At 42.9% G+C, this 57,671-nt stretch carries 49 protein-coding genes (2 of these 49 cut by a window edge); 19 read left to right on the top strand and 30 right to left on the bottom strand.

The features are described from left to right. From J1N09_RS07330 to J1N09_RS07300, 7 genes are all read left to right on the top strand, one after another. Nucleotides 1-2,144, top strand: partial view of a T9SS type A sorting domain-containing protein gene (locus tag J1N09_RS07330; RefSeq protein WP_265199336.1) — the 3' portion only. 661 nt of this gene lie to the left of the window's left edge; only the last 2,144 of its 2,805 coding nucleotides appear in the window; its start codon lies off the left edge, out of view; it ends in the stop codon at nt 2,142-2,144. A 129-nt stretch (nt 2,145-2,273) separates the two neighbouring features. Continuing rightward, the gene (locus tag J1N09_RS07325; protein ID WP_265199335.1) at nt 2,274-4,985 is read left to right on the top strand and encodes a T9SS type A sorting domain-containing protein; all 2,712 of its coding nucleotides are present in this window, start codon (nt 2,274-2,276) and stop codon (nt 4,983-4,985) included. 68 nt (nt 4,986-5,053) lie between these two features. After that, on the top strand, nt 5,054-6,058 hold the full coding sequence (locus J1N09_RS07320) for a glycosyltransferase (protein WP_265199333.1): 1,005 nt from the start codon (nt 5,054-5,056) through the stop codon (nt 6,056-6,058). A 32-nt stretch (nt 6,059-6,090) separates the two neighbouring features. Continuing rightward, nucleotides 6,091-7,032 carry a YbbR-like domain-containing protein gene (locus J1N09_RS07315; RefSeq protein ID WP_265199331.1) on the top strand — a complete coding sequence of 314 codons (942 nt, stop codon included), beginning with the start codon at nt 6,091-6,093 and terminating at the stop codon, nt 7,030-7,032. Then, a complete protein-coding gene (gene coaE, locus J1N09_RS07310; RefSeq protein WP_321160800.1) occupies nt 7,029-7,625 on the top strand; it encodes a dephospho-CoA kinase in 597 nt (198 codons plus the stop codon). Before J1N09_RS07315 ends, coaE begins: the two co-directional genes overlap by 4 nt. A 70-nt stretch (nt 7,626-7,695) precedes the next feature. Further along, nucleotides 7,696-9,258 (top strand): sensor histidine kinase, encoded by a 1,563-nt coding sequence (locus tag J1N09_RS07305; protein ID WP_265199329.1) that lies wholly within the window; start codon nt 7,696-7,698, stop codon nt 9,256-9,258. Between the two features lie 3 nt (nt 9,259-9,261). After that, nucleotides 9,262-9,978: a response regulator transcription factor gene (locus J1N09_RS07300; RefSeq protein WP_265199328.1), complete on the top strand. Its 717-nt coding sequence runs from the start codon at nt 9,262-9,264 to the stop codon at nt 9,976-9,978. 33 nt (nt 9,979-10,011) lie between these two features. Here the strand turns inward: J1N09_RS07300 and miaA are convergent, their stop codons facing one another. From miaA to J1N09_RS07260, 8 genes are all read right to left on the bottom strand, one after another. Continuing rightward, entirely contained in the window at nt 10,012-10,926 is a 915-nt protein-coding gene (gene miaA / locus J1N09_RS07295; protein WP_265199326.1) for a tRNA (adenosine(37)-N6)-dimethylallyltransferase MiaA, read from the bottom strand. 5 nt (nt 10,927-10,931) lie between these two features. Then, nucleotides 10,932-11,696 (bottom strand): ion transporter, encoded by a 765-nt coding sequence (locus J1N09_RS07290; protein ID WP_414826842.1) that lies wholly within the window; start codon nt 11,694-11,696, stop codon nt 10,932-10,934. A 108-nt stretch (nt 11,697-11,804) separates the two neighbouring features. Beyond that, a complete protein-coding gene (locus J1N09_RS07285; protein WP_265199322.1) occupies nt 11,805-13,184 on the bottom strand; it encodes an exonuclease domain-containing protein in 1,380 nt (459 codons plus the stop codon). Nucleotides 13,185-13,208: 24 nt separating this feature from the next. Beyond that, nucleotides 13,209-13,865, bottom strand: coding sequence for a YggS family pyridoxal phosphate-dependent enzyme (locus J1N09_RS07280; protein ID WP_265199320.1), 657 nt, complete (start codon nt 13,863-13,865; stop codon nt 13,209-13,211). 13 nt (nt 13,866-13,878) lie between these two features. After that, entirely contained in the window at nt 13,879-15,117 is a 1,239-nt protein-coding gene (locus J1N09_RS07275; RefSeq protein ID WP_265199318.1) for a DUF1015 domain-containing protein, read from the bottom strand. 119 nt (nt 15,118-15,236) lie between these two features. Further along, on the bottom strand, nt 15,237-15,605 hold the full coding sequence (locus tag J1N09_RS07270; RefSeq protein WP_265199316.1) for a four helix bundle protein: 369 nt from the start codon (nt 15,603-15,605) through the stop codon (nt 15,237-15,239). A gap of 47 nt (nt 15,606-15,652) precedes the next feature. Further along, nucleotides 15,653-16,540: a 3-hydroxybutyryl-CoA dehydrogenase gene (locus tag J1N09_RS07265; protein WP_265199315.1), complete on the bottom strand. Its 888-nt coding sequence runs from the start codon at nt 16,538-16,540 to the stop codon at nt 15,653-15,655. A gap of 6 nt (nt 16,541-16,546) precedes the next feature. Then, nucleotides 16,547-17,515, bottom strand: coding sequence for a Gfo/Idh/MocA family protein (locus J1N09_RS07260; RefSeq protein ID WP_265199314.1), 969 nt, complete (start codon nt 17,513-17,515; stop codon nt 16,547-16,549). Nucleotides 17,516-17,641: 126 nt separating this feature from the next. Between J1N09_RS07260 and J1N09_RS07255 the strand changes: the two genes are divergently transcribed. Together J1N09_RS07255 and J1N09_RS07250 are read left to right on the top strand one after the other, a co-directional pair. Further along, nucleotides 17,642-18,283: a protein-L-isoaspartate(D-aspartate) O-methyltransferase gene (locus tag J1N09_RS07255; RefSeq protein WP_265199313.1), complete on the top strand. Its 642-nt coding sequence runs from the start codon at nt 17,642-17,644 to the stop codon at nt 18,281-18,283. Between the two features lie 116 nt (nt 18,284-18,399). Beyond that, complete coding sequence (locus J1N09_RS07250; RefSeq protein WP_265199311.1) at nt 18,400-21,417, top strand: serine hydrolase; 3,018 nt, start codon at nt 18,400-18,402, stop codon at nt 21,415-21,417. A gap of 5 nt (nt 21,418-21,422) precedes the next feature. Here the strand turns inward: J1N09_RS07250 and J1N09_RS07245 are convergent, their stop codons facing one another. Both J1N09_RS07245 and J1N09_RS07240 read right to left on the bottom strand, forming a co-directional pair. Beyond that, nucleotides 21,423-22,202, bottom strand: coding sequence for an anti-sigma factor (locus J1N09_RS07245; protein ID WP_265199310.1), 780 nt, complete (start codon nt 22,200-22,202; stop codon nt 21,423-21,425). Then, complete coding sequence (locus J1N09_RS07240; protein WP_265199308.1) at nt 22,199-22,759, bottom strand: RNA polymerase sigma factor; 561 nt, start codon at nt 22,757-22,759, stop codon at nt 22,199-22,201. Before J1N09_RS07240 ends, J1N09_RS07245 begins: the two co-directional genes overlap by 4 nt. 121 nt (nt 22,760-22,880) lie before the next feature. Between J1N09_RS07240 and J1N09_RS07235 the strand changes: the two genes are divergently transcribed. After that, complete coding sequence (locus J1N09_RS07235; RefSeq protein WP_265199306.1) at nt 22,881-23,396, top strand: fasciclin domain-containing protein; 516 nt, start codon at nt 22,881-22,883, stop codon at nt 23,394-23,396. A gap of 61 nt (nt 23,397-23,457) precedes the next feature. On the opposite strand, the gene J1N09_RS07230 is transcribed toward J1N09_RS07235, so the two are convergent. From J1N09_RS07230 to J1N09_RS07195, 8 genes are all read right to left on the bottom strand, one after another. After that, nucleotides 23,458-24,087 (bottom strand): hypothetical protein, encoded by a 630-nt coding sequence (locus tag J1N09_RS07230; protein ID WP_265199304.1) that lies wholly within the window; start codon nt 24,085-24,087, stop codon nt 23,458-23,460. A gap of 1 nt (nt 24,088) precedes the next feature. Continuing rightward, nucleotides 24,089-24,433, bottom strand: a complete 345-nt coding sequence (locus J1N09_RS07225; RefSeq protein WP_265199302.1) for a VOC family protein — start codon at nt 24,431-24,433, stop codon at nt 24,089-24,091. Nucleotides 24,434-24,460: 27 nt separating this feature from the next. Then, entirely contained in the window at nt 24,461-24,892 is a 432-nt protein-coding gene (locus tag J1N09_RS07220; protein ID WP_265199301.1) for a lysozyme inhibitor LprI family protein, read from the bottom strand. A 107-nt stretch (nt 24,893-24,999) separates the two neighbouring features. Then, nucleotides 25,000-25,875, bottom strand: a complete 876-nt coding sequence (locus J1N09_RS07215; protein WP_265199299.1) for a sterol desaturase family protein — start codon at nt 25,873-25,875, stop codon at nt 25,000-25,002. 14 nt (nt 25,876-25,889) lie between these two features. Continuing rightward, nucleotides 25,890-26,363: a monoheme cytochrome C gene (locus tag J1N09_RS07210; protein WP_265199297.1), complete on the bottom strand. Its 474-nt coding sequence runs from the start codon at nt 26,361-26,363 to the stop codon at nt 25,890-25,892. After that, nucleotides 26,364-27,584 carry a sulfite oxidase gene (locus J1N09_RS07205; protein ID WP_265199296.1) on the bottom strand — a complete coding sequence of 407 codons (1,221 nt, stop codon included), beginning with the start codon at nt 27,582-27,584 and terminating at the stop codon, nt 26,364-26,366. 48 nt (nt 27,585-27,632) lie between these two features. Continuing rightward, nucleotides 27,633-28,148, bottom strand: a complete 516-nt coding sequence (locus J1N09_RS07200) for a hypothetical protein (protein ID WP_265199294.1) — start codon at nt 28,146-28,148, stop codon at nt 27,633-27,635. Beyond that, a complete protein-coding gene (locus tag J1N09_RS07195) occupies nt 28,145-29,182 on the bottom strand; it encodes a hypothetical protein (protein ID WP_265199292.1) in 1,038 nt (345 codons plus the stop codon). The genes J1N09_RS07200 and J1N09_RS07195 overlap by 4 nt, the downstream gene beginning before the upstream one ends. A 116-nt stretch (nt 29,183-29,298) precedes the next feature. On the opposite strand from J1N09_RS07195, the gene J1N09_RS07190 reads away from it, so the two are divergent. Continuing rightward, nucleotides 29,299-29,991 carry a hypothetical protein gene (locus J1N09_RS07190; RefSeq protein ID WP_265199291.1) on the top strand — a complete coding sequence of 231 codons (693 nt, stop codon included), beginning with the start codon at nt 29,299-29,301 and terminating at the stop codon, nt 29,989-29,991. A 14-nt stretch (nt 29,992-30,005) separates the two neighbouring features. Here J1N09_RS07190 and J1N09_RS07185 read toward each other — a convergent pair whose 3' ends face one another. From J1N09_RS07185 to J1N09_RS07155, 7 genes are all read right to left on the bottom strand, one after another. Next, entirely contained in the window at nt 30,006-31,673 is a 1,668-nt protein-coding gene (locus J1N09_RS07185) for a formate--tetrahydrofolate ligase (RefSeq protein WP_265199289.1), read from the bottom strand. A gap of 125 nt (nt 31,674-31,798) precedes the next feature. Then, a complete protein-coding gene (locus J1N09_RS07180; RefSeq protein WP_265199287.1) occupies nt 31,799-33,166 on the bottom strand; it encodes an OFA family MFS transporter in 1,368 nt (455 codons plus the stop codon). Nucleotides 33,167-33,311: 145 nt separating this feature from the next. Then, nucleotides 33,312-35,792, bottom strand: coding sequence for a DUF5686 and carboxypeptidase regulatory-like domain-containing protein (locus tag J1N09_RS07175; RefSeq protein WP_265199286.1), 2,481 nt, complete (start codon nt 35,790-35,792; stop codon nt 33,312-33,314). 101 nt (nt 35,793-35,893) lie between these two features. Then, nucleotides 35,894-36,358 carry an SsrA-binding protein SmpB gene (smpB, locus tag J1N09_RS07170; RefSeq protein ID WP_265199285.1) on the bottom strand — a complete coding sequence of 155 codons (465 nt, stop codon included), beginning with the start codon at nt 36,356-36,358 and terminating at the stop codon, nt 35,894-35,896. Between the two features lie 21 nt (nt 36,359-36,379). Continuing rightward, a complete protein-coding gene (locus tag J1N09_RS07165) occupies nt 36,380-37,339 on the bottom strand; it encodes a peptidoglycan DD-metalloendopeptidase family protein (protein WP_265199284.1) in 960 nt (319 codons plus the stop codon). 10 nt (nt 37,340-37,349) lie between these two features. Further along, nucleotides 37,350-37,877 (bottom strand): SixA phosphatase family protein, encoded by a 528-nt coding sequence (locus J1N09_RS07160; protein ID WP_265199283.1) that lies wholly within the window; start codon nt 37,875-37,877, stop codon nt 37,350-37,352. Between the two features lie 152 nt (nt 37,878-38,029). After that, nucleotides 38,030-38,164 (bottom strand): hypothetical protein, encoded by a 135-nt coding sequence (locus tag J1N09_RS07155; RefSeq protein WP_265199282.1) that lies wholly within the window; start codon nt 38,162-38,164, stop codon nt 38,030-38,032. A gap of 253 nt (nt 38,165-38,417) precedes the next feature. On the opposite strand from J1N09_RS07155, the gene J1N09_RS07150 reads away from it, so the two are divergent. Beyond that, complete coding sequence (locus J1N09_RS07150) at nt 38,418-41,453, top strand: hypothetical protein (RefSeq protein WP_265199281.1); 3,036 nt, start codon at nt 38,418-38,420, stop codon at nt 41,451-41,453. A gap of 134 nt (nt 41,454-41,587) precedes the next feature. Here J1N09_RS07150 and clpB read toward each other — a convergent pair whose 3' ends face one another. Continuing rightward, nucleotides 41,588-44,191, bottom strand: a complete 2,604-nt coding sequence (clpB, locus tag J1N09_RS07145; protein ID WP_265199279.1) for an ATP-dependent chaperone ClpB — start codon at nt 44,189-44,191, stop codon at nt 41,588-41,590. Nucleotides 44,192-44,357: 166 nt separating this feature from the next. Between clpB and ytxJ the strand changes: the two genes are divergently transcribed. Continuing rightward, the gene (ytxJ, locus tag J1N09_RS07140; protein ID WP_265199278.1) at nt 44,358-44,750 is read left to right on the top strand and encodes a bacillithiol system redox-active protein YtxJ; all 393 of its coding nucleotides are present in this window, start codon (nt 44,358-44,360) and stop codon (nt 44,748-44,750) included. Between the two features lie 23 nt (nt 44,751-44,773). Here ytxJ and J1N09_RS07135 read toward each other — a convergent pair whose 3' ends face one another. Together J1N09_RS07135 and fahA are read right to left on the bottom strand one after the other, a co-directional pair. Further along, nucleotides 44,774-45,955 (bottom strand): hypothetical protein, encoded by a 1,182-nt coding sequence (locus J1N09_RS07135; RefSeq protein ID WP_265199277.1) that lies wholly within the window; start codon nt 45,953-45,955, stop codon nt 44,774-44,776. 51 nt (nt 45,956-46,006) lie between these two features. Then, entirely contained in the window at nt 46,007-47,287 is a 1,281-nt protein-coding gene (gene fahA, locus J1N09_RS07130; RefSeq protein WP_265199276.1) for a fumarylacetoacetase, read from the bottom strand. 123 nt (nt 47,288-47,410) lie between these two features. Between fahA and glyA the strand changes: the two genes are divergently transcribed. The 6 genes from glyA to J1N09_RS07100 all read left to right on the top strand — a co-directional run bounded on the left by glyA (nt 47,411) and on the right by J1N09_RS07100 (nt 55,077). Then, entirely contained in the window at nt 47,411-48,685 is a 1,275-nt protein-coding gene (glyA, locus tag J1N09_RS07125; RefSeq protein WP_321160802.1) for a serine hydroxymethyltransferase, read from the top strand. 66 nt (nt 48,686-48,751) lie between these two features. Then, complete coding sequence (locus tag J1N09_RS07120) at nt 48,752-50,017, top strand: hypothetical protein (protein ID WP_265199274.1); 1,266 nt, start codon at nt 48,752-48,754, stop codon at nt 50,015-50,017. Between the two features lie 170 nt (nt 50,018-50,187). Continuing rightward, on the top strand, nt 50,188-51,909 hold the full coding sequence (locus J1N09_RS07115) for an FG-GAP-like repeat-containing protein (RefSeq protein ID WP_265199273.1): 1,722 nt from the start codon (nt 50,188-50,190) through the stop codon (nt 51,907-51,909). 63 nt (nt 51,910-51,972) lie between these two features. Further along, nucleotides 51,973-53,694, top strand: coding sequence for an FG-GAP-like repeat-containing protein (locus J1N09_RS07110; RefSeq protein WP_265199272.1), 1,722 nt, complete (start codon nt 51,973-51,975; stop codon nt 53,692-53,694). 78 nt (nt 53,695-53,772) lie between these two features. Further along, a complete protein-coding gene (locus tag J1N09_RS07105) occupies nt 53,773-54,309 on the top strand; it encodes a CIA30 family protein (RefSeq protein WP_265199271.1) in 537 nt (178 codons plus the stop codon). A gap of 264 nt (nt 54,310-54,573) precedes the next feature. After that, nucleotides 54,574-55,077 carry a GNAT family N-acetyltransferase gene (locus tag J1N09_RS07100; RefSeq protein WP_265199270.1) on the top strand — a complete coding sequence of 168 codons (504 nt, stop codon included), beginning with the start codon at nt 54,574-54,576 and terminating at the stop codon, nt 55,075-55,077. Here J1N09_RS07100 and J1N09_RS07095 read toward each other — a convergent pair whose 3' ends face one another. After that, on the bottom strand, nt 55,078-56,622 hold the full coding sequence (locus tag J1N09_RS07095) for a hypothetical protein (RefSeq protein ID WP_265199269.1): 1,545 nt from the start codon (nt 56,620-56,622) through the stop codon (nt 55,078-55,080). It abuts the gene before it with no gap. A gap of 147 nt (nt 56,623-56,769) precedes the next feature. Continuing rightward, nucleotides 56,770-57,671: the 3' portion of a carboxypeptidase-like regulatory domain-containing protein gene (locus J1N09_RS07090; protein ID WP_265199268.1), read on the bottom strand. The gene runs 364 nt beyond the window's last position; 902 of the gene's 1,266 nt are visible here — the last part of the coding sequence; its start codon lies off the right edge, out of view; it ends in the stop codon at nt 56,770-56,772.

Genomic DNA, 57,671 nt, shown 5'->3' with positions numbered 1-57,671 from the left:
AGATCCTTGCTACTTCAGGTGGCGGACCTGCTACTGAATTCTTTGCGAATGATATTTTCCCTGCTGTAAGTCCATACCCATTTGGAACAATTCCAATCGCCGGACCTTATGGATTAACCCCAATTGGTTCAACGGTTCCAACGATTTTTGCTGATGATATTGACGGAAGCGGCACAATGTACGCTTTGGATTTTGACAATACTGAATTAGTCATAATAGATACTGCTACCGGCGCAGCAACTAGTGTAGGTCCACTTACCGGCTTACTCGCCGGACACTTCCCGGAAGGGATTTCATTAGACCCTACAACAGGAACTATGTATGCGCTTTCAACCGATGGGGCAACAACACAATTATACACAGTTGATACGACTACAGGAACGTTAACTCCTGTAGGTGCCGGAACGGGTAACTCCCTAGGGATTTGGCTCGAGATTGATAACAGTGGAGTTGGATACATGGCGGATGTAGGTGATGACAATTTGTACTCCGTTGATCTTTCAACGGGTGTAGGTACCTTAATTGGACCCCTTGGTGTGGATATCAATTTTGTTCAGGAAGCTACAGTAGATCCAACAACTGATATCCTGTATGCCGGTATCTATGACGGAGCAAACACTGTAATTTCAACTGTCGATAAGAACACGGGTGCAGCTACGCCTCTTGGGATTTCAGGAGCTTATGAGCAAGGAATTTTATCCGTTAACGCTACTCCTGTGGTTGGAAATAACACTTGTGCTAACGCTACCACTATCAACTGTGGTCAGACACTTTCAGGAGATACAGGTAATGATACCGACACCAACGGAGACGGATCTCCGGATGAGTGGTTCGCAGTTACCAGTTCTGTAGCAGGTGAGCTTATTACAGTTTCTACTTGTGACCAGGCGGCTTTCGATACTATTCTTACAGTATACGATGCCTGTGGTGGTACAGTTGTTGAGACCAATGATGACGGACCAGGTTGTTCAGGATTTACTTCTGAACTATCTTTCGTAGCAGACGGTTCTTCTACTTACTATATCGCAGTAGACGGTTTTGGAGGTGCTTCAGGTACTTTCGACCTAACCGTAACTTGTGGTCCTGTTAACGACGACCCATGTGGTGCAATAGCAATTGAATGTGGTGTACCACTATTTGGCAACACAGACACAGCTAATGACGATACAGCTGCTGCTCCGGATTGTGATACTCCAACAAGCGCTCCTGGTGTATGGTATGTGTATGAAGATACTACTGGTCTTGTAACCGACATTTTAGTATCGACATGTAGCACTAACACAGACTACGATACTAAGATCTCTGTTTACACAGGTGATTGTACTGTTCTACCATTAACGTGTGTTGCTGGTAATGACGATTCACCAAACTGTACTAACTTCCAGAGTGAGGTAGAATTCCAAAGTGACGGAAATACTACTTACTACATTCTTGTTCATGGTTTCGGAGGTGCAACTGGAAACTTCGAGTTGAATATGACTTGTACTCCGGTACCACCACCAAACGATATGATCGTTAACTCTATCGATGTTGATGAAATTGGTGTTCCTTACACAGACCCAGCTGTTGCAATGCCAGCGGCCACGGTTGAGAATGGAAACCCAGTGGGTTGTGATATCTCCGGAGGAAAAGGTGTATGGTATAACTTTACATCTGCCGGTAACGGTACGGCTACAGCCGAGATCGTTTCACCAGCAGGAAATAGCTTTGTTGTATTCTTTACTGCGCCTGATGAGAACGCTATTGAAACAGACCTTGAGTACTTCTTCCAAATTGGAAACCAGTGTGCTCCGGGTACAGTAGCTAACATCAACACGGCAGCAGGTTCGGTATACTATGTATACGTTGTGAACGATGGCGGTATTACTGACATTACTATCGACGGAACACTACTTAGTACTAACGATAATGTAATCGAAGGCTTCAGTTTCTATCCGAACCCAACCAACGGTACGTTGAACCTGGATTCATTAGAGGCTATCGAAGATGTTGCGATCTACAATCTGTTAGGTCAGCAAGTACTTGGACAAGAAGTAAACGCAACCAGTACACAGCTTGATACATCCACACTTGCAACAGGTGCTTACCTGATGAAAGTGACTGTAAATGGCCAGACTGGTACGTATAAAGTAATTAAGAGATAAGTTATCTAATATTTGAATTCAAATCCCGGCAAATTTTATTTGCCGGGATTTTTATTTATAGACTTTTTTCTAATGAAAATCTTACTATCTTTAGGGACGACTAAACTAGATTAATCAAATTTCACAATTATGAAAAGAATTACAATTCTATTGACCTTACTGGTATTTGCGTTCGGTTTTGCGCAGGAACCTACGGTTTCGCAAGCCACTATCAGTACCCAAGGTTACGATGAGGGTGTGCAGAACGCTACCCCTGAAATGGCCATTGGTGACGATGGCGAACTTCACGTTACTAATCACACGCCAACTCCAATTTTCAGGATGCCTACTACCTTAACAACATTGTTTGCCGGAGGTAATGGTGGAGCAAACGGTGGTGCAGTATACTTTGATGTTACTGTTGGAGCTGCCGACATCACCATTACTGATTTGGAGACGAATACGGGAGAGGCAGGTGCCTTTACAATGGATGTATATGCAGTTGTAGGTACGTATGTAGGAAATGAAGACAACGCTGCTTTTTGGGGTAGTCCCGTAGCAGTGGCATCAGGTACGGGAATGGGAGCAAACGTGCCCTCACCAACCACATTGGATGTACCACTGGTTCTTACAGCAAACACAACGTATGCAATGGCATTGGTGATGGATGCTTCTCACGCTCATGATTATACCAATGGCGATGGAACAAACCAACAATATTCTAATGCTGATTTGACAATAGATCTTGGATCAGGATCTAATGTGCCTTTCACACCAACAATCTTCAACCCTCGCGTTTGGAACGGAAGTATCACTTACGACCTAGGTGGTGGTGGAGGAGGAAATCCTTGTGCTCAAGGAAATCCAATTAACACACCGGCCGGAGGTGTAGGATCGTCTATTGACAGTGCTTTTGACTCAGCGGTTGATGTTATTGTTCCTATGGACGAAAACTTTACTTTGGAAAAGGTTACTGCTAACTTCCTTACATTCCCCGCAGACGGAGCTCCGGTTGTAGCAGATGTTTACTACTACACAAATGCAGGTGGATTCCCGGATATGGAAATCGGATCTGAAACAGGTATTCCTGTAACTGTTCTGAATTCTATGCCATGGGTTAACCCAGTGATTGATGTTCATACTTTGGAATTTGATGTAACTCCTTTCGAGTTTGCTGGTCAGTTAGGTGCTGATACTACTTACTGGATAAAAGTTCTTATGGGTACGTCCACTATGTCTGGATCAGTATTCTTCGAAGTAACGAATACAGCTACAACTCCTTTGGTAGGAGAGCCTTTAGTGCAGTTCGATGGAACTGTTTGGGGATATCCTGACTTTGGTAGTGGACCAGATCCAACTACGGAAGGTGTATACTCTCTTGACGGACAATGTGAGGCAATTCCTGACAACGATGATTGTGCAGGTGCTTTTGCTATCGCTTGTGGTGAAACTATGTCCGGTGACACTTCAAATGGTAATACAGATACAAACGGTGACGGATCACCAGACGAGTGGCATGCATTTACAAGTACAGTAGCCGGGGAATTTGTAACGGTCTCTACTTGTAACCAGGCCGCATACGATACTATTCTTACAGTTTACGATAGCTGTGGTGGAACAGTAGTAGCTTCTAACGACGATGGCCCAGGTTGTTCCGGATTTACTTCGGAATTGACCTTCCAGGCCGATGGATCTTCTACTTACTATATCGCAGTAGACGGATTCGGTGGTGGATCAGGAACGTATGACCTGACTATTACTTGTACCCCTCCTGCAGCGAACGACACTTGTGAAAATGCAATCGCTATAGACTGTGGAAGTGTTACAGCCGGTTCTACAACTTTTGCCAGCATTGACGATGCAGTAGCTTCAAATTGTGAAGATACATTCGATCCAACGCCGTTCAACCCAACTGTGGATGTAACTGCACCGGGTGTATGGTACACTTTCACAGATCCATCAGGACTAGTTTCTGATATTCGAGTGTCTACTTGTGACGATGCTACTTTCGATACTAAGATATCTGTTTACGAAGGTGACTGTACAGGAGGTCTTATCTGTGTTGCTGCGAATGACGACGACGATGACTGTACTGGATTCACTTCAACAGTGGAGTGGGTAAGTGATGGTTCAACAACCTATTATATCCTTGTACATGGATTCGGTTCCTCAACAGGTGATTTCAACTTAACTCTTGAATGTACTCCGGTACCACCACCAAACGATATGATCGTTAACTCTATCGACGTTGATGAAATTGGTGTTCCTTATACAGATCCAGCTGTTGCTATGCCAGCGGCTACTGTTGAGAATGGAAACCCAGTGGGTTGTGATATCTCCGGAGGTAAAGGTGTATGGTATAACTTTACACCTCAAGGTAACGGTACGGCTACAGCCGAGATCGTTTCACCAGCAGGAAACAGTTTTGTTGTATTCTTTACAGCTCCTGATGAGAACGCTATTGAAACAGACCTTGAGTACTTCTTCCAGATTGGAAACCAGTGTGCTCCTGGTACAGTGGCTACTATCAACACGGCAGCAGGTCAGCCTTACTACGTATACGTTGTTAATGATGGCGGTGTTACCGACATTACTATCGACGGAGTACGCCTTGGCACCAACGATAATGTGATCGAAGGCTTCAGTTTCTACCCGAACCCAACCAACGGTATGTTGAACCTGGATTCTATAGATGCTATCGAAGATGTTGCGATCTACAATCTGTTAGGTCAGCAAGTACTTGGACAAGAAGTAAATGCAACCAGTGCACAGTTTGATACTTCAACACTAGCAACAGGTGCTTACCTGATGAAAGTGACTGTAGACGGCCAAACTGGTACGTACAAAGTGATCAAGAGATAATTCTCTTCAATTAAATACGAAAGCCACCCATTGATTTGGGTGGCTTTTTTTTTAATTACATTTGCCCTATGAGCTTGCTGTTTTCCTTTATTATACCTGTTTATAACCGCCCACAGGAAGTCAGGGAATTGCTGGAGAGTTTCAGCGTTCTGGAGTATGCTGAACCTTATGAAATCGTGATCGTAGAAGATGGATCTACCGAAACAGCGGCTGAGGTAATAGAAGAGTTTCGTTCTGTACTGGATATCTCCTATTACTATAAAGAAAACAGCGGTCCGGGTGATTCTCGTAACTATGGAATGAGTAAGGCGAGAGGAAACTACTTCATCATTCTCGATTCGGACGTTATACTACCACCGCATTACCTGGAAACAGTTTCGACATTTTTGGAAAATCAGTATTTCGAATGTTACGGCGGAGCGGATGCCGCACACAAGAGTTTTTCTGCAATTCAGAAGGCAATCAACCATAGTATGACCTCCTTTCTTTCAACAGGTGGTATAAGGGGAAAACGTAACCAAATTGGAAAGTTCGAGCCCAGGAGTTTTAATATGGGTATATCAAAAGAGGTTTTTGAAAAAACAGCTGGCTTCGGAAAAATTCATCCGGGTGAGGACCCGGATCTATCGCTCAGAATACGCAAGGCAGGTTACAAGACCACATTTATCCCAAATGCCTTTGTGTTTCACAAACGCCGAATATCCTGGTCTAAATTCTATAAACAAGTGAGAAAGTTCGGTTTGGTGCGGCCCATTCTATCAAAATGGCATCCCGGGAGTGCTAAGATTACCTTTTGGTTCCCTACACTATTCGTTGTGTACCTGCTATTGGCATTAATAATTTCCATAATTTGCCTTCACATCTGGGCTTTTATTCCACTTGCATTGTATTTGATAGCCTTTTTTACAGAAGCCCTATTCAAAACAAGAGACCCATTTATTGCTGTCCTTTCGGTATTCGCGTTGTTTATTCAGTTTCTGGGTTACGGAATTGCATTCTTACATTCCACTATTCAAATACATATTCTGAATAAAGATCCTGAGAAACAATTTCCAAACTTATTTTTTAAGTAACTTTATTCAAATTACCAATTAGCCTGCAACCTTTGAGTAGAAAGAAGTACAATACCGGAAAAATCCGAACATTTTTACTGTTTCTGGCCCTCGCATGTGTAATCTGGATACTCACCAAGTTTTCCAAAGAGTACACTGCAACCATAAGCGCAAATGTGTTTTACAAAGACATTCCTGAAAATGCCGTTCTAAGCGATAGCAATGTCAAAGAGTTAAACTTTGAAGTTACTGCAAATGGCTTTACATTTCTTCAGTACCAATTTAACAAGCCTGAGCTAAATCTTTCCCTAATAAACTACGAGCCAGATGAAAATGAAAACATAGTTTTAGCAGAAAATGACCTTGGTAGACTAGTCAACGACGAATTGGGTAGCGATGTAAATATTACAAACCTTTCTCCTTCGGAATTAGTGATCAGTTTTGACCGCCTGGCAACTAAAGTTATACCGGTGGAAGCAAATGTACAGCTGCAGTTCCGTGAGGGTTACAAGAGTATTCGTGGAATTAAACTTATTCCGGATAGTATTAATATATCTGCTCCTGAAGATCTGATCGAAGAAATAACAGCAATAAGCACGGAAGAGCTATCCTTAACTGATGTTCATGAAAGCCTGAACCGTGATCTGCAACTTGTAGCTCCGGAATTTGATGGTGTAAAGGTTAATCCATCGGAAATTAATATGATTCTGGAAGTGACTGAATTCACACAAAAAACTCTATCAATACCTGTTACGATCCTTAATCTCCCTGAGGATACCACCGTAAAGATCATTCCCGAACAGATAAACGTATCTTTCGACGTAGCCATGGAAAAATTCAACGAAATATCCGCAGCAGATTTTTCACTGATCTGTGATTATAACGAAAGGAATTCCGAAGATAATTTTATGATCGTATCTATTCAGAAGCAACCTGAAGCGATCTTGAATACGGAATTGGAAGAGAAAAAGGTCGACTATCTAATCTTTAAATGATTCAGGTGAAGGTAATTGGACTCACAGGAGGTATTGGCAGTGGGAAGACTACCGTAGCCCGGATGTTCGAGGAGCTGGGAGTACCTGTATACATTGCAGATACGGAAGCCAAAGCCCTCACGAACAGGTCTAAATTCATCCGCCGTAAATTAACCCAGTTATTGGGCCCCAAAACCTACAAGGACGGAACATTGGATCGGAAATACGTTGCGGACATTGTCTTTAAGGATGCGGAAATCCTACAGCAGGTTAATTCGATCATCCACCCCAAAGTGGCCTCACATTTTAAACGATGGTGTAAGAAGCAAGACGCTCCATATGTAATTAAAGAGGCAGCAATCCTGTTTGAGAATGGGGGATATCAACAATGCGATAGTACAATTTTAGTAGTAGCACCAAAAAACCTTCGAATCCAACGTATCATTGCCAGGGATGGCAATTCCGAAGATGAGATCGACGCCAGAATGGCGAACCAATGGCCTGATTCAGAAAAAGAAAAACTCGCCGATTTCATTATCGAAAATATCGATCTGGAAGTAACTAATAGTGAGGTGATTCGTATCCATAAAATCCTCTGCGAACCCAGTAAATAGCTGCAATTCATTTTGTTAACTTTAGGTTAAATGGAAGTAGGCCTAAATGTTAAAATCTTACTTTTGGCCTATGAACAAGAGGCTGTTTATTTTGCTAATAGCACTTATGTCCCTTTCGCTATTGGGGATCATTTTTGTTCAGGGTTACTGGATATCAAACTCCTATCGCGACAAGGAAGAGCAGGTTAACTTCAATTTCCGTCAGGTGTTGAACGAAGTAGCCAAAGAAGTTCAGGTTAGAGAAATAGAGGATTACTATCGTATTTACAGTGGTCTGGCAGATAGTGTGCAAACCCCGGAAAGCATAAATTTCAGTGAATTGGTTTACACAACACAGAGCGATAAAAGTAACGAGACCTATATTTTTAGTGACGGAATCCTGGTTGAGGATTACAAGCTTTCTTCGAGTTTTCTTGACACAGAAATTGATAGTATTCTTTTCAAAAAGATCATCAATAAAAAGAGCACAACCAAAGTTATTGCCGGAGTAGATGGATCAGGACAGGTATCAGAAACCATCGAATCGTTTGCCAGGATGAAGGACTATGAGCGCAATCGTTTTGAGAGTGCTTTCACAAATATTTCGGCCCGGACACCCATACATAAAAGAGTGAGTGTAGACGAGATCGATAATTTGCTGAAGAAGTCTATGAAGAAACGAGGACTTAAATCGGATGTAGAATTTGCCGTTTACAGCAACGGTCTTTCTACTCGTGTTCACAGCAGAAACTTCGAATACCAGGCAGACAGAATACTGGCAACCCCCATTTTTGTGAACGAAGAACTGAAAATAGGATACGATCTGCTTGTTAATTTTTCAGAAAAGAAGAAGACCGCATTCAAATCCATACTTGGTATGGCAGTACTCTCACTTGTGTTTACCAGTGTGATCGTTCTGGCATATGCAAGCGCGATCTCCCAAATTTTCAAACAAAGGCAGATCTCCCAGATAAAGTCGGATTTCATCAACAACATGACACATGAATTCAAGACGCCAATCGCCACCATCAATCTTGCGCTGGATGCACTGAAAAATCCGAAGGCAAAGGCGGATGAGAGTTTCTTAGACCGATATTTGAAATTGATTCGCGATGAGAATCGCAGAATGCACGCCCAGGTTGAGAACGTCCTGCGAATTTCAAAGTTGGAGAAGAATCAACTCGATCTTAAGAAGGACAGGATCAAACTACACGAACTCATTGAAACGGCCGTATCACATGTAAGCCTTATCGTTGAGGACAGGAACGGATATATCAAAACCCACCTTGGAGCACTGAAATCCACCATACTTGGAAGCACATCCCACCTCACGAATGTGATCGTGAATATCCTGGATAATGCCATCAAGTATTCGGAGGATGAGCCGAAGATCGATGTCTATACGGAAAATGTAAAGAACAGTATTATTCTAAAGATCCGAGACCAGGGTATTGGGATGACAAAATCTGTTCAGAAAAAAATATTTGAAAAATTCTATCGCGAATCTACTGGAGATATTCACAATGTAAAGGGCCACGGACTGGGTCTTGCATACGCAAAACGGATACTTGACGATCACGACGCAGAGATTTATGTTGAAAGCGATAAAGGAAAAGGAAGTACATTCATTATTAAAATACACTTAATATCATAAACTATGGAAACTGAAAACAAAAAGATCCTGTTAGTAGAGGACGATCCGAATTTCGGAACAGTTTTAAAGGATTACCTGGCAATGAATGAGTACGACGTGACTCATGCCAAGAACGGAATGGAAGGATTCGAGAAATTCAAGAAAGATGATTTCGACCTGTGTATACTCGATGTAATGATGCCTTATAAAGATGGCTTCACACTGGCTAAGGAGATTCGAGAGAAGAACGAAGATGTGCCAATTATCTTCCTAACAGCCAAGGCAATGAAGGAAGATGTGCTGAAAGGATACAAGGTAGGTGCAGACGATTACCTTAACAAACCCTTCGATAGTGAAGTGCTGTTAATGAAGATCAAGGCTATTATTCAGCGAAAAGCAACCGATTCGATTGCCGACAGTAAACAGTTTGAGTTCGAGATTGGAAATTTCCACCTCAATTCGAAATTGAGATTTCTCACTTATAACAAGGAAGAACCTACCAAACTTTCTCCCAAAGAGAATGAATTGCTGCGCTTACTGGCATTGCATAAGAACGATCTCATGCCTAGGGAATTAGCTCTTACCAAGATCTGGCGTGACGATAACTACTTTACATCCAGGAGTATGGACGTTTATATTGCCAAACTTCGTAAATATTTGAGTAAGGATGATGGAGTGGAGATCATTAATATACATGGTGAAGGCTTCAGACTTGTAGTTAAGGATGAAGTTGACCAGTAGTTTGATAATTAAGTGTTAATAGAAGAAGGCCTTTCACAGGCCTTTTTCTTGTTTTAGGAAAGCAAGTATCTCACTGGCCGGAGTGAGGTGATCAAACCAATGAATTTGTTCGTTTTTACGATACCAGGTACCTTGTCGTTTGGCAAACCGGCGCGTGTTCTTTTTGATCTCTTCAATGGCAGCTTCGAAAGTGATACTGCCATCCATCCATTCGAAAAACTCTTTATAGCCCACCGTTTGAAGCGCATTGAGCTTTCTGTGCTCATATAAATGTTTTGCTTCGTCTACTAACCCTGCTTCGATCATTTTTTCTACACGCAGGTTGATCCTGTTGTAAACAATTTCGCGATCCGCGGTGAGACCTATGTATACAGTCTGGAAATTTCGTTTTATTTTTTTCTTCTGAAGAAAGGTCGAATAGGGGAGTCCGGTGCCGCGATACATCTCCAGTGCTCGTATAAGTCTTTGTTTATTCTGAAGATCTATGTTTGCGTACGCATCGGGATCCACAACCTTCAATTCTTCCTGAAGTGCTTCGATGCCTTTCTCATCCAGCTCTGCTTTAAGCGTTTCCCGAATGTTGGCTGAAACTTTCGGCAGATCGTCCATTCCTTTTACAACCGCATCGACATACAGTCCGGAACCGCCTACCATTAAAACGACGTCTTTATCTTGAAATAACTCCTTGAGTAAGGCTATAGCATCCCTTTCAAAATCGCCTACTGAATAGTTGTCGAAAATACTGAGTGATTGAATGAAATGATGTTTTACAGCGGCTAGTTCACTTTCCGAAGGAACCGCGGTTCCAATCCGCATTTCCTTGTAGAACTGCCTTGAATCCGCCGAGATTATTTCTGTATCAAATGCTTTGGCCAGGGCTATGCCTAAAGCAGTCTTTCCTATGGCCGTAGGACCTACAACACAGATGAGTGTTTTAGTGATTGGCATGAAATTTAGAATTCTTCAGGATGCAGTTCCTCACCGCATTTATGGCAGAATATGGCGTCATCTCTATGTTTAGATGAATTACAATTTGGGCAGGCATATGAATTAACGTGAACGTATTCTTCGCTTTTAGCATATTCAACACTGATAATTCCAGTGGGTACTGCGATAATACCATAACCCATGATCATGATGATAGCGGCAAGGGTCTGGCCCAAAGGAGTTACCGGGTGAATGTCGCCGTAGCCAACGGTGGTCAGGGTAACAATACACCAGTAAATACTTAATGGGATACTCTTAAATCCACTTTCCTCACCTTCAATAAGGTACATAAGTGTTCCTGCAATGATACATACAATAAGCACCGCAAACAGGAATATAAAGATCTTGGCGCGGCTATGCAGCAAAGCCCGCGTAAGCTTGTTGGATTCGCCCACATATCGGGTAATCTTAAGGATCCTGAACACCCTGAGAAGTCGTAACGCACGGACTGTGAGTAAGTAGTTACTTCCTGCGAGGATAAATGTGAGGTAAAGCGGAATTGTTGAAATAAAATCAATAATTCCATAGAAACTGAATATATATTTCGATGGCCGACGAACAGTTATGATCCTTGCGATGTATTCAAAAGAAAAGAAAATAGTAATCACCCATTCCCCGTAGTACAGCCATTCGTAGATGTATTCGGGGAGTCCGCCAACACTTTCCAGCATTACGAAAAAGACACTTAGAAGAATGAGGATGAGCAGGATAACATCAAAAAGCTTTCCCATGGGAGTGTCGGCCTCATAGATGATGTCGTGGAGCTTTCGCCTCCATGCTGCTTGTGGTTGACTACTCAAAGCGTGGTTAAATTGTTGTATAAAAGTAAGCAACTTTATTTATATGGCTGCTTCTTCGGGTAATTTTACGATGTCGAGGACCTTGTTTTTTCTCAGATAATTCTGAATTAAGTGTCTCGAGTCCCTGTCGGGATTTACAGTATTGATTATACTTTTTAGAATCTCAATATTATTGATCTGGAAATTCAGGTTGTAGTATCCGAACCCTTTATATTCTCCATTTTCAATCAGGATTACAGAACGCTCATCCACCTCACGGCCTTTGTCAATAATAAGCATGTGCTTGTTTTCGTAGCTATTCTTTTCTATAAATCGGCTTACACGATCGTTATAAGAAATTGTTTCTTCCTCCATCAAACACGCACCATTACACTCCTTTATGGAGTACAGGAAGCAACCAGAATCGGTTTTGTAAAGTCCGGTGAGTTTCTGACATAACTGGTACTCTTCCGTGATCTTGTAGACTGTGGATTTCGCTTGCTGGTAATTGCTGAAAGTCATTATGGCTTCCTTGCTGGCATTCGCTTTTTCCACCTTTAGATTGATATATCCATCGGAATCGGTATAGGAGGCCAGTTGATAACTGAAAGAAGTTCTGCGCAAGGCCCGGTTGTAAATAGGCTTTATCTTTTTGATTTCCTGACTTTCCTTTAACTGTGCGATGAGGTCGTTGCCTGTTCTCTCATAGCTTACATTAGTTACTTCGAGTTGGATCTTTTTAGACTTTTTCGAGTCGTTCGTAAAATGCTGAACCAGTCTTTTCTTGATGTTCCTGCTTTTCCCAATGTATATAACGGTACCGTCTTCCCTGTGCATATAATAAACACCTGTTTCCGTGGGGGCATTTTCAATAATATCCAGCAGTTTTGGCTCCAGCTGTCGTTTAGGATCCTTTCGTACCGATTTCTGAATGATCTCTTTTGATGCGTCTTTATTAAGCAACATTTTGAATAAGGTCACTGTGGCCTTGGCATCGCCCTGTGCCCTGTGCCTGTCGCTCAATGGTATCCCCAATGAACGGACCAGTTTTCCCAGGCTGTAGGAGGGTAGGCCGGGGATTAGTTTTTTAGTGAGTTCTACCGTACACAGTGTATCCTTATCAAAATTATAGCCTAACCTGTCGAACTCTGTGGTAAGAATACGGTTGTCGAACTGCGCATTATGCGCTACAAGCACTGCATCTTCGGTTATCTCGATAATGCGTTTGGCCACCTCATAAAATTTTGGTGCATTCCGAAGCATTTCAGAATTAATACCGGTTAGATTTACCACGAATGGCTGTATCCGGCGTTCGGGATTCACCAAACTACAGAACTGATCCACAATTCTCTCACCGTCGAAGCGGTATATGGCGATCTCGGTAATACCTTCTTCGTTGTATTTCCCTCCCGTGGTCTCGATATCTAGAATTGCATACATACTTTCCGTCCTGCCAATTTCTCTTTATCCGTAATTGCGTTCACCAAAGATAGCACTTCCAACTCGCACCATGGTGCTGCCTTCTTCAAGGGCTATTTTGAAATCTCCGCTCATTCCCATGGATAATTCAGTAAAAGAATGAGGATCCTTTAATTCATCGTATAAATTCTTAAGATACCTGAATTCCCTGCGTACCTGCTCCATGTTGTCGGTGAAAGTCGCCATACCCATGAGTCCGGTCACTCTGATGTTTTTTAAATTTTGATATTCCGAAGATTCGAGCAGTTCTTTCGCCGCATCGGCACTCATACCGAATTTACTGTCCTCTTCGGCTATTTTAATCTGAAGCAGGCAGTTGATAGTTCGATAGTACTTAGCCGCTTGTTTATTGATCTCTGTAAGTAGTTTAAAGCTGTCCACAGCATGCACCAGGCTCACGAATTCTGCCATGTACTTCACCTTGTTTCGCTGAACATGTCCTATCATGTGCCACTGCACATCGGCAGGCATTTCCTCCCACTTGGCAGCCATCTCCTGTATCTTATTCTCTCCGAAGATCCGGTGACCTTCATTATAGGCCTCCATGATATCGGAAACCGGTTTGGTTTTAGATACGGCTACAAGGGTGATGCTTTCGGGTAGTTCCGATTTAAATGCTTTTATGTTTTCTGAAATGTTCACTCAATATTACTTGTTAGAATTCATAGATCGTGACACCGCTTCGCAGTTTAGGCTGGATATAGGTGCTCTTAGGGGGCATAATAAGCCCTTCATCTGCAATTTGTTTCATTTCTGAAGTAGTTACAGGTAGCATTCCGAAACCAACCTTGAATTCCCCACTGTCCACCATACTTTTTACGTAAGCCATATCCATCTTTCCATGTGCGTAATGAAGTCGTTTGTCATTTCGGGCATCCTCAATTCCCAGGATAGGTTTTAGAATAGTGGTATGAAGTATTTGTGTATCCAGCGCGTCAAGGGCATTATTAATAGTATAGTCGTGCTTCCGAAGGTATAACGAATAAAATGAACCGTCGAGGTACATGCTAAAATGATGTTTCTTCGAAGGCTTGTAGTATTCCCGTCCAAGCTCTGTGATACGATACATGGCATCCAGCTTCACCAGGAATTCTTCTTTGCTCATGCCATTGAGGTCACGAACCAATCGATTGAATTCATAGATCTTCAGATCGCTTTCAGGTATGAGGTAGCTCATAAAGAAATTGTAAGGCTCATTTCCAGTATGCTCCTTATTTTCTTTCTTCATGGCTTCAGCAAGCAGCATTGATGAGGAAGTTCTATGATGTCCATCAGCAATATAGATACATGGCATCTCGGCAAACAACCTTTCTACTTCCGCAAGTACTGCCTCGTCATCCAGGCACCACAGGTAATGTGTATCTCTGTATGTAGTAGTGAATTCGTATTCTGCCCTTTCGCTCATAGTTTTTTCTATGATCTCTTTGAGTCCGGGGCTATCGGGATAAGTGAGAAGAACAGCCTCTGCGTTAAAACCTACGGTTTTCAGGTATTTCTTGAACATGGTCTCCCTGAACTTTAGGGTCTCCTCGTGTTTTTTGATCGCGTCCTTCTTGTAATCTTCTACACTTGCTGCGGCAATTATCCCTTTGAATGAGAAACCATCCCTATTAACGATCTTGTACACATAATAGCAGGGTTTGTCATCCTGAATGAAGATCCCGTCTTCCTTGAATTCCTGGTAGCGATTCCGAACAAGTCTGTATCGCTCTTTCCCGGAAATCACCTTGTGGTATTTATAACCTGGGTTAACTATATGCAGAAAGGAGAACGGATTATCCCTCAACCGCGACTCTCTTTCGTCCCTCGAATAACTGTCGTAAGCCCTCGAAGCGATAAGGCTCACCTTATCCCTGGTGGGACGTACAGCGCGGAATGGGAGGATTTTAGGCATAGGTTAGTATTCAGTATTCAGTGTTCAGTGTTCAGTATTCAGTATTCAGTGTTCAGTGTTCAGTATTCAGTATTCAGTGTTCAGTGTTCAGTATTCTATGATTTATGTGATATTCAATTTTAAATTTTCACACCGAATTTTTCTGGATTACTAATCATAAAGTTAATTAGTTTTCCAACTTCATTCGATCGTTCGATCAGGTTTTGATAGGATTCAGCTTCAATATAATTACACTTAAGGGCAAATTCTAACCAGGTTTGTGTTTCAGAATTTTCTGCATCACTATCCGTCATTTTACTTGTAAAGTGCTTAGGATATCGTCTTTTTCGGTAAGCTTCGGCAATATTCGCAGAAACACTGCGCGATGATTGTCTTATTTGATCAGTTAAGGCATATGTTTCACTCTTGGGAAAAGCTTTGGACAATTCAAAAATCTCCATGGCCAAATCCACTGATTTAATGTAAACCTGGAGATCTTGAAACTTCATTCTTTTCCTTAAGAAATTTATACTGCTTACTGCTTACTGCCAACTGATCAGGCGAACATCCTGGAAACCTTCTCCGCTTTCCGGCTTTCAGAATAGTCGTAAAAACCTTCACCGCTCTTTATACCAAGTTTTCCTGCCATCACCATGTTCACCAGTAATGGGCAAGGTGCGTATTTCGGGTTCTTGAAACCGTCGTACATTACATTCAGTATGGACAGGCATACATCCAGTCCGATGAAATCCGCCAGCTGTAGAGGTCCCATAGGATGTGCCATTCCTAACTTCATCACTGTGTCGATCTCCTGAACCCCTGCAACGCCGTTGTACAAGGTTTCAATGGCCTCGTTTATCATTGGCATTAGGATACGATTGGCAACAAACCCTGGGTAGTCGTTTACTTCAACAGGAACTTTATTCAGCTGTTTCGAAATATCAGCCACGGTGTTGTATGTATCATCACTGGTGTTGTAACCCTTGATGATCTCAACCAGCTTCATAATTGGAACCGGGTTCATAAAGTGCATTCCTATCACCATTTCGGGTCTGGAAGTAACCGCAGCGATCTGAGTGATGGAAATGGAGGAAGTATTACTGGCGAGTATGGTATCGTCCGGACAGAATTTATCAAGGTCGGTAAAGATCTTTAACTTGAGATCGATATTTTCCGTAGCCGCCTCTACAACAAGGCCTGCGTATTCCACGCCTTCCTCGAGGCTGGTATAGGTAGTGATGTTTCCAAGAGTACGCTCCTTATCTGCCTCGGTAATCTTCTCTTTCGTCACCATTCGATCAAGGTTCCTGCCGATCGTAGCTATTCCCTTATCCAGGGCTGCCTGTGAAACATCTATCAATTGTACTTTATAGTTGAACTGGGCAAAGGTGTGGGCAATTCCATTACCCATGGTTCCTGCTCCGATTACTGCGACATTTTTCATATCGATTTATAGTTTTTTGAAATTTTCTATGATCTGCATTGCAACACGCAATGCATTGGTCCCCTGTTCCAATGTCACAACAGGGGTTGTGTTATTCTCGATGGCATCTGCAAAAGTTTCCAATTCGTCCAGTATGGCGTTATTGGCCTTGATCTCAGGGTTGTCGAAATAGATCTGTTTTTTTACACCTTCGGCATTGGTTAGGATCATGGCAAAGTCGTCCGGATCTTTTGGCGCATCCTTCATTTTCACAACTTCACAGGCTTTATCCAGAAAATCCACCGAGATATATGCGTCCCGCTGAAAGAATCGTGCCTTACGCATTTTCTTCATCGAGATTCGGCTGGCAGTAAGGTTAGCTACGCAACCGTTTTCAAATTCGATGCGGGCATTTGCTATATCGGGAGTTTCAGAAATAACCGAAACCCCGCTGGAATTAATACTTTTTACTTCGGAATTGACCACGCTTAAAATAGCGTCGATATCGTGAATCATTAGGTCCAGAACAACCGATACATCAGTTCCCCTGGGGTTGAATTCCGCTAAACGATGCGATTCTACGAACATGGGGTTGTCCATCATGTCCTTCACAGCCATAAAGGCCGGATTAAAACGTTCCACATGGCCTACCTGTCCTTTAACACCATATTCCTGTACCAGATAGAGCAGTTTATTTGCTTCTTCCACGGTTTGGGTGATGGGTTTTTCTATAAAGAGATGTTTTCCTGCCGACACCACTTTCTCCGCACATTCGAAATGTGATACCGTAGGTGTTACAACATCTACCATGTCACAGGCTTCGATTAGCGCTTCCATGCTAGGGTAGCTTTTATAACCGAATTCCTTTTCGATTGCTTCGGAAGCTTTTTTATCCGCGTCGTAGAATCCAACAAGTTCGTATCGCGGAGATTGATTGATTAGTTTCAGATGGATTTTTCCGAGGTGACCGGCACCCAGAACGCCTGCTTTCAGCATGTGAATTCGTTTTGCACAAAGGTAATAGATTTTGAAGAAAATCACGGATCGACGAACGGAATTGACAAGCAGATTTTTTGATCGATTTTTTCGAATAATCGCTGCTTTCTTTTCATCTTTGTGTAAATGAAAGACGACTTCAAACATAAAGGTCTTAGAAAGAAACTTGTCGATACGCTCAGGTTAAAGGGCATCACAGATGAGAATGTTCTGGATGCCATCAATACGATTCCCAGGCACTTGTTCATGGATTCGGGTTTCGTAGGCCATGCATACGTAGACAAGGCCTTTCCTATTGCAGCAGATCAAACCATCTCTCAACCATACACTGTAGCGAGACAGACCGAACTGCTGGAGGTCGAAAAAGGTGATAAGATACTCGAAATAGGGACAGGGAGTGGGTATCAAACTGCCGTACTGTTGGAAATGGGTGCGATTGTTTACAGTATTGAACGACAGAACGAGCTTTTCAAAAAAACAAAACTGTTTCTTCCTAAAATTGGTTACCGGCCTAAGAAACTGATCTTTGGTGACGGTTACCAGGGCTATGAAGAAGAAGCGCCCTACGATGGGATCATTGTAACCGCAGGTGCACCGTACGTCCCAAAGTCTTTGTTGTCTCAACTGGCAATTGGTGGCCGGATGGTAATTCCCCTTGGAGACGCAGTTCAAATCATGACTGTTATTACCCGTGAAGGTCCGAAAAAATTCATCAAGAAAGAATACGGAGAATACCGTTTTGTACCGTTGCTTGAGGATAAGAATTAGTTCCTGGGGTATAGTTCTCTCGATTACAAGCAAACGAAACCCCTTATTTCTTTTCGTTCTCGCAGATATTTAATATCTTCATTTTCAATGATTAACATTGCAAATCTAACCAACCAATGAAGACTAGAATTTTTCTGCCCCTGTTTCTGATCGTATCAACTATTTCTATAAATGCACAGATTCTTGACAAGATCAAGAAGACCAAGGATAAAATTGGTGCTGTGACTATCGATAAGCTTAGCAGCGATCCAATTACTACTTCATTTAAGGATGTTGATAAGTCTGAGATCCTTGGAATCGAATTCGGAAATGATGGGGCATACAGCTCATTCTTTGAACAGCCATTCGATCCAAAGAGAGGATTTACACTTGAACCCGGATATTATGAAGGAACCTTTCAGAGCTTTTGTATCAAGGCAGGGACTACTCCTCCCATAGAGGGTGGGGGTAGATTTTACGCCCCTATCAAAGGACCCAAAGCGGATATTATGACCGCGATCATCGATGGTTATCAAGGTAATCCGGAGATTACACAGAGGGAAGTGCAGTTGTTATTATGGGCCATAATCGCTAAGGCGGATTTCGCCAAGATGAAGGGACCGGTTAAGGTAACTGCTCTTAAGTTACTTACCCCTACACAGATCGCTCGACTGAGTAAGGGGGCATTGGACAAACTTACAAGAAACGAGTTGAAAAAAGTTGCTAATGAGACACCTGCCGTTAGAGCTATACTAGAGGCCGAAGACAATCTAAGGCGTAAGTTTTATGCCGGAGCCAAATCCTATCAGGAATATGAGGAAATTGCAATGTTAGCCGGGGTTGAACCAATTGTACCCGGCTTTGAAGCGGGAAGATGGACCAAACACCCTGATGGATATTACATCAGGTATTTTCCGAAGGGATATGCTCGGACCAAAACTCAGATCTACATTCCGGAATCGGCAGGAACCACCCAATTCAATCCTTCAACTGATATAGCCGTTCCACCGAATCGAGGGCAGCGACTTCTGCAAACAAGCTTGCCTACAGGTAATCCTAATTCTAACACTGGGGGTTATATAGAACCTTATGAAGATCCATTTTGTAAGCCAGCGTTTAACGCTATTATAGATAATGCCGTTAAGAAACAGATGATAATGCAAAATGTTCCCGGTCTGGCCGTCGCAGTTTTTAAAGAAGGAAAGATGATCCATATTAAAGGATATGGATACAGTGATTACTATAGTAAAACTCCTATAACAACATTTACCAAAATGCACTGGGCATCAATATCTAAGTCGGTGACCGGAGTAGCGGCAGCTCAGTTGGAAGAAAGGGGAATCGGTGAATTCAGTGTCGATTCACTTATTACAAAATACGTGACCAATTGGGGACCTGTGCGATATCAAGATACTTCAGGCTTTCGGGGAATGGACCGACGCCATGTTGAAATTACGCTGGGACAATTGTTAAACAATACCAGTGGGGTACAGCATTATGGTAAGGGAAGCGGATCCGGTGATAATAAGCTCTATGCTAAAGTTCCTGCGACACTTGATAATAGAGAGCCGCCAAAAGATACTCTTCTCACAGTTCCGTTTGAAAGGAATACCAAGGCCTATGGTGATCGTGATAATAGTCCAAGAGGTTGGAAAGCAAGAAAGGCCGTCGAGATATTTAATAAGTCAGTATTGAATGACGATCCTGGAATGCGGTATCTATATTCGTCTTACGGTTTCGTATTGGCAGGGGCGGCTATAGATAAAGTTTCATCCATCGGATACCATCCCTGGGTAAAAGAGAACATCATCAAAGTAGCTGATTTAAGAAGTATGGACTATTGTAAAGATAAAAGCCCAGGGCACCACATGAACCAAGATGGAATGCTGGTAACTTACGACTTAGGATGCAACCAGCCAGTTTTACCAGCCGGTGGTTATGAGTCCAATATTTGCGACCTGGCAAAATATGCTTATGCTTTGAGTACCGGGAAGTTTCTCGATAAGAACAAAACGGTATTATGGGATAATATGGTTACCGTTAGTCGTAGTACTTCTGATGCTACTCGGGGCTATAGTTATGGACTCAATTTTGAAGGAACGGGAATGGACCTAAGAGTTTGGCACGGAGGAAAACACAACAATGTGCGTTCGCACATGGAATTCTTTCCTGCTGATAGTACGGGAATAGTGTTGATTGCTCCTGCTGTTTATTCGGAGATGCCGAGACTGGCAACGTATATCCGACAGGAATTGTCATTACATCCCCCTGCATCCAAAGATTGGGTTGATGGAGAAACCCCGAGAGACTTTTGCCGTGAAAATATGGAAGATGGAGAAGACGCTTTTCATGCGGTCTGGCGCAAAACGAACACCGATGTCCTGGTGCGTACGGGATATGAGAAAAGCCTTTTCTTTGACGAGATGAAGCACCTTAAGAACAACGGATACAATGTTGTGGATATCGAAACTTTCAAGAACGGTGGGAAACGATATTGGGATGCTGTATTGAAGGAAGGGGGACCCGATACTAAATTGGTGAGTGATATCAAACTTTCTGATCTGAAGAAAAAGATCACTTCGATGAAAGAAGATGGCTATATCGTTTCTGATATTGAGTCTTATGTAATGGGTAACAGCGGCAGACGATGGGGTGCGGTTTTTTCTAAGGTGAACAGGTACAATGAATCCTACTTCAAAATGAGTAGACAAGAGTTTTTAGATAAACAACAGGAAATGACTTCTAGGGGATTTGCATTAGTGGATATGGAAGGTTATCGGACAGGCAATGATTTTCACTGGACAGGTGTTTGGACCGCTGACAGAAGGACAATTTTAGAAATCAATAAGAGCACTAGTGATTTGTTCAATGAATTGGATTCGAAGCGAAATCAAGGATACCGCCTGAGCGATATTGAATATTACTTCGACAAAGACAAAGTTTGGAGAATAGCGATGTTGTGGGAGCAATCAACCGACGATGAGTTTGTCACTGGTGAAGTGGCGGATCTTGATGGTGATGGTGATGATGACGGACGGGCAGATGATTTGCATATCCATAAGTTCTGTGAGCATATGAGCGATCATCACTTGTTATCTTCTTTGGGATACGAACTGATCGATTGGGAACGAATCCCCATTGAAATTTTCGACTAGAAGTTTCAGATACTTACAAAACTGATCAGATTCGAAACCGTAGGATGGTCATTCCCGCCAGCGGGTTCAATGGTGATATTTAAGGATTCAGCATCCTCTATGTATGTCATTACGATCATTTCAGATTTCTTCGGAATAACACCCATATCGATCATCTCGCCTTCCACATCGGCCCAAAGCTGGTAGTCCTTGTCCGCCGGAAGCTCGGGTAAGCCGGAAGCATTCAGAATAACTGTTTTTTCTGAATGATTCACGTAACTGATCGCTGTAGCTTCAGGAAGAAGATCATTGCCCTTCATGATAAGCTTTTCAGTTTCGGCACTGTTAACCGCTGAAAGCCATTTGTTGGTTGCTTCAATATCTTTCTGAAGATTATCCTTTTCCTCAAGTAATAAATTGTTTTGTTCTTTAACAACCCGGAGATCTTCCTGTATACCATTCATCTTCTGGTACAACCAGAATGAACTTAGCATAAATAAAGCTGCAATGGAGGCTGCAATAGCTGTGTACGTTCGAACAGGTTTAAGAGGTTTTATCTTAATGATCTTTTCGTCGGAATTCATTTGCAACTCACGAAAAACAGCCTGCTTCACATTCTCCGGCGGCGTAAGAGCATTCTCTATAGCCATAGTTTCCAGATCCTGTTCCAACTGATCCAGCTGAGCTCGTAGGCTCGAGTCTCTGCTCAAGGCTGCTTCAATTTCTATGACCTCATCTTTGGAAAGCTCTCCCAGTAGATAACGTTCCAGCATGCCGCTCTCTATTATGTCATAATTCTCCTTCATAGTATCCTCTCAAATATAAAAAGTCCAAGGAAGGACAAAAGTTCATACGATTTTCTCAGGTTGGTCAGTGCTTGTCTTACATACGATTTGAATGTTCCCAGGGGCACTCCCATTTCTTCGTGCGCCTCCCTGTGCGTCATACCTTTGAAATAAACCAGCTCAATTGCCTTTTGGTGATGCTCTTCAAGCTGTTTCAAAGTTCCATTCAATCGGGTAAGATCAATCGCGGTTTCACTTTGATCGTCCTCCTTATTTTTATATACACTCAAATCCTGATTTTGGATGAGCTCAGGCCGATTTCGTAGTGAATTTAATGTTGTGTTTCTGGCAATTCGATACGCCCAGGTGTAGAATCTTCCTTTTTCCGGATCGTAGGAATCACTCTTCTCCCAGATCTTTACAAAAGTTTCCTGCAGCAGGTCCTGGGCATTGGCCTCGTTCCTGCAAATTCTGATGATCACTCCGTATAAAGCAGCGGAATACTTGTCATATAAAGAAGACAAAGCGCGTTCATCACGAGCTTTCAATTGGTTAATAAGTGTTAATTCTTCCGACATTAAGGGCTAGACTGTTAAGAAACTGATAAAAAAGTAAGGTTGCCTCATCCAAAGTATCAAGTTAGTGTAAATGTAATCGAACCTTGACAAACAAATGTATAATTACTAAAAAAACAGAAACATGAAAAAGTTAATCCTAATTTTAACAACTATCCTTACAGTCGGACTATCGCAGAATGCATTCGCTCAGAAGCAAAGCATCGTAGATATAGCTGTATCAAACAACGATTTTTCAACACTTGTAACTGCTCTTAAGGCAGCTGACCTGGTAACCGCGCTACAAGGTGACGGACCCTTCACCGTTTTTGCACCAACAAATGCAGCCTTCGGTAAGATCGATTCTAACACCTTAAACAGTTTACTAGAGCCAAAAAACAAAGGAACACTAACTTCCATTCTAACCTATCACGTAGTACCTGGAAAACTAGCCGCTGCAGATGTTGTAGCTGCTCTTGAGAAAGGGAATGGGATGGCAAAGGTAAAAACACTTAGTGGAGCTACTCTAGTAGTAGTGCAGAAGAACGGAAAGATTTGGTTGAAAGATGAGAATGGTAACTACAGTGAAATCACTGCTACCGATGTCATGGCAAGTAACGGAGTAATCCACGTAATTGGAGACGTGGTAATGCCGAAATAGTAGCGTTTTAAAGATTGCTATGAAGAAGAGCCCTCTGAAGCCTCGTGCTAAGGAGGGTTTTTTATTGTAATAGTTTTAATTCTGAAGTTAGATTGGCCCTTGCCTTCTCTTCATACTTCTCATAGAAATGATCGGTTTTGTAGATCCGGTCCATCGACAAGAACTTCTTCACCAATTTCATTCTTCCCTTTCTGTATATCCCGCCCGGAACCAATTTGTATTCCTTTCTTATACCATCTGTATATTGCTGGTATTTTTCTTCGGAAGCACCCAGGATAGCAAGATCGGCATCCAAAAAGTAGTTGCTGTCCATATCTTCCGAAGTTTTGTGGTGTTTGGTAGCCAGGATCTGATCCCTGCATTTTTCTATCTTTTCTTCAGAAACACCGATATCCCTCAGTCGTTCGGACGCTAATTCGGCACTTTTCAATTCGTTCTTATAACTAATTGACGAATAGATGATGTCGTGATAGTATAGGCTAAACATCAAAATATGCCAGTGTGATATTTTATGTTTTACTTCTGAAAGCTCGTTTAACAGATACTGAAGATGTTTGAGAGTGTGGTAATGTCGCTGTTTTCCTGAATAAGCCGATTCGACTTCGCGCCAATATGGGAGGGTTTCGGACTTCGATAGACCAAATTGAGAGAAAGTTTCGAAAAACTGTTTCTGCAGGTCCACGACTTCCATTTTATGTTTTATCCGACCAAACGGCCAATTCATTACCGGAAGGATCGGAGAAGTGAAATCTGCGTCCCCCGGGGAATGAAAATATTGGTTTTAGTATAGTTCCTCCCGATGATGCAATTGTGGCTTCAATAGTTTCGAGATCTGAATGATATAGGATTACAAGCGCTCCGTTGGTGACGGGAGCTTCAGAAAGTTCAAAACCGCCATACACACCGCTCTCGTTAAAGGAGGTGTAGTCCGGACCATAATCTGTGAAGTTCCAGCCGAAACATTCAGAATAAAACTTTTTTATCACTTTCAGGTCCCTGGCTTTAAATTCTATATAATTGATATGGTTGTTTGTCATAGTTGTTTTTGTTTGAAGGATTCTCGGTCATTCCTCTTCTTCCTCATCCATCAATATAGATAGTTCCTCTATCTTTAGATTGCTGAGTTCGGTCATTGCGCCTAAATATCTAATCCCCATAAAGTGTCCGCGGTTGCCTTTGGAATACATCTCACTTTGAAACCTTCGGTATTGGATCCAGGCGCGATGATGTGAAAGAAACTCTTCTTTTAAACTATCATCGGAATAGGTAGAAAGGTAGTCACTTAGTTTTGCATTCAGAATTGAGTCGGTTTGCTGAAATTTTATATTGTAGCAAATACGCGCTTCCCGATTCGAAATGATTTCATCGCAATCAATAGGGCCTATATCCTCCATGTACGCCATTGCGGCGAGTCGTTTGGCATCGGCATCGAATTGAGCTACTGCAGGTGTGATGGTACACGCCAGGCACACAAAAAGGAATAGTCTTGATTTCACAAAAAAAATAGCTAAGCAAAAAGAATTGTTAGACTTCATGCTTAGCTAAAGATAACTAAAATTGTATTTGTTCCGACCCATTAAACCCAATCCGGATCGGGATTCGATTACGACTTATCCTTCGTGAAGCCGTAGAGGTTTTGATGAATGAAATCCTGTGGGAACTTATCATCTCCTTTAAATCCTATTTCAATAGTACCACTGTCTTCAGGGATATAGTTTGTTTTAAATATATAATCCCAAAGACTTAAGCTAATTCCGTAATTCACACCGTGCGTGCCCTTAGGAAGGTGATACGCGTGGTGGTACAAGTGCATTACAGGATTGTTGAAGATATATTTGAGCGGACCCCAGGTAATCTTGATATTGGCATGGTTTAAATGGCCAATAGCAATAGTGATGAAATGTACAATGTACGCCTGTTCAGGTTCAAAACCACCTAAGATCATAACACCGAAGGTTTTAAGAGGTTTGTACAATACGTTTTCCATCCAGTGATAGCGTAAATGCGCAGCAAAACCCATTTCTTTCACACTGTGGTGCACCTTGTGAAAATTCCACAGGAATTTATAACGGTGCAGGAGTACATGTGTGAACCATTGTACAAAATCCAGGATAATGAAGAATACAAACAACTGCAGATAGGGTGACCAGTTGGCCATGTCTATTATGGCAAAAGATTTTGCAGTTACATTGAACTCGCCAAATAGGACTCCAAGTAACTCATACACTCCACTTATTACAATGGCGAATATGAAGAAGTTAAAGAACATATAGAAGGCATCCAGCCAGAAGTCTCGTCTAAAGATAGCCTGGTCCTTCCTCCATGGGAAAGCGATCTCCAGTAGCCATACAAAAAGCGAAATAACTACCAGGCCCCAGAAATAATTAGTATACCAGGGCACATCGAAGGTAATGGCATCCCAGGTCCAGTTAAGGGTATTAATAAAAGAATTTACAAATGCGTCTAAATATTTTTCCATTTCAATTAAATTTTTCAATCTGTTAGTTCATACCAGTCAATATCGGTTAGGACTTCACGCCTACCTTTTTTCTTTGGTGGATAATTGGTCACTAAATAGTTAACAATTATCTCCTGGTTTTTCCCCAGGTCCCAGAGATTTTGTGTTTCCTGCATCCATACAATAGTTGCATTCCAGCGTTCAGTGTTCATCCTGTTCTGAGTTACTATTTTCGCTGAATGACAAGCCGTACAGTTATTTACAACTTCCATAAGGCCATCAGCTTCAACCAGTCCAGTTCGAACGTGTATTCCATTCTCAATGAGATTCTCATCTATTACTTCCGGAATTTCCACTACGGCCTCGTAGGGTGCAGTTGGATCCAATGCATTCGGATTTACCATTAAATAGATCATTCCGCCCCCAACCACAACGCACATCGCGAATACCAGGAATAACATCTGGTATACTTTGCGCACATTTGACCGAAAGGAAGGTTCCTTACTCATTTACTTCACTTTTACGGCAATTCGATGACAGGCATTATTCAAATACCCTTTGGGGTTCCAGCCCGGCAATAGCATAGGCTGCGAAGTGCCTCTGCTGTCTGTGGCTCGCGCCCAAACCTCATAATATCCTTTCTTCGGAAATTTCACTTCCGCCGAAAAATGTTGCCAAGCTAAACGATTCGCCGGCTTTTCAACGGCACATTCCGTCCAGGTTGATCCGAAATCAATGGAATACTCCATTTTAGCCACTTCCAATTCCCCGGCCCAGGCATGCCCTCTTATCTTCAATGCTTTGTTCTTACTTATCATGGCTCCTGTTTTAGGGTAGGTGATAAGTGACTTCACAGGCATGGATTCAATAATACACATATCCTCATCTTTCACCTTTTCACCCGGCGCAACCGGCTCACATGGTACTCGATATGCGGTACCTGTCATTTTTGTACCGTCGTGTACCTTATCTCTTATACTGATCCTGTTTACCCATTTCCCGGAAACAGAAGCAGGCCAGCCACCCGCCACCAGGCGAAGGGGATAACCATGAACCAGAGGAATATCCTCTCCATTCATCTTAAAGGCCAGTAAGGTTTCATCCTGAAGCGCCTTGGCCATCGGGCAACCTCGCGAAATTGGTTCTTTCTTAGGGTCACCGCTCAAATGTTTATCAACAGCGTGATATCCAATATACACGGCATTGCTTTTTATGCCAGCATCTTCCAGTACATCCCGTAAACGAACTCCGGTCCAGGATGCGCAATGTACGGCACCCACTGTCCACTGATTTCCTTTAGCAGGCGGGTCGAATTCACTTCTTCCGTTACCACCGCATTCAAGGGCGAGTTGATAAGTGTGCTGTTCGAACTTCGATTTCAATTCTGAAAGTGTATAAGTCTTTTCCCTCGTCACGGATTCCCCATCGATGGTAAGTGTCCAAGAGGCCGCATCTATTCCTTCAGGGACGTGTCCATTATTCCTAATGAACATTTTGGCGTTCGGCGTAATTTTATCATCAAGCAAATGTGCCTGCGCTTCGATATTCCATGGCTTGTCGTTTAGAACCACCATTTCAGGATGCTTGTTGAACATCTTGAATGGATCCGGATCCTGAAGCGCCAATGGAATATAGCCTTCCAGTAATTTCGACCCATATACGATTTCCGCTCCTATAACTGCTGTTAGGGACGTTAGGGTCGCTTTTTTTACGAAATCTCTTCTCTTCAATTTTTCTAATTATGGTGGTTATAATTCGATTCCACAAGATACGATATCTTAAAATTTCGCTATGTAACTATTGTTACAATTGGTTGGAAAATCCTTTAAATATTCTTTTGAGATCAATGTGTATTTATCAATACCGTATTTCGATACAACCTGATCCAATAAAGATGTTCTCACCACGAGTATTAAATCGATCATCTCATTTTCCGTTGCTTTCTTCACTGCCAATTTTGCTGATTCAAATAATCCTTCATCTCGCAATTCGAGCTTTCCAAGTTCGTCGATAATTATAATTCCTTCTGAAATATCTGTTGCCTTCTTGAGAATGGCATTTGCTTTACTGAATGCCGATCGAAGGAATCTGAAACGTCCTACCTCTATCGCGTCTTCTTCCCCGGAGCCTGCCTCCATTCGAAATTCACGTTTGTTAGAAATATCCAGGAAGTAGCGTTCACCCGGCGCGTTTCCGGGACTTAAAATTCCATAGCAGTCCTGTCGGTCCTTCGCCCAGTCAAGGAGCGCTGTACTCTTTCCGGTCTCGATGTCACCACTAAGGATATAGATCATGATTCCGAAGGATTAAAGTAAACACTATATACTATGCTACGAGCAATAAAATGCTGGAAACGATTCATTCCTTTTAACGATCTACTATCCTTCCAGGCGTACTTCAATATAAGCCTCAGATGTGGTAAAAGACTCAAGGTATTCTGTATGTCCTCCTGATAGGCGGAACGTCGTCGAGATAACAGCTTCTGAATCCCTTTCAATAATAGTGGTCCTAAAAGCAGGTACCAGCATACGAGAATTAAGGCACTGCGCGCCACGAGATATAATCCTGCCTTCCAACCATAAAATTCAGAATTAAAAAAGAGTAATGGAAGAAGGATGACAAGAAGGGCAATAGCCCAGAAGATCAGAATTTTACCGGATGGGCTTTTTGATTTTTTCTGCTGAATAATAGCTGTGTGCGCATCCATCCATTTCTCCTGATCCATTACTTCTACCGAACGCATCAGCGTCATCGTGCGCAGAATAACGATTCCCATGAAAATCCCGGCAATAGCGTAGAATATAACATAGGACCAGATAAGCGTTCTTGAAGACAATACCGGATCCAGGAATGATACTTTTTGGCCCACCCAGGAACCATAAACATCTACTGCATCCCAAAGGGATTCCCCGTAAATTATAGTAAGGGTGAGTAATTTCTGTAAAGCCGATTCAAGAAATGTTAGCAAGCCCAGAACGAGTACTGTGATCTTGTTTACCTTGAACAAAGAATACAATAACATACCCATAAAGGCCTGGAAGGATACTGCTAGGTATGAAGTGACAGGAGAATGAGGACTCACACTTAATTTCACCAATAACACAATAGTTAATGCTTTCAGGAGTGCCGGCCAAACCGACTTTCCATTTGCGGCGATCAAAGTGATCAATAAAATAGAAATACCCCCTACCAGGATCCCGGTAAAAGGTGAACTGATGGCATGCATGAATCCTCCAAGGCCACACTCATTCAGGGCCCAGAGTGCTGTAAGCCTTTCAACAACCAGATTATTCTTAGATATTTCAGTATTGATATGAGAAGAAATCACACCTTAAATGTAACGGATTCACAAACTAATTGCACAAATTTATTCCTCTGTGTAACATTTGTTACGTTGCCCCTCAACAAAACCCATTATTTTTTCGCATTGAAAATTCAACAGGTATGTCATTGATAAAAAAAGATTTCGAAACAAGATTTACAGCAGGAGCATTTATTGTAGCCGCATTATTTATTATTTTGGGTTGGGCCTTGTCCTCTCATAACATTAACGAATATATTGTCGCTTCCGATTTTGAGGCCATAGGCGAAAATGTATGGTACTGGATTTGGGTATACCGGGTATTCATCTTCGGATGGGTGATTTTTGGTATTGCCATAATGGCTTTAACAACAAGTCTGACCAGAAAGCCATATCGGGTGATCGCCTTACCGGGAGCCGGACTGATTGTGATTGGTACCTTTTTCCTCGCTATTGCCTATGCCTATTACTATAACTACGGCGCATGGGGTGTTGGGATGACTGCTGGGAAGTCGGCAACAGAAATTCAGGAATTCATGGACAATATTCTTTATACCAATCAGTATGTAACCTGTTTTATTCGTTTCGGTCGAGTATTTTCCGGACTAGGGATGCTGCTCCTTGGGTATGCATTTGTAAAATGGAGGCTGGTGCCTCAATTATTGGGATGGTTTACTGCACTTTTCGGACTAGCTGCCATGGCAATCATCATGGGGCTTCCCGAATACTACGAATACTACAAACCTATGGTCTTCATCAAGATCTTCTGGATGGTAGTAATGGGTATAGTACTTCTGAAACGCGGCGTTCATTTGCCGGAATCAGAAAATAAGTAACAGTAGTTTACCGTCTAAAACAAACCGCTGATATTACCTTCGGCATCAATGGTTATTTTCTCGGCGGCAGGTGTTCCTGGTAGTCCTGGCATTCTCAATATGTTTCCTGCAATAGGTATAAGGAAACCTGCTCCCGTGGCTATTTCGAACTCGCGAATGTGAATATCGAAATGCGCCGGACGACCCAGTTGCTTTTCATCATCACTGAGACTCTTTTGTGTTTTCGCCATACAAACAGGTAGCCTGCCATAACCAAGGTCTTCAAAGCGCTTGAGTTGTCGTTTGGCTTTGTTCGTAAGTATAACGTTCTCGGCGCCATAGATGGTAGAACAGATCTTTTCCATTTTCGTTCTTGGTGAATCATCCAGCGAGTAGGTGGGTGTGAACTTGTTGTTACAACTCGCGCTGGCTTCCACAACAATCTCCGCCAGGTCGGTACAACCTTTTCCACCATCGGCCCAACCGTTACTCAAAGCGACAGGAATTCCAAGAGATTTACAATGATCCATCAAAGCCTGTTTTTCAGCTTCGGTATCACTGCTGAAACAATTTACGGCTACCACAACCGGTACTCCGAAACTCTTCAAACTGGAAATATGACGTTCCAGGTTAGGGAATCCGGCTTTTAGCGCGGCTGTGTCTTCGTTCGTTAATTCTTGTAATGGTTTTCCTCCGTGGTATTTCAGCGCTCTGATCGTGGCTACTAAAACGATGGTTCTTGGAGATAATTCGGCCTCACGGCATTTGATGTTCATGAATTTCTCCGCACCCAGGTCGGCACCAAAACCGGCCTCAGTGACCACATAGTCTCCCAGGCTAAGTCCCATCTTTGTTGCGATAATGGAGTTTGTACCCTGTGCAATATTTGCAAATGGCCCCCCGTGAATAATGGCAGGGTTTCCTTCCAGTGTTTGAACCAAATTAGGTTTGATGGCGTCTTTCATTAATACCGCCATGGCACCTTCTGCATTCAGGTCCCGTGCATAGACAGGCTTGCCTTCCCAGGTATCTCCTACGTAAATACTTCCACATTTTTTCTTCAGGTCTTCGAAATCCTTGCTTAAACAAAGTATGGCCATTATCTCAGAGGCTGCCGTGATATTGAATCCTGTTTCCCTGGGGATACCGCCGGGTTTTCCGCCCAGGGCCGCCACGATGTTCCGCAGTCCGCGGTCGTTCATATCCATACAACGCTTCCAGAGTACAGTTCTTGGATCGATGCCCAGGTTCCTTGTCTTACTCTGAATATTGTTCTCTATCAATGCGCTTAAAAGATTGTTTGCCTTTTCAATGGCGTGGAAATCTCCTGTGAAGTGAAGGTTGATATCTGCCATAGGGATCACCTGGCTCCATCCACCACCAGCGGCTCCACCTTTTATCCCAAAAACAGGTCCCAAACTGGGTTCGCGGATCACTGTTACGGCTTTCTTACCGATCTCACACAAGGCATCTCCTAAACCGATGGAAACCGTTGTTTTTCCCTCACCTGCCGGGGTAGGTGTAATGGCAGTCACGAGGATGAGGTTGTTATCATCTACTTTCTGTTCATCAATAAGGCTAAGTGGTAACTTGGCTTTATTGGTTCCGTAGAATTCAAGATTTTCTTCTGAAATGTCGAGCTTGGTGGCAATGTCGCGAATGTGCTCTTCCTTTACGCTTTGTGCAATATCTAAATCGGTCATAATATGGTTCTAGCCGAAGATTCCTTCGGAAATTAATGCTGTAAAATTAGTTTTTGGTCATTGGTTGTTCAATGACCTAGGTCATATTGGTTTTTATGAATAGTTAACTTCAGAATAACTAAAAGTTAGCTTTTATCGTGATATTTCGAATGTACCGGTTTCACTAGCAAATTAGCGATCAATCCAATTAGCAACAGTCCCGCCATAAGATACATCGTTAAGCTATATACTTCCGCAGGCGGTTTACCAAGCTCTTCGATCTGGTATTCTCTGAGGTAGTTCAGCGTTACAGGCCCTACAATGGCCGCCAAACTCCACGCCAGCAGTAATCGACCGTGAATGGCTCCTACTTGTTTCGTTCCAAACATATCCCTCAGATAGGCCGGAATTGTGGCAAATCCACCTCCATACATACTTATTATGATACCAAAGGCAGCATAGAATAGAACTACACTACCGATCTTCCCGGCATAGGGAACGGTTATATATAAGGCGATCCCGAGCAGGAAGAATATGGCGTAGGTACTCTTTCTTCCAATATAATCACTGAGTGACGACCAGAAGAACCTTCCTACCATATTGAATAAACTCAGTATACCAACAAACATGGCAGCAGCGGTTGCGTCTACGGCCAGTTCGGCACCAACGCTACTCACACTAAACATCTCCTGTATCATCACGCTGGCCTGCCCCAGTACACCGATACCCGCGCTTACGTTCATCAAAAGGACGGTGAACAGCAACCAGAATTGTGGAGTTTTCATTGCATTATCGACCAATACATTCTCAGAAGTGATCAACTTAGCCTGTTTTTTCTTTTCAGGATTGAAACCTTTGGGCTTCCATCCTTCCTGTGGAATACGAACGATAATGGAACCAAACATCATAAGGACGAGATAGATGAGCCCCATGGTAATAAAGGTTTCCATTACCCCGTTTGAAGTCGCGGTAGCGTAGTGCTCCATCAGTTTAACACTAAGCGGTGAAGCGATCATGGCACCACCACCAAAGCCCATAATAGCCATACCGGTGGCCATACCCGGTCTGTCCGGGAACCACTTGATCAGGGTACTAACCGGTGAGATATAACCAAGGCCAAGTCCAATACCACCAAGGAGTCCTGAACCAACATATAACAACCATAGCTGATGAAGGTAAATACCCAGAGCCGAGACAAGAAAACCTGAACTAAAGCAAAGTGCAGCCACGAACATGGTCTTTCTAGGACCTACGCGCTCCACCCACTTTCCAAAGGTGGCTGCAGAAGCTCCCAGGGTGAACAAAGCGATCGTAAAGATCCAGCCCAACTCGGTTAGCTTCCAGTCTTCAGGAATCTGTTCGGTAATGCCAATGACTTTTGTTAGTGGTTTATTGAAAACGCTGAAGGCGTAGATCTGACCTATACACAGGTGAATACTGAGGGCGGCAATAGGGACGTACCAGCGATTATATTTGTCTTTCGCGATACTCTTTTCCCTGCTGAAGTACGACATAGAATTCGAATTTCTGAAGGATCATCGGGTAACAGCCTGCTAAATACAAGCCACTACGAATTTGGTTGATCGTTGATTACAGGAACGAAGCTATGAAGTTGAAAAGGAGTATTCTATGACGAACGTCATGCTCAAAACAATGGGATTAATCTATGAGGTTAAGGAATTTAAGTCCGAAAATAAACGCTCCGTCTCCCACTCCGTTGAAGTTGGAACGAACATAGTCCAGTCTTAAAAACCTGAATTTTCCCCAACCAAGATTATCAAGACCCACTGAATATTCAGTATACGGTTTCCTGCTATCAATACTCAGCATATGGGCTCCTAATACCAGGTTGAAATTGAGCGAATTGACTCCCGGGATCTTACCGAGAACCCAGCCACGGAAATTGTGCTCCACGTGCCCTTCAAAATAACTTTGGTTGGTGCTGAGATCATAGTAGGGAAGGAGGTTGAAGACGTTTGAATAAGTTGAAGACGTTCCTACCCGTGTTTGATTGCCATTGAAATGCTGGTAATCGGCAAACGAAATATTATCTCCGTTAAAGAAAGTACCACCTTTCAGGCGGTAGACAAATCGCCCTTTATTTCCTAGGGAAACATACTGCGAGATCTGAGCCCTCAGCTGACTGAAATTATAGTCGCTAATTGAAGCACCCATACCATTCTCGAAAGTAAATTGCAGGCTTGGATACTTGTTGCTGCTCATATTGAATTTTCCATCAGGGTATTTGTAGTATTTCTGTCCGAAATTAATGTTAGCTACAACTGTTGATTTGATTATATCATGAGGTATGATATCGGGAAGAAAGATCTCAGAAACTCCCTGCCTCGGATTGTTTGGAGTATAGTCGACATCGTCATTGGGTATAGTAACGTAGTCTGTGGTATTAAAAAGTGGTTTTCTTTTCTCATAACCTAGATTTGCGCTTAGGCTGAGCCCGTTAAATACTTCCTGACTCCAAGCTGCATTCACATAGGTTAGGTCGTACACCTTCATATAATTACGCTCGAAGAAAAGTGTTGAGATGGTATTGATCACAGGACTTATGGGCTGTGATCTATTGAACTGTACCACTTCATTACCGCCATAAATTCCTATTCGCAGTCGGTTTGTTTGGTTGAAATTATAGACAACTCTACCGCTGGCCCTCACGCGATCGTCCGATATACCATAACGAATATTTGAAGTTACAGAAAGCCAGCGTGTTCGGTTCTCGTCATAGGATTTGAAATAGGACAGACCCACGCCGCCGTTCCATCCTTGTACCGTATTAAAATTTACTTCAGGCAACGGACCCTGGTAGCTGAGGTCCCATTTTTTATAGCGGTTCTGATAGGTGTATCCAAAAAGAATATCGAGTAAGCCCGGACGATTACTCTCTCTATCAAGGGAATCAAGATAAGGCTTGGATTTCCTCAATTGTTGGATACTGTCCTTTTTAATGTAGTCGTTTAACTCTTCATTGGTAAGAGGTACAGGCCGAATACCTTTCCAGAACAGACTGTCCTTTTTGTTCGCTTCAGGTTGAAAGTTAAGTACCTCGTTGGTAAAGGAACCCTTATCGAAACCAGGATCGAAATCGTAGTTGCTGTACACGGCGATAAACCTCCCATCACCATTAAATCCAAAGAATCCAAAGCCAAAATCTATGGTCTGGGATCGTTTCACCCAGAATTTGTTCTTGGTATCGTAGCTAAAATTCTGTATGAACACCAGGTCCTTTACAAAGGGGATCTGTATCGCTTCGCCATTGGTGGTGAGTTCTAGCCCGTATAACTGCCAGTCGTCTTCCACTATATAGATCACTCCTCTGAAAACCCTGTCCTTCGGCCTGCGTGGAGTAACAGTGATCTTGTTTATAAGTTTATCACCCTCGTAAAAGACTCCGTCGAGTTCGTACCTGTAATAACTAAGTGCGTTGTTAGCAATAGGTGAAATGATTGCTGCGTTGAGGTTTAAGTTGTTTTCATAAAAGGAAAATTCAGCATCCACAGCGGTATTAAAACTGAAGCCATTGTCGTTCCCACTTACTTTACTCGCAATGATGGTCTCTTTAAAGTCATCCGGTCTTCTGGATGCTATTTTCGAAATTGTTTCTGAAAGGTATACGATCCCTGTGCGCGTTGAATCCAGCTGTCCGTCGAAATCTCCCACTTCCTGGCCCATAAATTTTTCCGGGATGCTGTCTACCCGCCAGAGTCCGCGTGAGTAAAAGTCGGCTTTGAATTCAGCAATACGATCCAGGTTGGCTTTTCTCTGTGCAATAGTATTCCTAATTATCCTGTAAGCAGGATCTTCCGAAGCATCGATCACCACTGCGTCAAGGCTGGTAGTTTCCTCTTCAAGTGTAACATTCAGAATATATGGAAAGGAAGAAACAGAAATATTCTTTTTCACCCTGCTATACCCCAGAAATTGAAAAACAATGTTGTAATCGCCGTTTTCGGTTAGATCGAGTTCATAATTTCCATCCTCGTTCGAAGTTGTGCCGGAGTAACTATTCTCGAGGTAGATGTTTACGTAGGCCAGGGGCTCACCTTCGGTGTTAGTGACCTTGCCAACGATCTGGGCGGATAATGAATAGGTGAAAAGAAGACATGCAAGGAGGGTAGTGTATCTCATTCGGGCGTAATTGTTTCAGAAGTGAAAATAGAAAATTCCAACTTCAAGAATCTTAAAATTATGTTAGTTAGGAAAATCTTTTAACCGAAAGTCAACAATGATCAGTTATTGAAGGACTTCTTGATCCTGCTGAGATCACGTTTGGTGTCGCGATCCTTGATCGACTCCCGCTTATCGAACTGCTTCTTACCTCTACACAAGGCAATCTCAAGTTTGGCAAGGCCTTTGTCGGTGGTGAAAAGCAATAAAGGTATTATTGTTAGCCCCGTGTTCTTTACTTCTTTCTCCAGTTTTTTTAATTCTGAACGGTTGAGGAGAAGTTTACGTTCCTGTTTCGGATTATGGCTGTAATGCGAGGCGTGAGAGTATTCCTGAACCGTCATGTTTATCACGAATAATTCACCATTACTGAATTCACAGAAACTTTCGGCAATAGAGGCCTTGCCCTCGCGGATCGCCTTGATCTCGGTTCCGCGAAGTACAATACCTGCGACGTACTTGTCCAGGATCTCGTATTCGAAACGAGCCTTCCTGTTTTTGATCTGTACTTTCTTCTGACTTGCCATGGTGGGCAAAAATAGTATAAATTATTCTTCGGGAGCAGAAATCCTGTCGAGTCGAACAGGGGAGTAGTCTGTTTTTAATTCGCCATTCACCATTATCTTCTCAAAATAACACTTGGCGCCTACATCACTGAAGACATCAGGACCATCTTGAATATGTAGGTGAAGATGTGCTTCGGAAGAATTTCCGGAGTTCCCGCAATTTCCTAAAATCTGTCCTCTTTTCACCATCTGGCCTTCTTCCACTTTAACTGTGCCTTTTTCAAAATGTGCATAAAAGATGTATTCATCATTGCTCGTTTTAAGCACTACGGCATTACCTAAAGGTTGTGCGGCATTCATCGCCCCGGGTTTATTATCTTCAACACCGGTGATCACCTCGATAACTTCAGCATCACATACAGCGAAGATCGGTTGTCCGAAGGCAAAATAATCTTCATTACGGGTTCCGCTTCTTTCGTACGTCTTGTTATTCTTGCCAAGCACCAGGAAATCGAAAGCTCCCTGTTGTGACGGGAAATTCACGTGGTAATTCTGTGCCTTGGTGTCGCCACCCCAAACCGTGAACCATTTTCCCCGAAAGGGCATGCCAAGTTTGGTGGTGTTTCGTTCGAACTTAGGCGGTCTGCTTGCGGAAAAGGGCTTGAATAATAATCCGGAGATCTGCTCTTGTTCGTCCAGCGATATTTGAATGGTCTGTTTACCACGTTCGAAATGCCCAATGTAGATCTCTAACAGGCCTTCACTTTCTTTGAAGTCGAAACTCTTCATCATTCCATAGCGCGTTTGAAAGGAAGAAATGATCTGACTTGTCGTCTCCCGGTTAACCGCCTGTTTCATTTGTGCATTGAACAGGTCGAATATTGCCTCGGAGTTTTCATTGTTATAGGATTGTTGAAATTTCTCAATAACTGCCACATAAGCAGGTGTTTGAGCCATTTGTAGTTGGGTGTAGAGCAGCAATGCGAGCGCGAGTAATTTCATTGGTGTCATATTAATCGACAGTTCTAACTTCAACTTTAGCTAAGGTATCCGTTATGGTCACAACGTACAGACTGCTGTTGTCATTATCCTCCATATCCGGAAATTTTTGCGATCCCAAAAGTTTATTGGCCAATGGTGGAGTGGTATTGCTGTGGCCTACAACGAGTACCTTTTTGCCTTTAGTGTCATTTCTGAAATCTCGACTGAATACGTACTGAACTTCGTAGGTTATGATTTCCAGATCCTTTTTAGCTGCTGTTGGTTTTGCAGTGCCCAGCGTCCTTTTGTATCCCGTGGAATAGATGACATCCAGTTTTATACTGTCGAAATAGTTCTTCCAGCCCTCGGCCCGCTCTCGGCCTTTATCTGTTAGCATCGGGTCTTTATTATCCGGATCGCTTCTGTCCTTCTCCGCATGGCGAATAAGGTAATAAGTGGTGGATATAACTTCTTCTTCCGAAGTTGTTGTTTCGGCTTGCTGTTTGCATGAAATAAATAGTATAACTCCCAGCAAGGCGAATATAAAGGGTCTCAGCATACTCCGGATGTTTTCAGAAAGATACAAAATAGTCTATCACCCATGCAGCTTGCCGGGAATTCATTTTTCTGAAAAAAATAGTTGAAAGGATCGTCAGCTATTGCCAACTGTTGAAATGCCCTCCTTGCGGTTGTAAGGCATCGGAGGGTATTTTAAAAGTACTGGATTGCGGTCACTACAGAGTAGCTAACCATAAAGGCAGAAATACAGGCGATGTAAACAGCAAGGGGATAATTTCTCCGCACTCTCGCTACATCTTTTCGCAATACAATTTGTTTAAGTCTCATGATGATTGGTTTTAAAGATTGATATGCTATTTAGACGACGAGATATATCATTTTGTTACATGGTATTCTTCTGAAGTGTTGAAAATCAAGGACAAAACATCTCAGAACCCCAGTGAAATGGGGGATTCGGATGTTACTCGGATTTCGATGAAAAAATAGTCCGTGATCTGAAAAAACCGCAGGATGCGCGTAAGGAAATACAAATAACAAGAATTCTTACTATCTTAAGTGTTCTGAACGTAAATCAGCACTAATGGACATCCATCAAAAAGGCAATTCAAGGCGAACTTTCTTTCAACAAATAATATTAGGTGGTGCAGGATTGTACTTGTTTCCTTATCTGCAGTCATGTGATAATGGAAAGTATCCCGATATGATCAAAGGAAGCGGCAATCCGCCATTTAATGTTTGGGAGGAAATGATCTATGCATTGGAAAACAGTCCGGATCACTACCTCGCTCGTCGCGACAATCTTGTAAGTACCGGTGATATTAATGCAATGCGAGATTTCGTTGTAAATGACATAGGACTCCTGCCAAGTGATAAAGGATACTTCCGGAGTATTGCAGCTGGATTGTTATACGGTCCTGATGCAGCATTACGATGTGGTTTAGCCACTCCGAGGGAAAAGGCAGAGATACTGTGTAAAATGCTACAGGAAGCTGGAGTTGAAGCAAGGGTAGTATTGGAGACCGTTGATATGAGCGAGGAAGAGGTGAAATCAATTCTTTTCAATCCGGGGAAGGCTGATTTCGAACCTGCTGTAAAAGATTCGGATCTAAAACGGTGGAGAAAAGAACTTGGCAGCAATCCGGAAAATGGGACGGTAAAAGTAATGGAATCCCCTGTTGAAAAGGCCACGATCTTTGCAGATGGTCTACTGGAGAAATTAGATGATAAGTACAAACAGGTGGAGACAGAATCGAAATTTTATTTTTCAAACAGTGGCGTTCCAACTGTACTTTATACGGAAGAAGGAGTGGAAAAATACGCGCATATATTCGATCCATCCGTTCCCTTAGGATCATTACATCCCTCGAACAAGGATAACTATACTAGAGATGCTAAACCCTTGAGATCCATAGAAGAAGAGGTCTCTGTTACTATAAAGAGCACCAATGCGTTTGATGGTACCAAAGAAATCGAATTGATAAAAGGCTCGTGGAACGCATCAGATCTTGTGGGAAATCAAGTTAAGGTAAGTTTCCTGAATAATATGACATTCGAAGACCAGGCGGTTAAATCCGTATCGGACATTTCCACATTTACTCCCTGTTTGGCATTGCAAGCTATTCATAAGGACAGAGAGTATATGGAAGAACGTTCCTTTTTAGGTGAACCGATAACATTGGAAGGGGAAAAGGTCTTCTTAGAATTCGGACTACAGTCAAAAGGAGATGAACAAAGTGGAGATATTGGTGATGTAGTCTCTCTTGAGATAAAAGCCTTTCCAAAGACGTACCCTAAGGTGCGACTGGAGATATTTCCCAGAGATAACGAAGGTAAGATCGTGGAAGGTATAAAAGCGGGAAACTTTACTATCAGAGATAATAACAAACTTGTTACCGGTTTACTCCGTCAAAATATTGTGGCTCCAAGGATCATGTTATTGTACGACACGTCTTTAAGTATGCCGAATCAATATCGAGACGAAGGTATTACCGCATTTTTAGAAGAAACCCAAACTGCGATCCGGGAGACTTACCCACATGCCAGCATCAAATTGCAGGAAACAGGATCGCGAATATATACGGCGCATCTAAAAGCAGCACAAACCGAAAGTGATCTTATACTATATGCCACAGATGGTCATAACAGTGATAGTTTTAATCCTGATGATAAGCCCATTTTTGAATCGGGTCCGCCAACCTTATATCTTTATACTCGAGATACCGATAAATACATACAGGCTATCGCAGACAATACCGGCGGGATCATAATACCAGCCGAGGATCAACAGGCGACAATTCTTCAAATTCGTGAGACAATAAACGGCTTGGAATTTCCTCCCTACGTTTTCAACTATAACTCTGTTGAAGTTGATAAAGACCATTTGGTGGAGGTATCTGCGAAGGATAAAGTTTTAGGTGCCACGGACAACTTCAGATTTGCATCGAAATCTTCAAATGCAGTAGGTAAAAGGCTTACAGGAATCTATATGGATATTAAAATCGGGAATAGAAGTCCGATCAGGCGGGTACTCGCAGGGTGGGATAATTATTTGGATTCCTATGCTGATCCAACTCCCGAAATGGCCAATGACGTTCATGAATTGCTTCTGGGAGGCGTTGTAATTGCCTTCGAAAGAGAAGGGGCGAGCGAATCCATAAGGCTTTCGGAGTATTTGAAAACATTAATGAGCAACAAAGCGTGGTTCGAAGCTGTTCAGGCAGGAGACAATGCAATGGCACTTGAAAAGTTAAGCCAGGGCACCTTCGATTATCCCGCGATCTTTCTCAATACCATGCAACCGATCAAGAACAATATTTCCAAGGAAAGTATAACATATCCCAGTGGATACAGGGTGGGTATAATAAAATTTAAACCTGCATATTTTTCGGAAGCTTCTGAGGTAACATTCGATTATCTTCCAACTTCGGAATACAAATCATTGACCCCTAGTGGAAGAAACGCCTTCATTGAAACAACCAGAAAGACGGCTCAGCTGGCCCTATTGGAAGAAGAAATATTTGATAAGACCGCAATGTCCGAATTGAAAGACTCTAAGCTGGTACTGAACCAGGACGTTTCGCGTGAAGAGGAGTACAGTAGCAGGGTCCTTGCCGAAAGATACAATTACTTCAGGGAAAAGGTATTTCGAGGAGGTGTGCTAAAATTATTTGACGCTTCAGCAGTAAACAAATCATTCTGGCGTATTGATCCGAAGACAGGTGAACTTTATGGTGTGCTGCCTGATGGAACAGGTGGAGGTGGGAATTCACACTATGAACAATTACAGCATCTTAAGGCCGTAGTAGATGAATATGAGAAAGTTGTGGCAAGAATGAATCTCGGAATGGGAATTGCCGGTGTGGGTGGCCTAGCAGTTGGAATCGTCGCAACTTACAGCCTAACCCTGGTGCGTCTTTATGCATTCGCATCCGAGGCCATAATCTTAATGGATGCTTCTAATCTGGATGAACAGATCGCTCAGGCACTTCAAGAGTTAGCGTGTAATGTATACAAAGAGATCTTGTATACTACTTTAGGCCCCGTGGGAGAAGGAATGAATGGAATTGAAAACTTGATCGGGTCAATGGGTGGAGACTTTTCCTTTGTTAGTTGCTGATAAATCATGTCCGATCGGGAAGTCCTCATTTGAGAAAATGTATTCTTCAGAAAAATAAACAAACCGCCCGCTACTCAAAAAGCAACGGGCGGCAACTAACCAACCAATGGGTTTTTATGGAACCCTAACCAATTTTATGAGTTCACGAGGTCACTTTGATTTCTGAAGACCAGTGAATCGTTGAAACTGTCAATGAGGATGATACTGTCTGTAGTAACTGTTCCTGCAAGAATTTCTTTCGACAGCGCATTCAGTACTTCTTTCTGAATCACACGTTTTACAGGCCGCGCACCATACTGAGGATCAAATCCTCTTTCGGCGAGAAACGCGATTGCTTCATTGGTCGCATCCATCGTGATCCCCTGCTTCGCAAGCATTTTGGTAACCCCTTTGAGTTGTAGTCCGACGATCTCCGTGATATCACTTTTGTTCAATGGCGTAAACATGATGATGTCGTCTATCCTGTTCAGGAACTCGGGTCTAACCGACTGTTTCAGCAGTCCGAGTACTTCCACTTTCGCCGTCGCCATAGCCGTATCCAGATCTTTCATATTCTCGAATTGTTCCTGGATAATATGACTACCCATATTGCTGGTCATAATGATGATGGTGTTTTTGAAGTCGGCTACCCGTCCTTTATTGTCGGTAAGCCTTCCTTCATCGAGTACCTGCAACAGTACGTTGAAGGTATCCGGATGCGCTTTTTCAATTTCATCAAGCAATACAACACTATATGGCTTCCTGCGAACTGCTTCCGTTAGCTGTCCGCCCTCATCATAACCCACATATCCCGGAGGTGCTCCCACGAGTCGACTCACGCTGTGTCGCTCCTGGTATTCGCTCATATCGATACGCGTCATGGCGTTCTCATCGTCGAATAGGTATTCTGCGAGGGCCTTTGCCAATTCGGTTTTACCAACTCCAGTTGTTCCCAGGAACAGAAAGGAGCCAATTGGCTTCTTAGCATCTTGTAGTCCAGCCCTGCTTCGTCTGATGGCGTCGCTTACTGCTACGATAGCCTCTTCCTGGCCAACCACTCGTTTGTGCAGTTCTTTTTCCAACTGTAAGAGCTTCTCGCGTTCGCTTTGCAGCATTTTGGTAACGGGAATACCCGTCCATTTAGCGACTATTTCAGCGATATCGTCGTTGGTAACCTCTTCTTTTATCATCGAACTTCCCTGCTGAAACTCGGCAAGCTGTCCTTCAAGAGTAGTCAATCGCTCCTGTGTCTCCTTGATCTTGCCGTATCTAAGTTCTGCTACCTTTCCGAAGTTACCTTCACGTTCCGCTTTTTCCGCTTCAAGTTTGAATTCTTCTATCTCTTTCTTGGCATTCTGGATATTATCCACCACTTCCTTCTCACTCTTCCACTTGGCATTGAGCTCGTTGCGCTCTTCTTTCAGATTCGCTAAATCCGAGCGTAATATTTTTAGTTTGGATTCGTCCTTTTCACGTTTTATCGCCTCGATCTCGATCTCGAGTTGCATGATCTTTCTGTCCAGCACATCCAGTTCTTCGGGTTTCGAATTGATCTCCATCCGAAGTCTTGCTGCGGCTTCGTCCATAAGGTCGATAGCCTTATCCGGGAGGAAACGATTGGTAATGTACCGCTGGGATAGTTCAACCGCAGAAATGATCGCCTCGTCCTTGATCCGAACTTTGTGGTGTGTTTCGTATTTTTCCTTGATACCGCGAAGAATTGAAATAGCCGACTCGGTATCGGGCTCATCCACCATTACTTTCTGGAACCTGCGCTCCAGGGCTTTGTCTTTTTCAAAATACTTCTGGTATTCGTCCAGGGTTGTCGCACCAATGGCACGTAATTCTCCCCTGGCTAAGGCAGGTTTAAGAATGTTTGCGGCATCCATGGCTCCCTGACCACCCCCGGCACCCACTAATGTGTGAATTTCATCGATAAAGAGAACGATATCACCATCACTTCCCGTTACTTCTTTGATCACTGCTTTCAGGCGTTCTTCGAATTCCCCTTTATATTTAGCACCTGCGATCAATGCACCCATATCCAGGGAGTAAATTTCTTTGGATCTCAGGTTCTCAGGAATATCACCATCTACGATACGATGCGCCAGACCTTCTGCTATAGCGGTTTTACCCGTACCGGGTTCTCCCACTAGCATTGGGTTGTTCTTAGTTCTACGTGAAAGAATCTGAAGGATCCTACGAATTTCTTCGTCTCGTCCAATTACCGGATCCAGCTTTCCATCACGCGCCAGTTGATTCAGGTTACGAGCGTATTTATTAAGGGAATTATAGGTGTCTTCTGCGCTGGCCGAGGTAACTCGATCTCCTTTACGGAGTTCATCAATAGCGGCTTTTATACCTTTTTCGCTCACCCCCTGATCCTTCAAACTCTGGGCGATGCTGGTTTTCGATTTAAAGATAGCCAGAAGCAGGTGCTCTATACTTACGAACTCGTCATTCATCTTTTTGGCGATGATGGATGCTTCGTTGACCGTTTTACCTGCTTCCCTTGAAAACATAAGGTCACCACCGCTCACTTTCGGGTAGCTCTCCAGTTGTTTTTCAAGGACCTTTTTGAGTAAGTCCAGGTTTACGTTTAGTTTTTTTAGCAGGAAGGGAGCAACATTTTCATCTACCTCGAAGATAGCTTTCAGCAAGTGGTCATTCTCGATCTGCTGATGCTCCATGCTTTGCGCAAGCTGCTGTGCTTGCTGCAGTGCTTCCTGTGATTTTATAGTAAAGTTATTTACGTTCATAGCGATTATATTATTCTAGCATTGCTGCTCGTGTGTTGTAATTTTTGAATGGGTAGGTCAAATCTTACGCCAAGATTATTTTGAGACATTTTGACCGATTTCTTCGGAATTTAAACGACAAAATGGCGCTTGTAAATTTTCCCAAAGGCGTATCTTCGCATTAATTATGGCTCTATTTGGAATATTTGGATCTAAGGGATCTTCAGAAAAAAAAGAAAAGAAAGAACTTCCATGGCTTCGTTTAACACGTATGGAACAACTCGATGAGATCGTTGAAATTTCCAAAACCAAAACGGTCGTAATCTTCAAACATTCCACCAGATGCGGAATTAGCAGTATGGCCCTCCGGCAGTTTGAAAGTAAATATGCTATTGAGCCCGATACCATTAACCTCTATTACCTTGATCTTTTGAGTTTTCGGGATATTTCCGATGAGGTAGGCATTCGTTTCCAGGTATACCATCAAAGTCCGCAGCTTATCATTCTACGCAACGGGATAGCGGTTCACCATGCATCGCATCATAGTATAGATGCGAACAGACTTCATCAATTTATTTAGTAAAATCGAGCTACCCAATCGAGTTATAATCGATTATCCCTGAGGATCTCTTTCAACCGGCCTTTTATGTTATCACTTGCATCCAATAATAGCTGCGCATTCGACGGGAAAGGAATGAACCTGTTATCCATCAATATAAGGTCATCGTCGCTCAATGCTCGTTCATCACCCCGGTAGGTAGCAAACACATTTTCAAAGATAAACTCTGTACCCAGGGGGAACTCATCCATATCCCTGCCACGCTGCAGGTCCCGGTATACTACATTTCCGCCCACATTGGCCGCTTTAAACTGTTCTGTGATCAACATCATTGCTGAAACCGTTTTGTAGACATCTACCTTGATCTTTTTACCATCTTCATCAAGTACAAAATTTCCTTCGGAATCCTTTTTGTATTCCCAGCCGTCCTTTACACGTTTTGTTCTTCTTTCTTCCCTTTCTGAAATACGTTCCGGAGAGAATTCGATCACTCTGAAATTTAGCGCGATCCCATAGTCGTAATCGATACGCTGATCGCGTTCACTGTGATATTCAGTCCAGAAACTGTCGAGTCCGTAGGTATTGAAGTCAAGTAGTTCCTGTTCCAGTCTTCGCGGCATGATCTGCCCACTCCTGTTATTGAGGGTTACAAAGACAAAATCGGTCCCTATATAAATAGCATCCTCTATCATTGCCGTAATCCCTGAATCGCTACCTCTAAGATCCTGTAGTTCATTCAATAGATCGAAAGCTCGTCTGGCCTGCATTTTATCATTGCTATCCAGGAAACGCACACTCTGGCTCCACAGTGCATCACCCAATACCTTTTTAGCATCCAATGTGGCATCAGTGTACTCCTTAAATTTAAATTTGGCTTCTCTGTTTTCTGAAGGAACATTCAACGGCAAGAGTGGACGGATCCATCGCTGTCTTCGCTCCAGGTCGAGATACAGATAGTAGACATCTCTTTTGGATTTCAGATTGTTTTCCTTCTTCAGAAAACTGATCCTTCGTTGATCTTCCGCAACTGCTTTCTTAAATGCTTCTTCAAGCAATACAATGTGCTCTTCATTCTTCGGAGCTTTTTTGTCCTTCTGAAGTTTTTTTACAGCAAGTTCGATCGCCTGGTCGTAATTTCCCTGGGAGAGAAACTTCTGATTTCGTTTCACACTATTACATCCGATTAGCAATAGCGTTGCCAGAATAAGGGTAATAGTCGTTCTCATAACGAAAAGGTATTGGTTATGGTTGATTAAAATACAAGGGTTGTGCCAAACTTATATCTCCCTGGCGGGCAGTACTTTACCGCTGCACTTTCCGAATCCTATTCGAACATTGTCATTTTCACAATATCCACGGAGGATCACAGTGTCACCATCCTCAATGAATTTTCGGGTGGAGCCATCCGCTAATGGAACCGGGTTCTGTCCGCGCCAACTCAACTCCAGCATGGATCCATAGCTGTCCTTGGTGGGCCCGGAAATTGTTCCACTTCCCATCATATCACCACTGCGCACATTACAGCCGTTCACGGTATGATGTGTTAACTGCTGGGCCATGGACCAGTACATGTATTTAAAGTTGGAGGTACACACCACACTTTCTTCCCCGCCTTCGGGTTGAATGATGGCCTGTAATTTAATATCGAAGTTCTTATTCCCTTGCTGCTGAAGGTATGGTAGTGGTTTCGGATCCTGTTCGGGTCCTGCCACTCTGAAGGGCTCCAGCGCATCCAAAGTAACTATCCAGGGTGAGATGGTAGAAGCGAAACTCTTTCCGAGGAATGGTCCCAGTGGAACATATTCCCAGGCCTGGATGTCACGTGCGCTCCAGTCGTTGAACAATACCAGACCGAAAATATAATCCTCGGCCTCACCTATTGAGATACGTTTGCCAAGATCGTTGGCTGCCGTTGTAATAAATGCCATTTCGAGTTCAAAATCCAGCAATCTCGACGGTCCGAAGCCAGGTTTCCCATCATCTCCCGGTTTTGTCTGGCCCACAGGACGACGGACTGGAGTTCCCGAAGGTATGATGGACGAACTCCTTCCGTGGTAACCAATTGGAATGTGCAGCCAGTTGGGCAACAGGGCATTTTCCGGGTCACGAAAAAGCGATCCTACATTGGTAGCATGTTCTTTACTAGCGTAGAAATCGGTGTAGTCACCCACGTCAACAGGCAATTGCATTTCGATCTCTTCCATTGTGAAAAGTACCCGGTTTTTATGCTCTTCATTATCGCGCAAAGCAGGATTATCCGTCATAAATATCTCCGAGACTCGGTTTCGAACAAGTCGCCAGGTCTTGCGACCGTCTGCAATGAAATCGTTCAGGCTGTCCTGAAGGAAAATATCGTCGGTAAGATCGATACCCTTAAAATATCCAAGCTGATGCAAGGCACCCAGGTCGATGGCCGTGTCACCAATACGCGTTCCTATGGTGATAATGTCATCCCTGGTGAGAAAGACGCCAAAAGGTATATTCTGAATGGGAAAGTCACTGTTTTCAGGAACTTTCAACCAAGTAGTACGGTCGGGATTATTTGCTGATAAGGGCATGGTTTGTTATTTGGAATTATAAACTCAATTTGTTGGTAAAATGTTAATCAAATATATGATTTCTGTACCATCTGCACCAAGCATTTTGTATTTTTGATTCTTTATAAATAAATCCAGATCATGATCCCGAGAGACGAACAGATATTCGAACTTATCGAAGCCGAAAAAGAACGACAATTAAATGGGTTGGAGCTTATAGCTTCTGAAAATTTTGCAAGCGAACAGGTAATGGAAGCCGCAGGTTCCGTGCTTACCAACAAATATGCCGAAGGATACCCCGGAAAGCGTTATTACGGGGGCTGTGAGGTTGTTGATGAGGTCGAGCGAATAGCCATTGAAAGGGCTAAAACCTTATTCGGTGCGGAATACGCCAATGTACAACCCCATAGTGGTTCCCAGGCCAATACGGCTGTTTTCTCTGTTTGTATGAAACCGGGGGATAAGTTCCTCGGCTTCGACCTGGCACATGGTGGTCACCTTACGCATGGTTCGCCGGTGAATTTCTCCGGAAAATTATACAAGCCTGTATTCTATGGTGTTGAAGAGGAAACAGGAAGACTGGATTACGATAAGATCGAAGCCATAGCCGTGGCAGAACAACCTAAGATGATAATCGCAGGCGCGTCAGCTTATTCGAGGGAGATCGATTACAAACGTTTTAGAGAGATCGCCGATAAAGTAGGAGCTATCCTGCTTGCAGACATAGCCCACCCGGCAGGATTGATCGCAAAAGGGATCATTGCCGATCCAATTCCACACTGTCATGTAGTAACTACAACTACGCACAAGACCCTGCGAGGTCCGCGTGGCGGATTAATCATGATGGGTAAGGATTTTGAGAACCCCTTCGGAATAACACTTAAGAGCGGAAAACCTCGGATGATGTCTTCTCTGCTGGATAGTGGAATTTTCCCCGGAAACCAGGGAGGCCCTCTAGAACACATCATTGCAGCCAAAGCAATCGCTTTCGGAGAAGCCTTAACCGACGATTTCCTGCACTATATGGTTCAGGTAAAAAAGAACGCGGCAGTTATGGCCCAGGCATTTGTGGACAAAGGCTATAAGATCATTTCAGGAGGAACCGATAATCACATGATGCTGATCGATCTCCGCAATAAAGACATTACCGGAAAAGCGGCTGAAGAAGCCCTCGGTAAAGCCGATATCACGGTGAATAAGAATATGGTGCCTTTCGATGATAAATCACCATTCGTAACCAGTGGTATTCGTATTGGAACGGCAGCAGTAACTACTCGCGGCCTCGTGGAAAGCGATATGGCTCCTATTGTTGAACTTATCGATGAGGTGATCACCAATTATGAAGATGATGCCAGACTGGAAGCTGTTGGTGCAAAGGTGAATGCGATGATGGCGGGCAGGCCGTTATTCAAGAATTAAATTTTTGAAATATTTTTAACAATCGGAGCTATTTTTTAGTTCTTGTTCAGAAGGTATAATTGCAAAATGAAAAAATTACTATACCTCAGCTTGTTGGCTGTTTTAATTCTTCAATGTTCTGAAGACGAAACCCCTAATCCGGGCCCAGATCCAGACCCCGACCCGGTAAATACCGCAACTTATCTACTTTCCCTTGATGAGAATTTTTTGGATGAAGTTGCCTCTGGAACTTTGTACATCAGCAATAGTCAGGGTGAAATAATTGGACAAGCTCCCCTGGCTAATTCACAACAAGCATCTGTGGAAATTGATTTTGATCCTAACGAAGAATACGACGCTACTGTATATGTGGAATTGAATAACACTACAATAAATTTATATCAGTTGTTTACTTATATAAATGTCCCACCAGGCAGTTATACGGCACCGGGCCTTATTAATTCAGGAGTAAATATTCCTACCATTACTATAAATGTCACAAATATTGGTGGGAGCTTAACGGTTCTTAACTCATCGACCTCAACAAATGTATCCATCAATGGCGCCGGTGATTATGTGATAACTGGAAACATGCTCACCGCACCGGGAGATTATTATGTCTCCGTGCAGAAGTCGGGTGAGCAATTTCCCCGATACATCTGGATTGAAAATGTGCCTGGTAATTCGACCGTTGATGTAGATTTTAATTCATTACCGTTGCTTGATAACACAACTGATGTTGCTGTTCCGGCGAATACCTCATCTTCCTTTTCGGTTTATGGAATTTTAAACGACGATCTATCCGGAGTGAATCAGATTTTACATTGTGTACAGAAAGATGCCAATAACAACGGCACTGCTTCTTCTTACGAAGCTTATCTACCTCAAAATGTTTTTGACAAGTATCGCTACGATATTGGTTACGGCTTGTCTAACGATGGAGTAGCCTATCGATACAGCACGATATCCGCTGCAACACCATCAAGCATTCCTTCTGTAAACCTTGGTTTCACATTGAATAACGGCTCGATCTCGAACTTCTCTATGGCAACACAGGGTAATTATGACCACTTCCAGGTTAGGTTCGACTTTCAGAATATTCCTCAAGGAGTAGTTGTTTTTCATACTTTCTACGGGGCAGCCTCACAAAACATTAACTTTTCAAAGGCAAACTTATTCGACAATATTTTTGCTAATCAGTCGAATATAAGTTCCGGGATGTTTGGTTCTTCACTAACATATAGCCTGAAAAATTACAGTCAGTTTAACGGATATTCGGCATTCATCCAAGCACCGTGGGTCTATGGCCCCGTGCTTTCAGACAACGAATTTGTAGAAAGCATTGATCAATAATGAATTGATCTAATCCTAAGGAGTTTTACCAAGAACTCAATCGGAGTTGAATCTCTTTTGTTGTTGAAAGGCTCATTCCATAATAGGAGTATGCGTCCAGGCAAGATTCAGTATTCAGAATTTTATATATTTACTTGACATTCATTGATGTCCAAGTAATCAACCTCTTCATGTACCAAAAAATTATCTTTTGTTTTCTGCTTTCAATCACTTCTTTGAATGCGCAAGTATTATTTAGTGAAGAAGCGAGTAGCCTGGGTTGCGCAAATACTTCCTATGGTACCGGAGTCTATGGTGGCGGGATAGCGTTCTACGATTTTGACGGGGATGGCTGGGATGATCTAACCATCTCATCCGATGAAGGTTTACCGGTACGTTTCTATAGAAATGTAAATGGGCAATTTGTGTTGGTGGATCTGGGAATTAACGATCTCCAGGAAAATCAGACGGTACAGTGGGTGGATTTCGACAATGACGGTGATTCCGATCTATTTACCACTTCGGTTCATGACGATAACAGGTTGTATGAAAATAACGGTCAGATGCAATTCACCAACATCACATTCGAAGCCGGACTTCAGATCATTAATAACTGGAGTTTCGGGAGTTCGTGGGGCGACTATAATAATGACGGCCTTCTCGACCTGTTTCTAACGTCCCACCGCGGACCGGGTTCCGGGTACAGCAACAAACTTTTCAGAAATAATGGAAACGGAACCTTTACGGATGTAAGTGTCCAGGCGGGGATACTTCAGGATGGATATTACACTTTTTGCGCGGCTTTCTTTGACTATAATAAGGATGGTTGGCAGGATATCTATGTAGCCAGTGACCATTCACCGGATAATCACTTATATCATAACAATGGTGATGGAACATTTACAGAAGTTGGCAACACTACGGGGACCGGGATTTCAATAGATGCAATGAGCACAACGATTGATGACGCGAACAACGATGGTTACCTGGATATTTATGTAACCAACACCTCTGCGGGCAACGTTTTCTTCGAAAATAATACAAATGGTACTTTTAGCGACATGGCTTCGGCGAATGGAACTCTAATGCAAAGTTGGTCCTGGGGGGCTGTGTTTTTGGATGGATCGAATAATGGATTCAAGGATCTGTATGTTAGCTCCTGGGAAGTTGATCCTGCTGTGGGTCTAACATCTGCCTATTACTACAACGACGGATCCGGTAACTATACCATTCCCACTGGTTCCGGACTCTATAACGACCACGCAGAAAGCTTCGGAAATGCCATTGGAGATATAAATAATGATGGCTATCCGGACATAGCGGTACTCAACCAGGAGCCGCACGATATTTTTCTGTACAGGAATTTGTCTGCCGGTAACAATAACTGGATCAAGGTAAAATTAGAGGGGACCGAATCGAACAGGCAGGGAATTGGATCCTGGATAGAGATTTCGGTTAATGGAGAAAGTCAGTACAACTACACTTTATGCGGGGAAGGGTATTTGGGTCAGAACTCCTCCTATGAGTTCTTCGGAATAGGGGACGCCACGGAGATCGATTACGTTAAAGTCACCTGGCTGAGTGGTATTGTGGATATCATCGACAATCCAGCTATTAATACCCATATTACAGTGACCGAAGGACTCGGTCTGGGTACGCAGGATGGTGATTCATTGGTTACATTCAGAATATCACCAAACCCTGCAAACGATCGTGTGAGTATTTCGGTTTCTTCAGAAATGATTGGGAGCCCACTAAAGATTCACAATGTGAATGGAGGGTTGGTTCAGGAAACTGTGATCGATTCTTCATTATCGGAAATCTTCCTTCCTGAATTTTCCAGTGGTGTGTATTTTGTCACCCTTGAGAATAACAAACATTCAATCACCAAAAAGCTATTGATCAACAACTAAAGGAGCAGGTGGAATTTCATATATTTACCCAAAAGTCAACGTTGTTAAGTAAATAACTACTTCATGTACCCAAAATTTTTCATTTGCCTTCTAATTTCAATCACTTCTTTACAAGCCCAGGTGCTGTTTAGCGAGGAGGCAAGTATTTTAGGATTGTCAAATACCTCCTATGGAGGCGGAACCTTTGGAGGTGGTATATCATTTTTCGACTTCAATAATGATGGTTGGGATGACCTTACAATCACTTCTGAAGAGGGCCAATCCATACGTTTTTACAGGAATAACAATGGACAATTCGAGCTGGTTGATTTCGGGATCAATGAAACACTCGAGAATAAAACGGTCCAATGGGTGGATTTCGATAATGATGGCGATTACGACCTGTTCACAACCACGATACATGAGGATAACAGGTTGTACGAAAATGACGGTCAGATGCAATTTACCAATATCACCTTCGAAGCAGGACTACAGATCATAAATAACTGGAGTTTCGGAGGTTCGTGGGGTGACTATAATAACGACGGGCTTCTCGACCTGTTCCTTACTTCCCACCGCGGCCCTCTTTCGGGTTACAGCAACAAGCTATTCAGAAATAATGGAAATAGGACCTTTACGGATGTAAGTGTTCAGGCCGGTATACTTCAGGACGGGTTTTACTCCTTTTGTGCGGCTTTTTTCGACTTCAACAAGGACGGTTGGCAGGATATTTATGTGGCCAACGACCGGACTCCCGTAAATCACTTGTATCGAAATAATGGCGATGGAACTTTTGTCGAAATTGGAAGTGCCTCCGGAACCGGGGTTTCCATTGAGGCTATGAGCACCGCCATTGACGACGCAAACAACGATGGTTACCTGGATATCTACGTAACTAATACCGCGGAGGGTAATGCCTTTTTTAAGAATAACTTCAATGGTACGTTTACAGATCTTGCACCTGCTAACGGCACTTTAATGGAAAGTTACGCCTGGGGAGCAGTATTCTTGGATGGAGCCAACAGGGGAATCAAAGATCTCTTTGTGAGTGCTTTGATCGATGATCCAAGCATTGGGCTTACATCCGCTTATTATTACAATGATGGCTCCGGAAATTATATTATTCCTTCAGGGATAGGATTTGATAATGACAACGCAGAAAGCTATGCCAATGCGATTGGTGACGTGAATAATGACGGCTATCCGGACATTGCCGTTCTGAATTATGAACCACACGACATTTTCCTATACAGAAATATTTCGACTAGTAACAACAACTGGATCAAGGTGAAATTAGAAGGGATCGAATCGAACAGGCAGGGGATCGGGTCCTGGATCGAGGTTTCGGTAAATGGTGAAAGTCAGTTCAACTACACATTGTGTGGTGAAGGATATTTAGGACAGAATTCGCCTTATGAATTCTTCGGAATAGGTGACGCTACGGAAATCGATTACATAAAGGTGACCTGGCTAAGTGGAAATGTAGATCTCATCCAAAACCCCGCGATCAACACACAAATTACCGTGGTGGAAGGATCTTCCTTGGGAACCTCGGATGTAGGTGAAAACAATTCGTTCCGAATATACCCGAACCCGGCAAATGATGTTGTAAGCATAATTACTTCCGCAGAAATGATTGGCGGCCAGGTACTAATCCACAATGTGAATGGTCGATTGCTAAAGAAATCAGTTCTTGAAACGACAGAAACTAATCTGAATGTCTCTGAATTCGCCTCCGGCGTATATTTCGTAACCCTGGAAAATAAGGACAGGGCAATTACAAAGAAGCTTGTCGTTAGCAAATGATAAGGAACGTTAAAGACCGTTAAACTTCACAACAATTTCATCCAAAGCGCTTTTTTTGTGTAATTACAATTAAAACAAATGAAGGTATTTGCCATAATCCTTATGCTTGGAATGATAACCAGCGGTGAATTTGAAATAAACTTCGGAATAAGTACCGGAGGTGATGACTGGCGGGTTGTGAACGACGATGTGATGGGAGGAAGATCCTCCTCCCTGGCATTCTTAAAGCCGTCTTGTCTAAATTTTAAAGGCAAGGTTTCATTGGAGAACAATGGTGGCTTTGCTTCTATAAGGGGTCCTTACCAAAAGATGGACCTTTCAGAATACAAAACAGTTACGATCCGACACAGGGGAAGCAGCAGAAAATTTGCGATTTCCCTGGATAGGTATAGAGCATGGTATCGCCCGAACTACAAATATGAGTTCGTCCCCACCGATGAATGGCAGGAGACCACAATTAATTTAACGGAATTCAAGGAATCAAGTGTAGGCCGATATACCGGCAATACAATGCCCATAGAGGCGCAATCAGAGATCATCCGTATGGGAATCATTCTGTACGATAAAAAAGCGGGGCCCTTCGAACTGGAGGTAGATTATATTCGTTTTGATTAATTGCTACCTGACTTCATAAATCGCGGAGATTTATTCATAATAGCCAATCTATCTTTTTGTTTTTGAGAAGTTTTGGACTTCCCTGAAAATACTCGTAACGTCCAGTATTGAATCCCTGTGAATACTTTATTCTCGGAAATACTCATTTTCAGAAATTTATACTTCTGTAAAGATACAACGGAGCGAAATTTCTTACAAGGGAATTTCCCTTAATTTTAAAGGGGAATTTCCCTATTTTGGAACCAGCAACCTAATCATTCAGCAATGACATTTCTGGAAACCGCCCGACTCAAATTGAGAAAGTATACTCTGGAGGATGCCGGATTCGTTCTCGAACTTTTAAATTCTCCTGAATGGATAGCGAATATCGGGGATAGGGGAGTGCGTACCCTGGAAGATGCAAGGCACTATATCGAGGAGAAATATCTCGCTCAATATGACGAATTGGGCTTTGGTTCTTATGTTTCTGTATTGAAAGGCAGCAATACTATTGTGGGGACCTGTGGGCTTTACAAAAGACCTAAACTCGATCACTTCGATATTGGATTTGCTTTACTTCCGAAGTATGAAAAAAAGGGATACGCCTTTGAAGCGACCTCGGCATTGATGAACTACGCCCGTAGCGAGTTGAACATGGATACGATTTATGGAATCACGTTACCTACAAATAAAGCTTCACAAGGCTTGCTTCGCAAACTCGGCCTGGAAATAATAGACAGGATTCGAATGGAAGAGGATGAGGCAGAATTGCTGTTGTTTTCAACCTGATTATGGCCTTCCTCCCGGATCGGGAAATACAACGCTTTCATAGGCTCCGGCATCGGGATTGGCTCCACGCGTTACCCCGTTGAGGTCTTGCGCAGGCCCAACGCCTGGCAATGCAATGCCATCGGCTCCGGATTCACCAGTTTCTATATTGAAGTCGTTTAACTCGGTATCGAAGAATACAGGGTCCTCGTTCAAGACGATATTGGTGTACAGGGATGCATTCTGAAAGTTGTATTCGGGAATGTCGGTAAATTCATTATTCGGATCTTCAAACCGAATTAAACTATTCCTGAAATTGAAATTGAATTGTGCAGAAGGCTCATTTACAAATCCTAATTCGCGTTGTTCACTTCCATAGATGATACAGTTGGTGAAATCTGCGCGTACAAGGTCGGCCACCACTACCTCGGTCTCACTCACCTGGAGTACATTATCGATAAGTACCGTTGGGAACGTCCTGAAGCTATTGGTCCAGAAGTTGGCAAAAGTACTATGATTGAACTCGTAATCGCCTCCCAGGGAACAGGCGAGCGAAGCTTGTCCGCTATTGTTGATCACCACATTGTTACCAACGATCGTTGCCGTCCTGGCAAGTAACCCAACGTTCGCACTGTTGTAGATCTGTACGTTTGTTAACGATAGAGGTGAATTGTCGTTGAGTATTCCCACTACTGAATTCTTTACAGTTGTGTGTGTAAAACTGTTATTCGTACTTCCCTGTGTCAACCAGATCGTACTCCATTGTCCGGGAGTATTGGCAAAGGTTGGTTCCAGTCGATCACCTTCAAAGATGATCTCACCTTCCATGAGTTCAGGGTCTGTGCTTGGAATTCCATTTGCCTGGATCGAACCATTATTTGCTACAATTATTCCACTATCGGCATGGAAATGTACTCTTGTACCCGCGTCTATGGTAAGGGTTTTGTCCGGAGGAACTGCCGCAAAACCATAGATCACATAGGGCCTTTCATTAGTAAAGTTTAATTCGGTATCATCCAGGAAGAATCCTTCTACCAGTATATCTTCACCGTTGCCATCTACTCCAAGATTAAGGGTTTCAACGGTACCATCCGCAAAACGCTCGGGGAACAGGAAAACCGCATCCTGAACCAGGGTAACCAGGTCTACATCCTGCTGGTTTCCACCGGTATCGAAAAGGATCTTATCGGTATACAGAAATGCATTATCCGGATTTGGGAAGTTATTGATGTCTAATGTTGTTTCAATAAAGATGAAGATACTGTCTTTCGCAAGTACGGTGACATTCTCGAACATCTTTCCCGGCACACCATCCACGTTGAGTCGATAATTAGAATTCTCACCATCTCCCAGGGCCAGGGTAGGAATATTGATATCGTCATCGCTACGATTGTATACTTTCAGGTTATAGGTACTGGAACCGATGTTGGTAAAAACGGTATCCAGGTACACCGTATCCCGGGAAAACTCCAGGTTACCGGTGCTGGGAACAGTTTCGAAGTCGTTTCGGCAGGAACTCCAGAGGACAACGCAGGCTAAGACTGCGATCGCGTATAAATACTTCATCTAAGCTAAATTTCAGTAAAAATATAACTTTTTATGAAGCTACTTATTGTTGAAGGAATAACTTTTATAAAGCAGTAGCAGCAGGTATCACCTAATGTACCCCAAACCTACCCAGATTATGCAGGGATACCCGCTGTATGCTGCTCTTTATTTCTTTTTGCGTTTACTTTTTCTCAAGGTGCGGGCTGCTTTTTTTCTAGCCTGCTGAATTCGTTTGAAGGCCAACTCGTTGGCTTGCGCCTTTTTATTGTTCTCACGCCATTGCTCACGTTGCTCAGCGGTATAGAGCGTGAACTCGCTTTCGGGATATTCTTCGGGTTCCACTACATATTTGGCATTATTTAGATTCGGACCACGATATTCATGTGTAACAACGACTCCAATATACCCTCCCAGGACCATTTCGTCCATAACCATACCGACGTTAACCGGACGATTATTTTCGATAGATAGTATCTGTGTCTCAAAACCAACATAGGAAAACTGTAGTTCCTGTCCTTTTTTCACCTTTATCTCAAAATTGCCGTCGAAGTCTGCTTGTGTCCCCGTAGTTGTTCCTTTAATGATCACATTGGCTCCGGGCAATGGTAGCTTGTATTCATCTGTCACCATTCCTTTTACTAAAAATGCATCTTGAATCGATTCTTTTTCTTCGGAATCGTTCTCTTCTAAGATCATTTCTCCTTCTATCAGTTCTTCCTCCTCAATTAAATCACAGACTGGTATTGCATTTTCCAGAACAGTTTCAGGATCGACCTCCACTGCCTCTATTGCACCAATTCCACCCAGAACCATTACCTCGATAGCCTGAGGGTTAGAATGCAGCATAATGTTTAGCTCTCCAGATTTTCTCCCCAATTTCACCTCTTGGGAAACAAAACCTTCTTTTTTGAAGATCAGTGTTTCCCCATCCAGGGATTTGATCATATAATCACCGCGCATACCACTGAGTTCCGACTTTCCACTTTCCTTCACTACAATCTCAACATTGAATAAGGGTTTACCATCTGCATTGGTTATCTTTCCTGAAGTCGTAACCTGAATCCTAT

The sequence above is a fragment of the Aureitalea sp. L0-47 genome (assembly GCF_026126405.1).
Lineage (GTDB): Bacteria > Bacteroidota > Bacteroidia > Flavobacteriales > Flavobacteriaceae > Pukyongia.
Note: the sequence above shows the minus strand (reverse complement) of the source record. Positions and strands in the feature narration are given on the sequence as shown.

Coding starts and splice junctions, on each gene's coding strand:
- J1N09_RS07325 (WP_265199335.1), top strand. CDS start 2,274: ATGAAAAGAATTACAATTCTATTGACCTTACTGGTATTTGCGTTCGGT.
- J1N09_RS07320 (WP_265199333.1), top strand. CDS start 5,054: ATGAGCTTGCTGTTTTCCTTTATTATACCTGTTTATAACCGCCCACAG.
- coaE (WP_321160800.1), top strand. CDS start 7,029: ATGATTCAGGTGAAGGTAATTGGACTCACAGGAGGTATTGGCAGTGGG.
- J1N09_RS07305 (WP_265199329.1), top strand. CDS start 7,696: ATGAACAAGAGGCTGTTTATTTTGCTAATAGCACTTATGTCCCTTTCG.
- J1N09_RS07300 (WP_265199328.1), top strand. CDS start 9,262: ATGGAAACTGAAAACAAAAAGATCCTGTTAGTAGAGGACGATCCGAAT.
- miaA (WP_265199326.1), bottom strand. CDS start 10,926: ATGCCAATCACTAAAACACTCATCTGTGTTGTAGGTCCTACGGCCATA.
- J1N09_RS07290 (WP_414826842.1), bottom strand. CDS start 11,696: ATGGGAAAGCTTTTTGATGTTATCCTGCTCATCCTCATTCTTCTAAGT.
- J1N09_RS07285 (WP_265199322.1), bottom strand. CDS start 13,184: ATGTATGCAATTCTAGATATCGAGACCACGGGAGGGAAATACAACGAA.
- J1N09_RS07275 (WP_265199318.1), bottom strand. CDS start 15,117: ATGCCTAAAATCCTCCCATTCCGCGCTGTACGTCCCACCAGGGATAAG.
- J1N09_RS07270 (WP_265199316.1), bottom strand. CDS start 15,605: ATGAAGTTTCAAGATCTCCAGGTTTACATTAAATCAGTGGATTTGGCC.
- J1N09_RS07265 (WP_265199315.1), bottom strand. CDS start 16,540: ATGAAAAATGTCGCAGTAATCGGAGCAGGAACCATGGGTAATGGAATT.
- J1N09_RS07260 (WP_265199314.1), bottom strand. CDS start 17,515: ATGCTGAAAGCAGGCGTTCTGGGTGCCGGTCACCTCGGAAAAATCCAT.
- J1N09_RS07255 (WP_265199313.1), top strand. CDS start 17,642: ATGAAAGACGACTTCAAACATAAAGGTCTTAGAAAGAAACTTGTCGAT.
- J1N09_RS07250 (WP_265199311.1), top strand. CDS start 18,400: ATGAAGACTAGAATTTTTCTGCCCCTGTTTCTGATCGTATCAACTATT.
- J1N09_RS07245 (WP_265199310.1), bottom strand. CDS start 22,202: ATGAAGGAGAATTATGACATAATAGAGAGCGGCATGCTGGAACGTTAT.
- J1N09_RS07240 (WP_265199308.1), bottom strand. CDS start 22,759: ATGTCGGAAGAATTAACACTTATTAACCAATTGAAAGCTCGTGATGAA.
- J1N09_RS07235 (WP_265199306.1), top strand. CDS start 22,881: ATGAAAAAGTTAATCCTAATTTTAACAACTATCCTTACAGTCGGACTA.
- J1N09_RS07230 (WP_265199304.1), bottom strand. CDS start 24,087: ATGGAAGTCGTGGACCTGCAGAAACAGTTTTTCGAAACTTTCTCTCAA.
- J1N09_RS07225 (WP_265199302.1), bottom strand. CDS start 24,433: ATGACAAACAACCATATCAATTATATAGAATTTAAAGCCAGGGACCTG.
- J1N09_RS07215 (WP_265199299.1), bottom strand. CDS start 25,875: ATGGAAAAATATTTAGACGCATTTGTAAATTCTTTTATTAATACCCTT.
- J1N09_RS07210 (WP_265199297.1), bottom strand. CDS start 26,363: ATGAGTAAGGAACCTTCCTTTCGGTCAAATGTGCGCAAAGTATACCAG.
- J1N09_RS07200 (WP_265199294.1), bottom strand. CDS start 28,148: ATGATCTATATCCTTAGTGGTGACATCGAGACCGGAAAGAGTACAGCG.
- J1N09_RS07190 (WP_265199291.1), top strand. CDS start 29,299: ATGTCATTGATAAAAAAAGATTTCGAAACAAGATTTACAGCAGGAGCA.
- J1N09_RS07185 (WP_265199289.1), bottom strand. CDS start 31,673: ATGACCGATTTAGATATTGCACAAAGCGTAAAGGAAGAGCACATTCGC.
- J1N09_RS07180 (WP_265199287.1), bottom strand. CDS start 33,166: ATGTCGTACTTCAGCAGGGAAAAGAGTATCGCGAAAGACAAATATAAT.
- J1N09_RS07175 (WP_265199286.1), bottom strand. CDS start 35,792: ATGAGATACACTACCCTCCTTGCATGTCTTCTTTTCACCTATTCATTA.
- smpB (WP_265199285.1), bottom strand. CDS start 36,358: ATGGCAAGTCAGAAGAAAGTACAGATCAAAAACAGGAAGGCTCGTTTC.
- J1N09_RS07165 (WP_265199284.1), bottom strand. CDS start 37,339: ATGAAATTACTCGCGCTCGCATTGCTGCTCTACACCCAACTACAAATG.
- J1N09_RS07160 (WP_265199283.1), bottom strand. CDS start 37,877: ATGCTGAGACCCTTTATATTCGCCTTGCTGGGAGTTATACTATTTATT.
- J1N09_RS07155 (WP_265199282.1), bottom strand. CDS start 38,164: ATGAGACTTAAACAAATTGTATTGCGAAAAGATGTAGCGAGAGTGCGG.
- J1N09_RS07150 (WP_265199281.1), top strand. CDS start 38,418: ATGGACATCCATCAAAAAGGCAATTCAAGGCGAACTTTCTTTCAACAA.
- clpB (WP_265199279.1), bottom strand. CDS start 44,191: ATGAACGTAAATAACTTTACTATAAAATCACAGGAAGCACTGCAGCAA.
- ytxJ (WP_265199278.1), top strand. CDS start 44,358: ATGGCTCTATTTGGAATATTTGGATCTAAGGGATCTTCAGAAAAAAAA.
- J1N09_RS07135 (WP_265199277.1), bottom strand. CDS start 45,955: ATGAGAACGACTATTACCCTTATTCTGGCAACGCTATTGCTAATCGGA.
- fahA (WP_265199276.1), bottom strand. CDS start 47,287: ATGCCCTTATCAGCAAATAATCCCGACCGTACTACTTGGTTGAAAGTT.
- J1N09_RS07120 (WP_265199274.1), top strand. CDS start 48,752: ATGAAAAAATTACTATACCTCAGCTTGTTGGCTGTTTTAATTCTTCAA.
- J1N09_RS07115 (WP_265199273.1), top strand. CDS start 50,188: ATGTACCAAAAAATTATCTTTTGTTTTCTGCTTTCAATCACTTCTTTG.
- J1N09_RS07110 (WP_265199272.1), top strand. CDS start 51,973: ATGTACCCAAAATTTTTCATTTGCCTTCTAATTTCAATCACTTCTTTA.
- J1N09_RS07105 (WP_265199271.1), top strand. CDS start 53,773: ATGAAGGTATTTGCCATAATCCTTATGCTTGGAATGATAACCAGCGGT.
- J1N09_RS07100 (WP_265199270.1), top strand. CDS start 54,574: ATGACATTTCTGGAAACCGCCCGACTCAAATTGAGAAAGTATACTCTG.
- J1N09_RS07095 (WP_265199269.1), bottom strand. CDS start 56,622: ATGAAGTATTTATACGCGATCGCAGTCTTAGCCTGCGTTGTCCTCTGG.